General features: G+C 65.5%; 51 protein-coding genes (1 of these 51 cut by a window edge). 36 read left to right on the top strand and 15 right to left on the bottom strand.

The window, feature by feature from the left end:
• The 3 genes from BM031_RS17410 to BM031_RS17420 all read right to left on the bottom strand — a co-directional run.
• Positions 1–185: DUF4372 domain-containing protein (locus tag BM031_RS17410; RefSeq protein WP_177207804.1), on the bottom strand; the 185-nt coding region annotated here is incomplete at its 3' end.
• A 171-nt stretch (positions 186–356) separates the two neighbouring features.
• Positions 357–827: a bacterioferritin gene (bfr, locus tag BM031_RS17415; protein WP_091875839.1), complete on the bottom strand. Its 471-nt coding sequence runs from the start codon at positions 825–827 to the stop codon at positions 357–359.
• A gap of 96 nt (positions 828–923) precedes the next feature.
• Complete coding sequence (locus BM031_RS17420) at positions 924–1,133, bottom strand: (2Fe-2S)-binding protein (protein WP_091875916.1); 210 nt, start codon at positions 1,131–1,133, stop codon at positions 924–926.
• Between the two features lie 244 nt (positions 1,134–1,377).
• On the opposite strand from BM031_RS17420, the gene BM031_RS17425 reads away from it, so the two are divergent.
• The 3 genes from BM031_RS17425 to BM031_RS17435 are packed head-to-tail and all read left to right on the top strand — an operon-like array spanning position 1,378 to position 3,788.
• Complete coding sequence (locus tag BM031_RS17425) at positions 1,378–1,635, top strand: FeoA family protein (RefSeq protein ID WP_091875840.1); 258 nt, start codon at positions 1,378–1,380, stop codon at positions 1,633–1,635.
• Between the two features lie 3 nt (positions 1,636–1,638).
• Positions 1,639–3,519: a ferrous iron transporter B gene (feoB, locus tag BM031_RS17430; protein WP_091875841.1), complete on the top strand. Its 1,881-nt coding sequence runs from the start codon at positions 1,639–1,641 to the stop codon at positions 3,517–3,519.
• A gap of 2 nt (positions 3,520–3,521) precedes the next feature.
• Positions 3,522–3,788 carry a DUF6587 family protein gene (locus BM031_RS17435; RefSeq protein WP_091875842.1) on the top strand — a complete coding sequence of 89 codons (267 nt, stop codon included), beginning with the start codon at positions 3,522–3,524 and terminating at the stop codon, positions 3,786–3,788.
• A gap of 219 nt (positions 3,789–4,007) precedes the next feature.
• On the opposite strand, the gene BM031_RS17440 is transcribed toward BM031_RS17435, so the two are convergent.
• Positions 4,008–4,385: a COG4315 family predicted lipoprotein gene (locus BM031_RS17440; protein ID WP_091875843.1), complete on the bottom strand. Its 378-nt coding sequence runs from the start codon at positions 4,383–4,385 to the stop codon at positions 4,008–4,010.
• Between the two features lie 148 nt (positions 4,386–4,533).
• On the opposite strand from BM031_RS17440, the gene BM031_RS17445 reads away from it, so the two are divergent.
• The 7 genes from BM031_RS17445 to BM031_RS17475 all read left to right on the top strand — a co-directional run bounded on the left by BM031_RS17445 (position 4,534) and on the right by BM031_RS17475 (position 13,137).
• Positions 4,534–5,205, top strand: coding sequence for a glutathione S-transferase family protein (locus BM031_RS17445; RefSeq protein ID WP_091875844.1), 672 nt, complete (start codon positions 4,534–4,536; stop codon positions 5,203–5,205).
• A 107-nt stretch (positions 5,206–5,312) separates the two neighbouring features.
• Positions 5,313–6,956 carry a DUF1800 domain-containing protein gene (locus BM031_RS17450; RefSeq protein ID WP_091875845.1) on the top strand — a complete coding sequence of 548 codons (1,644 nt, stop codon included), beginning with the start codon at positions 5,313–5,315 and terminating at the stop codon, positions 6,954–6,956.
• Entirely contained in the window at positions 6,956–8,308 is a 1,353-nt protein-coding gene (locus tag BM031_RS17455; RefSeq protein ID WP_091875846.1) for a DUF1501 domain-containing protein, read from the top strand. Before BM031_RS17450 ends, BM031_RS17455 begins: the two co-directional genes overlap by 1 nt.
• Positions 8,309–8,314: 6 nt before the next feature.
• Positions 8,315–10,894 (top strand): DUF4214 domain-containing protein, encoded by a 2,580-nt coding sequence (locus BM031_RS17460; protein ID WP_091875847.1) that lies wholly within the window; start codon positions 8,315–8,317, stop codon positions 10,892–10,894.
• Positions 10,895–11,839 (top strand): DUF4214 domain-containing protein, encoded by a 945-nt coding sequence (locus BM031_RS17465; RefSeq protein ID WP_091875848.1) that lies wholly within the window; start codon positions 10,895–10,897, stop codon positions 11,837–11,839. It abuts the gene before it with no gap.
• A gap of 73 nt (positions 11,840–11,912) precedes the next feature.
• Positions 11,913–12,698: a 5'-3' exonuclease gene (locus BM031_RS17470; protein ID WP_091875849.1), complete on the top strand. Its 786-nt coding sequence runs from the start codon at positions 11,913–11,915 to the stop codon at positions 12,696–12,698.
• Positions 12,699–12,741: 43 nt separating this feature from the next.
• Positions 12,742–13,137, top strand: coding sequence for a response regulator (locus tag BM031_RS17475; RefSeq protein WP_091875850.1), 396 nt, complete (start codon positions 12,742–12,744; stop codon positions 13,135–13,137).
• Here the strand turns inward: BM031_RS17475 and BM031_RS17480 are convergent.
• Positions 13,134–13,823 (bottom strand): GAF domain-containing protein, encoded by a 690-nt coding sequence (locus tag BM031_RS17480; protein WP_091875851.1) that lies wholly within the window; start codon positions 13,821–13,823, stop codon positions 13,134–13,136. The genes BM031_RS17475 and BM031_RS17480 overlap by 4 nt on opposite strands.
• 205 nt (positions 13,824–14,028) lie before the next feature.
• On the opposite strand from BM031_RS17480, the gene BM031_RS17485 reads away from it, so the two are divergent.
• A complete protein-coding gene (locus tag BM031_RS17485; RefSeq protein WP_229408996.1) occupies positions 14,029–15,771 on the top strand; it encodes a sensor domain-containing phosphodiesterase in 1,743 nt (580 codons plus the stop codon).
• A 36-nt stretch (positions 15,772–15,807) separates the two neighbouring features.
• Here BM031_RS17485 and mnmA read toward each other — a convergent pair whose 3' ends face one another.
• Positions 15,808–16,911 (bottom strand): tRNA 2-thiouridine(34) synthase MnmA, encoded by a 1,104-nt coding sequence (gene mnmA / locus BM031_RS17490; protein ID WP_091875853.1) that lies wholly within the window; start codon positions 16,909–16,911, stop codon positions 15,808–15,810.
• Between the two features lie 16 nt (positions 16,912–16,927).
• A complete protein-coding gene (locus BM031_RS17495; protein ID WP_091875854.1) occupies positions 16,928–17,410 on the bottom strand; it encodes an NUDIX hydrolase in 483 nt (160 codons plus the stop codon).
• Between the two features lie 245 nt (positions 17,411–17,655).
• Here BM031_RS17495 and BM031_RS17500 point away from each other — a divergent pair, with 245 nt between their 5' ends.
• The 4 genes from BM031_RS17500 to BM031_RS17515 are packed head-to-tail and all read left to right on the top strand — an operon-like array spanning position 17,656 to position 20,811.
• Positions 17,656–18,768: a Re/Si-specific NAD(P)(+) transhydrogenase subunit alpha gene (locus BM031_RS17500; protein WP_091875855.1), complete on the top strand. Its 1,113-nt coding sequence runs from the start codon at positions 17,656–17,658 to the stop codon at positions 18,766–18,768.
• Between the two features lie 24 nt (positions 18,769–18,792).
• Entirely contained in the window at positions 18,793–19,128 is a 336-nt protein-coding gene (locus BM031_RS17505) for an NAD(P) transhydrogenase subunit alpha part 2 (RefSeq protein ID WP_091875856.1), read from the top strand.
• Entirely contained in the window at positions 19,125–20,582 is a 1,458-nt protein-coding gene (locus BM031_RS17510; protein WP_091875857.1) for an NAD(P)(+) transhydrogenase (Re/Si-specific) subunit beta, read from the top strand. Before BM031_RS17505 ends, BM031_RS17510 begins: the two co-directional genes overlap by 4 nt.
• Before the next feature lie 4 nt (positions 20,583–20,586).
• Positions 20,587–20,811 carry a DUF7661 family protein gene (locus BM031_RS17515; protein WP_091875858.1) on the top strand — a complete coding sequence of 75 codons (225 nt, stop codon included), beginning with the start codon at positions 20,587–20,589 and terminating at the stop codon, positions 20,809–20,811.
• On the opposite strand, the gene BM031_RS17520 is transcribed toward BM031_RS17515, so the two are convergent.
• The 5 genes from BM031_RS17520 to ltrA form a co-directional block, all read right to left on the bottom strand.
• Entirely contained in the window at positions 20,808–21,956 is a 1,149-nt protein-coding gene (locus tag BM031_RS17520) for an FAD-dependent monooxygenase (RefSeq protein ID WP_091875859.1), read from the bottom strand. The genes BM031_RS17515 and BM031_RS17520 overlap by 4 nt on opposite strands.
• On the bottom strand, positions 21,956–23,299 hold the full coding sequence (locus BM031_RS17525) for an aminopeptidase P N-terminal domain-containing protein (RefSeq protein ID WP_091875860.1): 1,344 nt from the start codon (positions 23,297–23,299) through the stop codon (positions 21,956–21,958). Before BM031_RS17525 ends, BM031_RS17520 begins: the two co-directional genes overlap by 1 nt.
• A complete protein-coding gene (gene murU, locus BM031_RS17530) occupies positions 23,296–24,018 on the bottom strand; it encodes an N-acetylmuramate alpha-1-phosphate uridylyltransferase MurU (RefSeq protein ID WP_091875861.1) in 723 nt (240 codons plus the stop codon). Before murU ends, BM031_RS17525 begins: the two co-directional genes overlap by 4 nt.
• 10 nt (positions 24,019–24,028) lie before the next feature.
• Positions 24,029–25,087: an aminoglycoside phosphotransferase family protein gene (locus BM031_RS17535; RefSeq protein ID WP_091875862.1), complete on the bottom strand. Its 1,059-nt coding sequence runs from the start codon at positions 25,085–25,087 to the stop codon at positions 24,029–24,031.
• A 124-nt stretch (positions 25,088–25,211) separates the two neighbouring features.
• Positions 25,212–26,912 carry a group II intron reverse transcriptase/maturase gene (gene ltrA / locus BM031_RS17540; RefSeq protein WP_091875863.1) on the bottom strand — a complete coding sequence of 567 codons (1,701 nt, stop codon included), beginning with the start codon at positions 26,910–26,912 and terminating at the stop codon, positions 25,212–25,214.
• A gap of 1,232 nt (positions 26,913–28,144) precedes the next feature.
• Here ltrA and BM031_RS17545 point away from each other — a divergent pair.
• From BM031_RS17545 to BM031_RS25600, 5 genes are all read left to right on the top strand, one after another.
• On the top strand, positions 28,145–30,412 hold the full coding sequence (locus BM031_RS17545; RefSeq protein ID WP_091875864.1) for an LPS-assembly protein LptD: 2,268 nt from the start codon (positions 28,145–28,147) through the stop codon (positions 30,410–30,412).
• 76 nt (positions 30,413–30,488) lie between these two features.
• Complete coding sequence (locus tag BM031_RS17550) at positions 30,489–31,895, top strand: peptidylprolyl isomerase (RefSeq protein WP_091875865.1); 1,407 nt, start codon at positions 30,489–30,491, stop codon at positions 31,893–31,895.
• Positions 31,896–31,906: 11 nt separating this feature from the next.
• Positions 31,907–32,944 (top strand): 4-hydroxythreonine-4-phosphate dehydrogenase PdxA, encoded by a 1,038-nt coding sequence (pdxA, locus tag BM031_RS17555; RefSeq protein WP_091875917.1) that lies wholly within the window; start codon positions 31,907–31,909, stop codon positions 32,942–32,944.
• A gap of 24 nt (positions 32,945–32,968) precedes the next feature.
• Positions 32,969–33,736, top strand: coding sequence for a 16S rRNA (adenine(1518)-N(6)/adenine(1519)-N(6))-dimethyltransferase RsmA (rsmA, locus tag BM031_RS17560; RefSeq protein ID WP_091875866.1), 768 nt, complete (start codon positions 32,969–32,971; stop codon positions 33,734–33,736).
• Between the two features lie 374 nt (positions 33,737–34,110).
• Positions 34,111–34,281 carry a hypothetical protein gene (locus BM031_RS25600; RefSeq protein ID WP_177207805.1) on the top strand — a complete coding sequence of 57 codons (171 nt, stop codon included), beginning with the start codon at positions 34,111–34,113 and terminating at the stop codon, positions 34,279–34,281.
• Between the two features lie 156 nt (positions 34,282–34,437).
• Here the strand turns inward: BM031_RS25600 and BM031_RS17565 are convergent, their stop codons facing one another.
• Complete coding sequence (locus BM031_RS17565) at positions 34,438–35,088, bottom strand: hypothetical protein (RefSeq protein WP_091875867.1); 651 nt, start codon at positions 35,086–35,088, stop codon at positions 34,438–34,440.
• A gap of 19 nt (positions 35,089–35,107) precedes the next feature.
• On the bottom strand, positions 35,108–35,698 hold the full coding sequence (locus BM031_RS17570) for a hypothetical protein (protein WP_091875868.1): 591 nt from the start codon (positions 35,696–35,698) through the stop codon (positions 35,108–35,110).
• A gap of 248 nt (positions 35,699–35,946) precedes the next feature.
• Between BM031_RS17570 and BM031_RS17575 the strand changes: the two genes are divergently transcribed.
• Positions 35,947–36,660, top strand: coding sequence for an HAD family hydrolase (locus tag BM031_RS17575; protein WP_091875869.1), 714 nt, complete (start codon positions 35,947–35,949; stop codon positions 36,658–36,660).
• A 59-nt stretch (positions 36,661–36,719) separates the two neighbouring features.
• On the top strand, positions 36,720–37,736 hold the full coding sequence (hrcA, locus tag BM031_RS17580) for a heat-inducible transcriptional repressor HrcA (protein WP_091875870.1): 1,017 nt from the start codon (positions 36,720–36,722) through the stop codon (positions 37,734–37,736).
• 201 nt (positions 37,737–37,937) lie between these two features.
• Here the strand turns inward: hrcA and fur are convergent, their stop codons facing one another.
• Entirely contained in the window at positions 37,938–38,366 is a 429-nt protein-coding gene (gene fur / locus BM031_RS17585) for a ferric iron uptake transcriptional regulator (protein WP_091875871.1), read from the bottom strand.
• A 78-nt stretch (positions 38,367–38,444) separates the two neighbouring features.
• Here fur and BM031_RS17590 point away from each other — a divergent pair, with 78 nt between their 5' ends.
• The 14 genes from BM031_RS17590 to BM031_RS17655 form a co-directional block, all read left to right on the top strand.
• Positions 38,445–39,056, top strand: coding sequence for an outer membrane protein assembly factor BamE (locus tag BM031_RS17590; RefSeq protein ID WP_229408997.1), 612 nt, complete (start codon positions 38,445–38,447; stop codon positions 39,054–39,056).
• Positions 39,053–39,862, top strand: coding sequence for a 4-hydroxy-tetrahydrodipicolinate reductase (dapB, locus tag BM031_RS17595; RefSeq protein ID WP_091875873.1), 810 nt, complete (start codon positions 39,053–39,055; stop codon positions 39,860–39,862). Before BM031_RS17590 ends, dapB begins: the two co-directional genes overlap by 4 nt.
• Positions 39,863–39,864: 2 nt before the next feature.
• On the top strand, positions 39,865–40,191 hold the full coding sequence (locus tag BM031_RS17600) for a barstar family protein (protein WP_091875874.1): 327 nt from the start codon (positions 39,865–39,867) through the stop codon (positions 40,189–40,191).
• Between the two features lie 208 nt (positions 40,192–40,399).
• Positions 40,400–43,042, top strand: a complete 2,643-nt coding sequence (gene leuS, locus BM031_RS17605) for a leucine--tRNA ligase (RefSeq protein ID WP_091875918.1) — start codon at positions 40,400–40,402, stop codon at positions 43,040–43,042.
• A 2-nt stretch (positions 43,043–43,044) separates the two neighbouring features.
• A complete protein-coding gene (locus BM031_RS17610) occupies positions 43,045–43,551 on the top strand; it encodes an LPS-assembly lipoprotein LptE (protein ID WP_177207806.1) in 507 nt (168 codons plus the stop codon).
• A gap of 9 nt (positions 43,552–43,560) precedes the next feature.
• Entirely contained in the window at positions 43,561–44,574 is a 1,014-nt protein-coding gene (holA, locus tag BM031_RS17615) for a DNA polymerase III subunit delta (RefSeq protein WP_091875875.1), read from the top strand.
• Positions 44,575–44,600: 26 nt separating this feature from the next.
• Positions 44,601–45,866, top strand: coding sequence for a glutamate-5-semialdehyde dehydrogenase (locus BM031_RS17620; protein WP_091875876.1), 1,266 nt, complete (start codon positions 44,601–44,603; stop codon positions 45,864–45,866).
• A 12-nt stretch (positions 45,867–45,878) separates the two neighbouring features.
• Positions 45,879–46,289, top strand: a complete 411-nt coding sequence (locus BM031_RS17625) for a CopD family protein (protein ID WP_091875877.1) — start codon at positions 45,879–45,881, stop codon at positions 46,287–46,289.
• Positions 46,290–46,477: 188 nt separating this feature from the next.
• Positions 46,478–47,683 (top strand): THUMP domain-containing class I SAM-dependent RNA methyltransferase, encoded by a 1,206-nt coding sequence (locus BM031_RS17630; RefSeq protein WP_441293475.1) that lies wholly within the window; start codon positions 46,478–46,480, stop codon positions 47,681–47,683.
• Positions 47,684–47,690: 7 nt separating this feature from the next.
• Positions 47,691–48,980: a multidrug effflux MFS transporter gene (locus BM031_RS17635; RefSeq protein ID WP_091875879.1), complete on the top strand. Its 1,290-nt coding sequence runs from the start codon at positions 47,691–47,693 to the stop codon at positions 48,978–48,980.
• A gap of 319 nt (positions 48,981–49,299) precedes the next feature.
• Positions 49,300–51,468, top strand: coding sequence for an HDOD domain-containing protein (locus BM031_RS17640; protein ID WP_091875920.1), 2,169 nt, complete (start codon positions 49,300–49,302; stop codon positions 51,466–51,468).
• A gap of 25 nt (positions 51,469–51,493) precedes the next feature.
• Entirely contained in the window at positions 51,494–53,689 is a 2,196-nt protein-coding gene (locus BM031_RS17645) for a putative bifunctional diguanylate cyclase/phosphodiesterase (protein ID WP_370660059.1), read from the top strand.
• Between the two features lie 6 nt (positions 53,690–53,695).
• Entirely contained in the window at positions 53,696–55,240 is a 1,545-nt protein-coding gene (locus BM031_RS17650) for an SEL1-like repeat protein (RefSeq protein WP_091875880.1), read from the top strand.
• Between the two features lie 86 nt (positions 55,241–55,326).
• Positions 55,327–56,881: the 5' portion of a M16 family metallopeptidase gene (locus tag BM031_RS17655; RefSeq protein WP_091875881.1), read on the top strand. 1,205 nt of this gene lie beyond the right edge of the window; only the first 1,555 of its 2,760 coding nucleotides appear in the window; its start codon is at positions 55,327–55,329; its stop codon lies beyond the right edge, outside the window.

Raw genomic sequence — 56,881 nt, forward strand, 5'->3', positions numbered from 1 at the left:
AGATGGTAGTGATGCGATGCGTGCGCATTGAAGCCAGTTTCGAGGGCACGCAAACTCGGCGCTCCGCTGGCCTGCGCATACACCATCGCCGTCATGTGATTCCAAGGCTTGAAGTGCTTGGTGTATTTGGCGGCATTGTGGCGGGCGACTGCCTGATCGAAGGCAGCGCGGGGCAGCCCCTTCATTAATTCTTGAAATGTCGTTATGCTGTACATGGTTGCAGGTTTGGTTTTTAAGTTGGCAAACCGAGGTTAACCCTCGTAAACCAATGCCTGCAACCCCTCCTTGCTAAGTCAAGCAAATTATTCCGGACAGCAGTGCGCGCAGGCGGGGATCCAAGTTAACGAATCGCAGAGTTACTCGCTGATCTGACTCTGCAAATAATTCTGAATCCCCACCTTCACGATCAGGTCGAGCTGCGTCTCCAGCCACTCGATATGTTCCTCGGTATCTTCCAGGATCATCAGGAACAGATCGCGCGTCACGTAGTCGCCCGCCACTTCGGAGGCCGCGATGCCTTCCTTGACCGTCACCTGGGCGGCGCGCTCGAGTTTCAGGTCGCATTCGAGCATTTCCTGGGTCGATTCACCGATGAGCAGCTTGTGCAGCGCCTGCAGGTTCGGCAGGCCGTCGAGCATCAGGATGCGGTCGATCAGCTTGTCGGCATGCTTCATCTCACCGATCGACTCGTCGTATTCCTTCTTCGCCAGCTTGCCGAAGCCCCAGTGGCGGTACATGCGCGCATGCAGGAAATACTGGTTGACCGCGGTGAGTTCGTTCGTCAGCTGCGCGTTGAGCAGCCGGATGATGTTGGGATCGCCCTTCATGGAGTGCTTTCGTGATGTGAATGTGGACATCATAACAAACCACGGGCGGCGCCGGGGAGGCGCGCAGCCCCGGAGCGGCCCGGGGCGGGAGGGGGATTACGCGGCTTGTGGCGTGCGGCGCAGCTCGGTAACGACGGTCTTGCTGTCCAGGTGGGCGTTGAGCACTTCGCGGGCGTAGCTGACGCAGGTGCCGCACATGGTGCCCACGCCCAGTTCACGGTGCAGTTCGGCCACGGACGAGATGCCGAGGTCGACCGCCTGGCGGATTTCACGGTCGGAGATGTTGTTGCAGACACAGACGATCATCGTTTCGTTCCCTTGGCGCTTGCTCAAATGCTACTTAGTGAATTTGCATTGAAATGAGAATCAATCTCATTTGTGTTGCTATTCTCCGTAAACTCGACCGCGTTTGCAACAGGAATTTTGCGTTTCTGCGATGTTTCCCGGGACTGTGATCAAAGCGCAAATAGAAATAATTCGCATTTAGGTTTATGATGCACGTAGTTGTCTCATCAGCGCTACATCCAGTACGACATTCACGGACGCGACCATGACCCTAGCCCCCACCCTCACCACGCTCGACGCCCTCCATCCCGGCCAGAGCGCCACCGTGATCCACCTCGCCCCCAGCGGGCAAGACGGCGCTCCCGACGTCCAGCGCCGCCTGATGGAACTCGGCTTCGTGCCCGGCGAGCGCATTCGCGTGCTCAAGCGCGTGATGGGTGGCCCGCTGGCGGTCAAGGTCGGCGAATCCACCTTCGCGCTGCGCCGTTTCGAAGCGGCCCTCGTGTCGATCAAGCCGGAATAATCGATGGGTGTCATGGAACAGCAGGTGGCGTCCCGCACGCCCCTGGTCGCATTGCTCGGCAATCCCAACTGCGGCAAGACCGCGCTCTTCAACCGCCTCACCGGCTCGCGCCAGAAGGTCGCGAACTACGCCGGCGTCACCATCGAACGCAAGGAAGGCAGCTTCACCTCGCCGGCCGGGCGCTCGTTTCGCGTGCTCGACCTGCCGGGCGCCTACAGCCTCAATGCGCAAACCCCGGACGAAGGCATCACGCGCGACGTGGTGGCCGGCCTGCGCGCGGGCGAAGCCCCGCTCGACGCCATCCTGTGCGTGGTCAACGCGACCAACCTGCGCCTGAACCTGCGCCTGGTGCTGGAACTGCGCCGCCTGGGCCTGCCGATGGTGCTGGTGCTGAACATGGTCGACGTCGCGCGCAAGCGCGGCATCGCGATCGATACCGCGAAGCTGTCCTCCGAGCTGGGCATGCCGGTGGTCGAAACCGTCGCCATCCAGGCCGGCGGCGAAGCGGCCCTGCTGGCCGAGCTGGACGGCATGCAGTTCAGCGCGCCGGTCAAGGCCAAGCCGCTGTCGGCGATCGACGCGGTGCCGGTCGAGGAAACCCAGCGCGAAGTGCGCCGCATCCTCGACGTGGCGGTGTCCACCAGCGGCGACAGCGGCAACCTCACCGAAAAAATCGACAACGTGGTGTTGCACCCGGTGCTCGGTCCGGTGATCCTGGCCGCATTGATGTTCCTGATTTTCCAGGCCGTGTTCAGCTGGGCCGGTTTGCCGATGGACCTGATCGAGGCCGGGGTCGGCCGCCTGGGTGAACTGGTCGGCGCGTGGCTGGGCGAGGGCATGCTGCACAGCCTCATCGTCGACGGCATCATTGCCGGCGTCGGCAGCGTGCTGGTATTCCTGCCCCAGATCCTGATCCTGTTCTTCTTCATCCTGCTGCTCGAAGACGTCGGCTACCTGCCGCGCGCCGCCTTCCTGCTCGACCGCGTCATGGGCAGCGTCGGCCTGTCGGGCCGCGCCTTCCTGCCGCTACTGTCCTCGTTCGCCTGCGCGATCCCCGGCATCATGGCCGCGCGCACCATCCAGAATCCGCGCGACCGCCTGGTGACGATCATGATCGCCCCCCTCATGACCTGCTCGGCGCGCCTGCCCGTGTATGCGCTGCTGATCGCGGCCTTCATTCCGGACCGCACCGTGGCCAGCGTGCTCAATTTGCAGGGCCTGGTGCTGTTCGTGCTGTACATGGCCGGCATCCTGAGCGCGATGGCGGTGGCCTGGATCATGAAGCGCCGCAGCGAATACAAGCAGCAGGCGCTGATGCTCGAACTGCCGGCCTACCACTGGCCGCAGCCGCGCGCGCTGGCGTCCGGCCTGTGGGAGCGCGCCAAGATCTTCCTGATGCGGGTCGGCACCCTGATCCTCACCATGATGATCATGCTGTGGCTGCTGTCGAGCTTCCCTGGCGCACCGGAAGGCGCGACTCATCCGCCGATCTATTACAGCGTGGCCGGCCTGATCGGCCGCGGCCTGGAATTCATCCTGGCCCCGATCGGCTTCGGCTGGGAAATCGCGATCGCCCTGGTGCCCGGCATGGCCGCGCGTGAAGTGGCGGTCGGCGCGCTGGGCACCGTGTACGCGCTCTCGGGCGGCGACGAAGCCGCCAATACCCTGGCGCCGCTGATCGCGCAATCGTGGTCGCTGGCCACCGGCCTGTCGCTGCTCACCTGGTATGTGTATGCACCGCACTGCCTGCCGACCCTGGCCACCGTGGCCCGCGAAACGGGCAACCGCCGCTACGCCTGGATCATGGCCGGCTACATGTTCGCGCTGGCCTACGTGGCCGCTTTCATCGTCTACCGCACCACGCTGTACTTCACGGGAGCGTAAGCATGTGGCAGGAAGTGGTGGTGGGGATCATCGTTGCGCTGGCGGGCCTCTACATCGGCGCCAAGTACCTGCCCGAAAGCTGGCGCCGTGCCCTGGTGCACCGCCTGTCGCAGGGCGGACGCCAGTCGCCGCTGGTGAAATGGCTCGATACGTCCGCCAGCTGCGGCACCGGCTGCGGCAGCTGCGGCAGCTGCGGCGACGACAAGGCGGCCGAGCCCACGGCGCCGGGGGGCAGGGGCAAGGTCATCAAGATTCACCAGCAGCGCTAAGCAACAGCAGCGGCCGGGACGCTCAGGCCGATTTTTCCCGCTAACCGCAGAACCGTCGCACCGGCGAAGGCCGGTGCCTGATTTTTTTTGCGCAGTCGAGGTGCGTGCAGAAATTAGGCGGAACAATGCCAGTGGCATTGTTCCTGCCTGCGCCGGAAGTCGTAGCTGCCAGTGGCAGGTGCGACGGTATGACGGTCGCGGGACTGGCGTGCGCCGTGACTACTTGGCCGGCGCAGCCACGACGTGCCAGGCGCCGCCCATCCCATCGCCGGTCTTGTCGCCGGCCTTCTTGTCTTTCACGAAGGTGTACAAGGGCTTGCCATCGTGCGCAAGCTGCTTGCTGCCATCTTCGCGCGTGACGACCGACCAGGGCGCCGCGACATTGGCGCTGCCGGCCACGACTGGCGGCCAGTTCTTGGCGCAAGTGGCGACGCAATTGCTCTTGCCGCTCTCATCCTTGTCGTAGGTATAGACCGTCATGCCCTTGGCATCGACCAGCACGCCGTGGGCCGCCTGCAAGGGCGCGGCGTCGGATGCGTACAGGGTGGAACTGATCAGCAGGGCGGAAACGGCGGTACAGGCTCGAAGCAAGCTCATAGGAACTCCTGTCGTTGACTGCGTGGGTGGATGACCATTCTAGTCCGGGCTGGCCCAGCACTCAACTGCCGCGACGGCAGCGGTGCGGCCTGTTGGCAGGCGCACAACATGGTAAGCTGGCCTCCTGTCGAACTCCCCTGGAAACCCCATGATCGTCGTCCATCACCTGAACAATTCGCGCTCCCAGCGCATCCTCTGGCTGCTCGAAGAGCTCGGGCTCGACTACGAGATCAAGAAATACCAGCGCGACCCCAAGACCATGCTGGCGCCGCCGGAACTCAAGGCTGTGCACCCACTCGGCAAGTCGCCGGTGATCAGCGACGGCGACACGGTGGTGGCCGAATCCGGCGCCATCGTCGAATACCTGGTTGAGCGCTACGGCCAGGGCCGGCTGGTGCCGCCCGCCGGCACCCCGGAGCGCCTGCGCTGGACCTATTTCCTGCACTTCGCCGAAGGCACGGCCATGTCGCCGCTGCTGATGAAGCTGGTGTTCGACAAGATCGAGAGCAGCCCGATGCCGTTCTTCGCCAAGCCGATCGCACGCTCGATCGCGGGCAAGGTCAAATCCAGCTTCATCATGCCGAACATCCGCAGCCAGCTCGATTTCCTGGAAGCCGAACTGGGCAAGTCCACCTGGTTCGCCGGCGAGGAATTCAGCGCCGCCGACATCCAGATGAGCTTTGCGCTGGAAGCGGCCGCCTCGCGCGGCGGGCTGGGCGCGCAGTATCCGAAGCTGACGGCCTTCCTGGATGCGATCCATGCGCGGCCGGCCTATGCGCGGGCGCTGGAGCGCGGCGGCAAATACGATTTTGTGAAATAGACCGGCGATATATTTTTTAACCATGAGTGTTGCGAAACCGCCTACCTCATGGTTGTTTATTAATACCTGCGTGCAATAATAGAGGCTTCGTTCCCCCAGGAGTCTCCATGTCCACCTTCCCGCGCCTTTTCCGCTCGCAGCGGGCCTGGCTGATCCCTGTCGTCCTGGCATTTGCCGCCGGCTGCAGCCGCGATGCCGGCCAGCCTGCGGACCAGTTCAGCGCGTCCGCCGGCCAGGTCAAGCCGGTGGTAGCGAGTGCTGTGACCCGCTATGCCGCGGCGCGCTTCGCCGACCAGGTCAGCTTCGGCGCCACGCCGGCCCTGGTGGCGGACATCCAGGTCAAGGGATTCGAGCGCTGGATCGACGAACAGTATGCGCTGCCGGTGTCGACCATCGACACCAGCCCGATCGTCAACTACGACAGCCAGATCCCGGAGCTGGGCCAGAAGGCTTACCACTACGCCAACCTGCAGCTGTTCGGCTCGTTCCTGAACGCGCCCGACCAGCTGCGCCGTCGCGTCAGCTGGTCGCTGTCGCAGTTCGTGGTGGCCGCGATCAACAAGATCGAGCCCTATGGCGGCCTGGCCTACTCGAACTTCCTGCAGCAGTACGCGTTTGCGAACTACGGCGACCTGATCCGCGCCGTCACCATCAACCCGTCGATGGGCATCTACCTGGACAATCTCCAGAACCGTCCCACCACCGACGAGTGCAAGTGGTGCGCGCCCAACGAAAACTATGCGCGCGAGCTGATGCAGCTGTTCGCCCTGGGCGTGGTCAAGCTCAACCTGGACGGCTCTACCCAGCGCGACGCCGCCGGCAAGCCGATCGAAACCTATAGCCAGAAGGACGTCGAGGAACTGGCGCGTGCGCTGACCGGCTGGCGTATCGAGCGCGACCATGACCGCACCGACTACCGCCGCTACGACGGCGAACTGGTCCCCGACCCCTGGCGCGCCGCCCACGACCGCGGCGCCAAGACCGTGTTGGGGCGCTCCTTCCCGGCCGGCGTCGAAGCGCGCCAGGAACTCGAGACCATCGTCTCGGTGCTGATGGCGCACCAGAACATCGCGCCCTTCGTCAGCCTGCGCATGATCCAGCACCTGGTCGCCAGCGACCCGAGCCCGGCCTATATCGCCCGCGTCGCCACGGTGTTCCGCAACAATGGCCAGGGCGTGGCCGGCGACATGAAGGCCGTCGTCAAGGCCGTGCTGCTGGACCAGGAAGCGCGCCGCGGCGACCAGGTCGGCAGCGGCGCGGTCAACGCCGGCAAGATGCGCGAGCCCCTGCTGTGGTACACCGGTGTGATGCGCGGCCTTGGCTGCACGCGCCAGCTGACCTGGAACGACGGCAACCCGATGGGCTCGTCCCAGAATCCGTTCGACCCGGCCAGCGTGTTCAGCTTCTACATGCCGACCGATCGCGCACCGGGCAGCAACCTGCTGGCGCCCGAGCAGCGCCTGCTGAACGCCTCGGAGCTGTCGTGGCGGCTTGGTAACAGCATTGCCGAAGGCGCGACCCGTGCCGGCTCCAGCTGCGACGCCGAAGCCTTCGGCCGCGCCTACAGCGCCTCGCCGGCGGCCCTGGCCGACCTGGTCAGCGAGCGCTACTTCCGCGGCGCCATGCCGGCCGTCCTGCGCCAGAACCTGATCGAACTGGCGCCCACCACCTGGGGCAATACCCCAACCCAGAAAGCCGTCAGCCTGCTGCAGTTCGCGCTGGCGACCCCTTACTATGGAGTGATCCGCTGATGGACCGCCGCCACTTTCTCCGTTTCGCCGGCGCCGCGCCGGTGGTCAGCATGCTCGGCGCGTCCAGCCTGCTGGAATCCGGCACCGCCCATGCGGCCGGCGACGATTACCGCGCCCTGGTCGTCGTGTTCCTCAACGGCGGCAACGATGGCCTGAACAGCCTGGTGCCGCTGGATGGCGCCTACAACGACTACGCCGCCGCGCGTCCCGAGCTGGCGATCGCGAAAAGCGTGCTGGCCACGCTGTCGGGCAGCAGCGGCGGCCATACCTACGGCATGCATCCGGCGCTGGCGCCGCTCGCGCCGCTGTACAACAGCGGCCGCCTGGCGTGGATCGCCAATACCGGCCCGCTGGTGCAGCCGGCCACGGCGCGCCAGGTGATCGAGCGTTCGGTGCCGGTGCCGTCCTTCCTGCTGTCGCACAGCGACCAGGTGATGTGGCAGCAGGGCTGGCTGGGCGACAGCGATACCAGCGGCTGGGCCGGGCGTTCGCTGGAGCTGCTCCCGACCGCGCTGCGCAACCCGGTCAATGCGGTGACGATGAATAACGACCGCACCCTGGTCCTGGGCCGCAATTCGCCGGTGTCCTTCCTGAGCCCCTGGGACTCGCGCTACTGGGGCCAGGCCGACCTGGCCCAGCCCCAGACCCCGGCCGCCCAGGCGCTCAACCGCATGGCGCGCTGGCAATTCTCCAACCAGTACGACGCCGAATACGCGCGCACCTTCGGCCGCGCCGTGAGCGAATCGACCCTGTTCACCCAGGTCACGCTGGCCGCCGGCGAACCGAAGGGCGATTTCGGCAGCGACGAGCTGTCGCGCTCCCTGCGCAAGCTCGCCTCCCTCATGCCGGTCTTCAAGCAGCGCGGCTACAAACGCCAGGTGTTCCTGGTGCAGTGGGGCGGCTTCGATACCCACGCGGCCCAGCGCGGCACCGGCGCCACCAGCCAGGACGCCCAGCTGGCGGTGCTGGCGCGCGCCATGAGCGCCTTCGACCAGGCCAACCAGGCGGCAGGCCTGGACCAGAACGTGGTGTCCCTGACCATGACCGACTTCGGGCGTACGCTGCGCCAGGCCTCGGGCGGCGGCAGCGACCACGCCTGGGGCAACCACTGGTTCGCGATGGGCGGCCCGGTGCGCGGCGGCCAGGTGGTCGGCACCTTGCCGACCCTGACCCTGGGCGGCCCGGACGATTCCGACCCGAACGGCGGCGGGCGTTTCGTGCCGACCATCTCGAGCGACCAGGTGGGCGCGACGCTGATGCAGTGGCTCGGCCTGCCCGCGTCCGAATTCGACAAGGCCTTCCCGAACCTGGTCAATTTCGGCCAGAAGACCATCAACCTGCTGCACGCATAAGACGTTATGGACATCAAAGGCACTGCAGGGGACGACGTCATCGTCCAATCCGGGAACCCGGACGACTGGAACGACTATCACGGCCTGGCCGGCAACGACATCATCCGGGTCTACCAGGGACAGGTGCTCGGTGGCGCGGGCAACGACCGCATCGAAGCGATTCCTACGCCAGACTGGTGGCGTTCCGTGTCGGCCGCCTACTGGGACTCGCCGGGCGACGTTATGGTGGACCTGGCGGCCGGCTACGCCGACGACGGCTGGGGCACGCGCGATACCTTGGTGGGCGTGCGCCACATCAGCGGCTCCTGGGGCAACAACCGGCTGTTTGGCGATGCCAACGACAACGACATCAGCGCCGGCGGCGGGTACACCGTGGCCGACGGTCGCGCGGGCACCGACCTTGTGTGGCTCCCGATGCTGCGCGAGGGCATGAGCATCTCGGAGTTCAACATCGAGGTCAGCATCGACGGCACGCGCGCCACGGTGACCGCCGCCGCCTATCCCAATTTCCGCCTCGAGGTCAGCAACTTCGAGAAAATCGGACTTGGCTGGAATACCAGCCAGGCGCTGGCCGACTTCATCTCGCCCGAGCGCATGGCGCGCGAAGGCCTGCTCGGCGACAATGCCAACCGCTGGAATGCCGGCAGCTCGCGGGGCGCCGCGGTGGAGCTGAGCTTCGGCTTCGCCACCAGCGCCCCGGCCAGCGGCCCCGGCGCCACCGGCTTCGCCGTCTTCACCGAGGCCCAGAAGGCGGCGGTGCGCGCGATCCTCGACAGCGCCGCCAAGCTCACCGGCCTGAGCTTCCGCGAAGTGACGGGCGCCGACGCCAAGCTGATGTTCGGAGCCAGCGCCCAGGCCGGCACCAAGGGCGTGGCCGCGATGCCGGGCCAGGCCAATGCCGGCCAGGTGTGGATGGACCTTGACTCGCTGCGCGACCTGGCGCCGGGCTCGGAAGGCTACGCCGCGCTGCTGCACGAGATCGGCCATGCGCTCGGCCTGCGCCACCCTCGCAATGTCGATGCCGGCGACGCCTGGAGCGCCCAGTGGCGCGCGCTGGACGACGTCACCAGCTATTCGGTGATGGCGCACGGCGTCGGTACCGACGGCCTGTTCCCGTCGACCTGGGGAGCGCTCGACATCGCCGCCCTGCGCTACCTGTACGGCGCCCGCACGACGGGCGCCGGTGACACCGTCTACACGCTCGATGCCCAGCGCTTCAACGGCCAGACCAGCATCACCGACGACGGCGGCAACGACAGTATCGACGCCTCGGGTTCGGCGATCGGCGTGTCGATCGACCTGACGCCGGGCGGCCTGTCGAGCGTGGGCGCGACCAAGGCCGGCGCGGTCGCGGTCAACAACCTCGGCATCACCCCCGGCAGCTGGATCGAAGCGGCGGTCGGCTCGGCCTTCGACGACGTCCTGCTCGGGAATATCCGCGACAACAGCCTGCGCGGCGGCCTGGGCAACGACTGGATCGACGGCGACGCTGGCATCGACACCGCAGTGTTCGAGGGCAAGCGCGCCGACTACCTGCTCAGCACCGGCTTCGGCAAGATCTTCGTCACCGCGCGCGACGGCAGCGGCGGCTACGACACCCTGGTCAATGTCGAGAAGCTGCGCTTTGCCGACACCACCATCAGCTTCGGCGCCGCCGGCCTGGCGGCCGACGCCGTGATCGACGTCGACCAGAACGCCGCGACGGCGGGTACCCTGCCGGCATCGAGCGACGGCGCCGCCCTGAGCTACAAGCTCAAGAGCGGCCCGGCGCACGGCACCCTGACCCTGGGCGCCACCGGCGAGTACACCTACACGCCGCAGCGCGGCTTTGCGGCCGACGACCGCTTCACCTTTACCGTCACCGACCCCAAGGGCAGCAACGACTACACCGGCTTCATCGCGGTGCGCCAGCTGTCGGCCGCGGCGGGCGGCACCGAGGGCAGCGACAACCTGCTTGGAACGGCGGGCGACGACACCCTGGCCGCCGGCGGCGGCAACGACCGCATCACTGCCAGCGCCGGCTCGGACCATATCGATGCCGGCGCCGGTTTCGACACGCTGCGCTACGACGGCGTGCGCGCGTCCGTGAAGTTTTCTCTCCACGACGACAACAGCTTCACGGCCGCCAAGGCCGCCGGCTTTGATCACTTGGTGGGCGTGGAACGCGTGCTGTTCGCCGACGGCACGGCCGTGGCGCTGGACGTCGACGGCGCGGCCGGCCAGACCTACCGCATCTACCAGGCGGCCTTCGACCGCAAGCCGGACATCCCGGGCCTGAGCTTCTGGATGTTCAACATGGACAACGGCGTCAGCGCCGAATCCGTGGCGCGCGGCTTCCTCGAGTCGGCCGAGGCGATCAAGCTGTACGGCGCCAACCCGACTGCCGAGGACTTCGTCTCCAAGCTGTACCAGAACGTGCTGCACCGCGCCCCCGAAAAGGCCGGCTACGACTTCTGGGTCAATGCCATCAAGCTCGGCTTCTCGCGTTCGGAACTGCTGGCGCAGTTCGCCGAAAGCGGCGAGAATCGCGCCCAGGTGATCGCCGCCATCGAAGGCGGGATCGACTACACCCCATTTGGAACATAGATGCGAAGCGCTTTTCTTGCGGCTGCCTGCGCGGCCGCGCTGCTGGCCGGCTGCGGCGGCACCACCGCCGATGCACCGCCGCCGCCCCAGCGCACGCTGACCGGCGTGCCGCTGTCCCAGGTCGACCACGAGGCGGCGGTCCAACGCCTCTACCTGGCCTACCTGGGCCGCGCCGCCGACCCGGCGGGCCTGTCCTTCTACACCGGCGTCAGCCAGCAGCTGGCGCTGCCCGGCGACACCGGGGCGCTGTACTTCCGCTATGGCGCGGAAGCCGGCGTGCGCCAGCTGCTCGACAGCCTGGCCGGTAGCCCGGAAGCCTTCGCGCTGTATTCGGGCGACGATGCAAGCGCGGTGACGGCGATGTACCGCAACCTGTTCAACCGCGAGCCCGATGCCGGCGGCCTGGAATTCTGGACCGGCGTGCTGGCCAGCGGCGCGCTCACGCGCGGCCAGGTGCCGGTGGCGCTGCTGTCCGGCGCCTCGATGCAAGACCTGGCGCTGTTCGACCGCAAGGCCGAAGTCGCGGGCGCCTTCAGCGCCGCCCTGAACACGCCGGAGCGCGCGGCCCAGTACCAGGGCGAATCCGCGGTCGCCGCGCTGCGCGTGGTGCTGGCCAAGGTCACCGCCACCACCAGCGCGGCCGAACAAGCGGCCCTGGTCGACGAAGCCCTGGGCGCGGTGGCGGCCTCGCCGGCCTTCCCGAAGGTGCAGGCGATCGTGCGCGCCCGCTGCGTGGCCTGCCACTCGGCGACCCCCACCATGCCCGGCTTTGCCACGGCGCCGCGCGGGATCCGTTTCGACACGCCCGAGCAGATCCGCACCGACGCCTACCGCATCTACGTCAACGTGGTCCAGACCCAGTTCATGCCCTATGGGAACCAGACCAATATGACGCCCGCCGAGCGCGAGGTGGTGCGCGCCTGGTACGAGGGCGGGGCGCTGTAGGCTGCGCAGGCGGCTTCCCTGCGCGGGCTGCGCGGTTTATGATGGCGGCGCCTTGTCAACCCTTACCCCCACCATGAGCAAACAGGGAAAGCTGCTGGCGATCGATGGCCTGAACATCGTGCGCCGCGTGTACGAAGCCAGTCCCGAGCCGGACTCCGACCTGAAGGCCAGCATCGCGCTGCGCCACGCGTTCTCGTCCTTCCGTACCGTGCTGGAAACGCACGCGCCGACCCACGTGCTGGCGGCCTTCGACTATGGCGGGCCGAACTGGCGCCATGCGCTGTACCCGCGCTACCGCGAAGGCCGCGCTCCCATGCCCGACCCGCTGCGCGCCGCGCTGCCCGAATTCCACGAGCGCCTGCGCCAGGCCGGCCTGCATGTATTGGCAATCCCCGAGGTCGAAGCCGACGACGTGATCGGCACCGGCGTCATGCGCTGGTTGCAGGAAGGACGGGGCCAGGCCATCGTCGCGACCACCGACAAGGACCTGCACATCCTGGTGGCCCACGGCGCGCTGGTGTGGGACCATTTCAGGAACGAGTGGCATGACGATGCGTGGGTGCGCCAGCGTTTTGGCGTGGCGCCGGAACGCCTGCAGGACCTGCTCTCGCTGATGGGCGACCCGACCGATGGCGTGCCGGGCGTATCGAAGGTCGGCATGAAGACCGCGGCGCGCCTGCTCAATGCCTACGGCAGCCTGGACGCGGTGGTGGCGGGCGCCGGCATCCTCAAGACGCCGCTGGGCGAAAGGCTGCGCGCCGAGCGTGAGATACTCGATGTTTCGCGCCAGCTGGTGCAGCTCAAGCTCGATGTGCGGCTGGGCGTCACCTGGAACATGCTGGCCTACGAGTCGCACTGAACAACGCGGCGCAAGAGCGCCTGCACCACAAGGAAGGAAGGCGATGCTCAAGGCAGTGATCGTGGACGGCAGTGCGATTTCGCGCGGCCTGCTCAATACCGTGCTCACCGACGGCGGCTACGAGGTGGTGGGGCAGACCCATACCGGCCTGCTGGGGCATGGCCTGGCAATGAAGCACCGCGCGCAGATCGTCTGCGTCGCGCGCGAGCAGGTGGAAGACGGCAGCCGGGTGGTCGAGGAGCTGCGCGCCCACCTGCCCAAGGCGATGATCTTCATGGTGTCGGGCACGCTGGACGCGCCGGCGATCCAGGAAGCGCTGGGGCGCGGCGTGCATGGCTTCATCGTCAAGCCGTTCAAGGCCGACACCGTGCTCAAAACGATCCGCAATACGGTCATTGCGATCGTCAAGAAGCAGCAGGCGGCGGGCGCGCCGGACTAGCCGGCGCCGCCGCGGCGCGCCGCCTCTTCGGTCGCGATCGCGGCCAGCTCGCGCAGCGCGCGCATCTCGCGCCCGCGCAGCCGGCGCGGGTCGCGGTCCATCACGCACAGGGTGCCGAAACGGCGCCCCTGCGCATCTTCCAGCGCTACCCCGGCGTAGAAGCGCACATGCGGCGCTCCGGTCACCAGCGGATTGGCCGCGAAGCGCGGGTCCAGCGCCGTATCGACCACCTCGCATGCTTCGCCCGTCTCCACCGCCTGGTCGCAGAAGGCCCAGGCGCGCGGCGTCTCGGCCAGGTCGAGGCCGACCCGGGCCTTGAACCACTGGCGCTGCGGGGCCAGCACGGTCACCAGCGCCATCGGGCAGTCGGTCACCTGCGCGGCCAGCCGCGCCAGGCGGTCGAAGGCTTCCTCGGGCGGCGTGTCGAGCAGGGCCTGGCCGGGCAGCGTCGCGGCCACTTGCGCGGCGCTGTCGGAATCGACGATTGACCCGTCGGGCGCTGCGGCGCTATGCTGGAGCTGCAGCTCCCGGACCGCGCTCAGGCGCACCCGCCGGTGCCCGCCGGGCGTCTTCCAGGCCGCGAGGGCGCCGCTCTCCATCCAGATCTGTGCGGTGCTGATGGCGACGCCGAGCAGCTGCGCCGCTTCGCTGGTGGTGAGGACAGGATCTTCGTCGGTCTGGGCCATCGTGTTGACAGGGTTGCAATGAATACAGCAATTCTACCCGAATACGCAGAATATTTGACGGAAATGCGCATATCAACGTTCATTAATTGGTTTAATGCAACTTATTTCCCCGCAATGCGGTTATAATCGTCAATTCCGATAAATTCGTTCGCCTGCCCCGTGTACGACAGCCAAGGCCCTCATGAACTCTCCGCACGTCCCCTCCATGCATGAAGCGAACCGGCTCGACGCGCTGCGCCAGCTCGAGCTGCTGGACACCGCACCGAGCGAAGCCTTCGACCGCATCACGCGCATGGCGGCCCAGCTGTTCCAGCTGCCGATCGCCGCGGTGTCGCTGACCGACGCCAACCGCCAGTGGTTCAAGTCGAAGGTGGGGGTGGAGCACAGCGCGATCCCGCGCCTGCAGGCGCCGTGCGCGGCGGTGGCCGACAGCGGGCAGATGGTCGCGGTGCCCGACCTGCTCGACAGCGAGTGCTTCCGCGACAGCCCGCTGGCCGATAGCGGCATCCGCTTCTATCTTGGCGCGCCCCTGACCACCAAGGCGGGCCACTGCCTGGGGGCGATGTGCGTGCTTGGGACCGAGCCGCGCGCAGTGACCGATGCCGACCGCTCGACGCTGGCCGACCTCGCGGCGATGGTGATGGCGCAGATCGAGCTGCAGCACGCGCTGGGCCGGGTCGATCCGGTGAGCGGCCTGCCCAACCGCAACCAGTTCGTGAGCGACGTGCGCGACCTGGGCATCGTCGCGGGACAGGGCGAGCCGCAGCTGGCCGCGCTGGTCAGCCTGGCGACCCCGGAAGAACTGAGCGACGCCATGCGCGTGATGGGCAGCGCCTGGCTCGACGACATCGTGCGCAGCGCGACTCCGGCGCTGCGCCGGCTGGCCGGCGGCGGCAAGGTCTACCACGTCGGCACCACCCAGTTCGCCTTCCTGGCGCCGCTGGGCGCGTCGCTGGTGCGCTTCAGCGGCACCCTGCTCGGCTGGCTGGGCGAACGCACGCCGACGGGGCAGGCCAGCTTCCTGACCACCACCACGGTGGGCCTGGTGCGCTTCGCCGTGGGCCAGGACGCGCCGCTGGATGTGCTGCGCAACCTGTACAGCGCGGCGCACGACGCGCGCGACGCCGAATCGGGGCTGCGCGTGTACTCGCCCGAACAGGACGCCGCCTACCGCCACCGCTTCTGGCTGATCAGCGAGCTCGGTCGCGCCCTGGCCCAGCCCGACGAGCTGTACCTGGCCTTCCAGCCCAAGGTCTCGCTGCGCGACGGCGCCTGCGGCGGCGTGGAAGCCCTGCTGCGCTGGAACCACCCCGAGGCGGGCGCCATCCCGCCGGGCGAATTCATGCCGATCATCGAAAGCACCTCGCTGGCGCGCGCCACCACCGAATGGGTGCTGGAAGCGGCGCTGCGCCAGCTCTCCAGCTGGCACGCCGCCGGCAGCACGCTGCAGGTGGCGGTCAACGTGTCCGCGGTCAACCTCGAGGAACCCGATTTCTGCGACCGCGTGCTCGACGGCCTGGCGCGCCATGGCCTGCCGTCGGCCAGCCTGGCGCTGGAAATGACCGAGAGTGCCCTGATGCGTAAACCAAAGGCCGCGCACGACACCATGACCCGGCTGGCGCAGGGCGGCGTCAAGATCGCCATCGACGATTTCGGCACCGGCTACAGCAGCCTGGCCTACCTGCAGGAGATGCCGGCCGACGTGGTCAAGATCGACCAGTCCTTCGTGCGCGGGATGGAAAAGGACCAACGCACGCTGGCGCTGGTGACGACCATGATCAAGCTCTCGCATGACCTGGGACACCGGGTGGTGGCGGAGGGCGTGGAAACGGCGGAAGTGGCGCAGCTGCTGCGCGATGCGGGTTGCGACGAAGCGCAGGGTTATTACTATGCGCGGCCGATGGCCCCAGGCCTGCTGGCTGGCTGGCTGGCGGCGCGCGCGGCGTGATGCAGCCGGTGGCCGCTCGCGCCGGCCACCCTGGCCTCAAGCGACGGTATTGAAGTCGATGATCCCGCCGCCCAGGCACACGTCGCCGTCGTACAGCACGGCGGACTGGCCCGGCGTTACCGCCCATTGCGGGTCAAGGAAATCCAGCGCAAAACGATCCGGGCCGCTTGCCGCGACGGTGCAGGCAACGTCGGCCTGGCGATAGCGCGTCTTGGCCGACAGCGCGCGCGGCGCCGGCGGCTCGCCCGCGACCCAGCTGGCCTGGCCCGCTTCCAGGCGACCCGACAGCAGCCACGGATGGTCGTGGCCCTGCACGATGTAGAGCGTGTTGGTCGCGATGTCCTTGCGCGCCACGAACCACGGCTCGCTGGTGCCGTCCGCGTTGCGGTGCGACTTCAGGCCGCCGATGCCGATGCCCTTGCGCTGGCCCAGCGTATAGAAGGACAGGCCGATATGCTCGCCCACGACGGTGCCGTCATCGAGCTTCATCGGGCCCGGCTTGTGCGACAGGTAGCGATTCAGGAAATCGCGGAACGGGCGCTCGCCGATGAAGCAGATGCCGGTCGAATCCTTTTTCAGCGCATTGGGCAGCTGCAGGCGTGCGGCTATCTTGCGCACCTCAAGCTTCGGGATCTCGCCCAGCGGGAACAGCGACTTGGAGAGCTGCGCCTGGTTCAGGCGGTGCAGGAAGTAGCTCTGGTCCTTGGTGTGGTCGAACGCCTTGAGCAGTTCGAAGCGGCCGTCATTCTCGCGCACGCGCGCATAGTGGCCGGTCGCGATCAGGTCGGCGCCCAGCTTCATCGCATGGTCGAGGAAGGCCTTGAACTTGATCTCGGCGTTGCACAGCACGTCCGGGTTGGGGGTGCGGCCGGCCTGGTATTCGCGCAGGAACTCGGCGAACACGCGGTCCTTGTACTCGGCGGCGAAATTCACCGCCTCGATGTCGACGCCGACCACGTCGGCCACGCTGGCCGCGTCGATCCAGTCCTGGCGCGTCGAGCAGTATTCCGAATCGTCGTCGTCTTCCCAGTTCTTCATGAACAGGCCGATCACTTCGTAGCCCTGTTCCTTCAGCATCCACGCCGCGACCGAGGAGTCGACACCGCCCGACATCCCGATCACGACTTTTTTCTTGCTCATCTTGATTCCGTCTTGTTTAGATCCCGCCCTCGAACACCGAGGGGTGGGTGTACAGCAGGTGCAGCGGCGTGCGGTTGCCGGCCAGGTAGTCGTCCACGCATTGCAGCACGATCGGGCTGCGGTGCTGGTCGGCGGTGGCGGCGATTTCGTCGCGCGTCATCCACAAGGTGCGCAGGATACCTTCGTCCAGCGGCTGGTCCAGTTCGCGGCCGGCGTGGCCGCAAAAGGTAAAGCGCAGGTAAGTGACGTCGGTGCCGCGCGATTTCGAATGGTAGCGCGACATGTACATGCCCACCAGCGCGGTCGGGATGAATTCATGGGCCGTCTCTTCCAGCGCTTCGCGCACCACCGCCTGCTCGAGCGACTCGTTGGGGTCGAGGTGGCCGGCCGGCTGGTTCAGCTTCACGCCTTCGCTCGTCTCTTCTTCGATCAGCAGGAAACGCCCGTCGCGCTCGATGATCGCAGCGACAGTCACGGATGGTTTGAAGATATCGGTCATGCGCGTCCTTGAAAATGAGCCGGTATTCTACCTTGACACACGGCATTTCTGCTCGTCCATACCACTTACGGTGCGCTTGCCTGTCGTTAAATCGCCTTGATCTATTGCAAACTATTCAAGGGTGCAGCTAGTCCTGCGGGAAAGTTTTCGCCACAATCAGACATTGTTTTTTAGTATTTGTTATTGGGCAACTGACGTAATTACATGGTAGATTGTGGACAGATGTGTCCACCAATGGAGGCTTCATGAGAATTGGCATACCGGCCGAGACCAGGCCGGGCGAGACCCGCGTCGCTGCAACTCCCGAAACCGTCAAGAAGCTGGCCGCGCGCCACCAGCTGCTGGTACAGGCCGGCGCCGGGGTGCGGGCTTCGATCCCCGACGCCGCGTATGAGGCGGCCGGGGCCAGCATCGTCGATGCCGCCACCGCGTTCGGGGCCGACATGGTCCTGAAGGTGCGCAGCCCCGATAGCGCCGAACGCGCCCAGATGCGTCCCGGCACCGTCCTGGTTGGCATGCTCAACCCTTTCGACGCCGACAATCTGGCCCTGCTTGCCGCCGCTGGCCTGTCCGCCTTTGCGCTGGAAGCCGCGCCGCGCATCACGCGCGCCCAGTCGATGGACGTGCTGTCGAGCCAGGCCAACATCGCCGGCTACAAGGCCGTGATGCTGGCCGCGAACACCTATGGACGCTTCATGCCGATGCTGATGACCGCGGCCGGCACGGTGAAGGCCGCGCGGGTGCTGATCATGGGCGTCGGCGTGGCCGGCCTGCAGGCGATTGCCACCGCCAAGCGCCTGGGGGCCGTGATCGAGGCTTCCGACGTGCGTCCGCCGGTGAAGGAACAGGTGGAGTCGCTCGGCGCCAAGTTCATCGACGTCCCCTACGTCACCGACGAAGAACGCGAGATCGCCAAGGGCGCCGGCGGCTACGCGCGGCCGATGCCGGCCGACTGGATGCGGCGCCAGGCCGAACTGGTGCACGAACGCGCAAGACAAGCCGACATCATCATCACCACCGCGCTGATCCCGGGCCGCAAGGCGCCGCTGCTCATTTCCGAGGAAACGGTGCGGGCCATGAAGCCCGGTTCCGTGATCGTCGACATGGCCATCGAACAGGGCGGCAACTGCCCGCTGACGGAACTGGACCGCACCGTGGTCAAGCACGGCGTCCACATCATTGGCGAGCCGAACCTGGCGGCGATGGTGCCGGCCGACGCGTCCGCGCTGTACGCGCGCAACGTGCTGGATTTCCTCAAGCTGGTGATCGACAAGGAAGACAAGTTCGTGATCGACCGCGAGGACGAGATCGTGCGCGCCACCCTGGTGTGCGCGGACGGCGCGGTGCTGCGGACCTAAGAAGAACGGAACGAGGAGCGAAGCATGGAAATCAGCCACACCATCATCAACCTGATCATCTTCGTGCTGGCCATCTACGTCGGCTACCACGTGGTCTGGAACGTCACCCCCGCGCTGCACACGCCGCTGATGGCCGTGACCAACGCGATCTCGGCCATCATCATCGTCGGCGCCATGCTGGCCGCAGGCCTGACCGAAGGGCTGACCGGGCAGGTGGCCGGCACCCTGGCCGTGGCGCTGGCCGCCGTGAACGTCTTCGGCGGCTTCATGGTCACGCGCCGCATGCTGGAGATGTTCAAGAAGAAGGAGCCCAAGGCAGCCAAGCCTGCCACGGCGCCGGCTGCGGGGGAGCAGGCATGAACTTCATCAGCATGAATGTCGTGACGCTGTTCTACCTGGTGGCGTCGGTATGCTTCATCCAGGCGCTCAAGGGCCTGTCCTCGCCCTCCACGGCGCGCCTGGGGAACAGCTTCGGCATGGCCGGTATGGCGATCGCGGTCGTCACCACGGTGGCCCTGATCTTCAAGCTGCAGGCCGAACTCGCTACGGGCCATGGCATGGGCTTCCCGCTGGTGATCCTGGGCGTGGTGGTGGGCGGCGCGATCGGCGCGGTGGCGGCGAAAAAAGTCGAGATGACCAAGATGCCGGAACTGGTCGCGGCCATGCACTCGCTGATCGGCCTGGCCGCGGTGTGCATCGCGATCGCCGCCGTGTCCGAGCCCTGGGCCTTCAACATCGCCACGCGCGAGACCCCGCTGCCCTTCGGGAACCGGCTCGAGCTCTTCATCGGTACGTTCGTGGGCGCGGTGACCTTCTCGGGCTCGGTCATCGCCTTCGGCAAGCTGTCGGGCAAGTACAAGTTCCGCCTGTTCCAGGGCGCGCCGGTGCGCTTCGCCGGCCAGCACATCCTGAATCTGGTGCTGGCGCTGGGGCTGGTGGCGCTGGGCCTGGTGTTCTGCTTCGCCGACGGCGTGGCGCCCGCCTGGACGCCTTTCATCCTCATGGCCGCCATCGCCTTTGTGCTGGGCGTGCTGATCATCATCCCGATCGGCGGCGCCGACATGCCGGTGGTGGTGTCGATGCTGAACTCCTACTCGGGCTGGGCCGCGGCGGGCATCGGCTTCTCGCTGAACAACTCGATGCTGATCATCGCCGGCTCGCTGGTGGGTTCGAGCGGCGCGATCCTCTCTTACATCATGTGCAAGGCGATGAACCGCTCCTTCTTCAACGTGCTGCTGGGCGGCTTCGGCGGCGAAGCCGTGGTCGACGACGGCGGCGCGAAAGAGCAGCGCCCGGTCAAGGCCGGCTCGGCGGAGGACGCCGCCTTCATCCTGCAGAATGCGGAATCGGTGATCATCGTTCCCGGCTACGGCCTGGCGGTGGCGCGCGCCCAGCACTCGGTGAAGGAACTGGTCGACAAGCTGACCGAACATGGCGTGCAGGTGCGCTACGCGATCCACCCGGTGGCCGGGCGCATGCCGGGCCACATGAACGTGCTGCTGGCCGAGGCCGAGGTGCCCTACGACCAGGTGGTGGAAATGGAAGACATCAACGGCGAATTCGGCCAGACCGACGTGGTGCTGGTGCTCGGTGCGAACGACGTGGTGAACCCGGCGGCGAAAGACCCGAAATCGGCGATCGCCGGCATGCCGATTTTAGAGGCCTACAAAGCCAAGAGCATCATCGTCAACAAGCGCTCGATGGCTTCCGGCTATGCGGGCCTGGACAACGACCTGTTCTACCAGCCCAACACGATGATGGTGTTCGGCGACGCCAAAAAGGTGATCGAATCGATGGTCAAGGCGGTGGAATAAGGCCGTGCGTGAGCGGCGCTTCAAGGTGTTCGGGAAACTGGTGAGCATCACCGGCGCGCCCGGCGCGTGGCAGGCCTGGTATCCGGGCAGCGACGGCAAGCGCCGTCCTGCCGGCTTCATCATCCCGCACGACCTGCCCGAAGACGGACTGGCCGACTACCTGGCCGACCTGTTCCACGAAGAGGCCACGCCGCGGCGCTCCACAGTCGAGCGCCTGACGGACAATTAACGGCGGCCGAACATCATCAGGTCGGCCAGCAGCAGGCGCGCGGGCTTGACGACGTCCAGCGCCGCCAGCGACAGGCCAAGCAGGGGCTGCAGCGGACCCACGGCGGTGAAGGCGCGGGCCATGGAGTCGGTCAAACCGATCGTCAGGCGCCGGTCCTGGGCGCGGTCGCTCATGAAGGCCCCGATCGCATCCGGGGTGGCGCCGCGCGCAAGCCGGCGCGCCAGCACGGCGGCGTCGCGCAGGCCGAGGTTCAGGCCCTGGCCGGCGACCGGGTGCAGGGTTTGCGCGGCGTTGCCGATGGCGACCGTGCGGGCCGTTGCGCGGGCTTCCGCGTTCAGGCCGAGGGGGAAGGCGATACGCGGGGAGCTGGCGGTGAATGTGCCCACGCGGCCGCCAAACGCCTCGCCCAGCTGCGCCAGGAATGCCGCGTCGCCCAGCAACTGCACGTCGGTCGCGCGCTGCGGACGCATGCACCATACCAGCGCGTACTGGTAGCCGTCGGCGCCTTCCTGCGGCAGCAGCGCCAGCGGGCCTTCGTCGGTGAAGCGCTCGAAGGCGCGGTGGGGGATCGGGGCGCTGGCGCTGACACGGGCGATCAAGGCGGTTTGTTCGTAGTCGCGTTGATGGGCCTTGGTGCCCTGCTGGCCAAAGACACCGCCTTCGGCCTGCACCGCCACCTGCGCGGCTACCGTGCGACCGTCCTCCAGGTGCAGCAACACGCCGCTGTCCTCGTCATCGAACGAGGCGACCCGCGCCGGGCGCAAGGTGGTCACGCCGGCGCGTTCGCAGGCGCGCGCCAGCGCGTCGACCACGTCGCCGTAGCGCGCAACATAGCCCAGTGCATCGAGCTGGTGCTCGGCGCGGTCCATCAGGCTGCGGCCAAGCTGGCCGCGGCGCGAGATGTGGATCTCGTGGATTGGCGTGGCCGGCAGCGGCCAGGCCTGCACGTCTTCCAGCAGCTGCACGCTGCCCCAGGACAGCGCGATCGAGCGCGGGTCCGTGATCGCCTGTCCCAGCGACTTGCCGTCGATGAGGGCGATGCTGCTGCCCGCCACGCCGCGGCGAACCAGAAATGCGGCCAGCGCCAGGCCTACCGGGCCGGCGCCGCAAATGGCGATATCGACTTCGATCCGTTCGTCTGCCATCAAGCTTCCCCCATCAATGCTTCGACCTCGGCGACCGCCTTCGGTGCGTCGCCCGAGAGGATGCGGCAGCCGCCTTCGGTGACGAGCACGTCGTCCTCGATCCGGATGCCGATGTTCCAGAACTGCTCAGGCACGCCTTCGGCCGGGCGCACGTAGATACCCGGCTCCACCGTCAGCGCCATTCCCGCCAGCAGGGCGCGCGAAGGGTGCGCGGGCAGGGACAGGTCGCGGTAGGGCCCGACGTCGTGCACGTCCATCCCGAGCCAGTGGCCGGTGCCGTGCATGTAGAACTGCAGGTGGGCCTTGTCGGCGATGGCGTCTTCCACCGACGCGTACTTCGACTTGGCGAGCAGTCCGAGGTCCAGCATGCCGCCGGCCAGTACCTTCACCGCCGCCTCGTGCATGTCGCTGTAGGGGCGCCCGGGCACGATGGCGGCGAAGGCCGCTTCCTGCGCCTGCAGCACCAGCTCGTACAGGATTCTTTGCGGTTCCGTAAAGCGCCCGCTCACCGGCCAGGTGCGCGTGATGTCGGAGGCGTAGCCGTCGAATTCGCAGCCGGCGTCGACCAGCACCAGTTCGCCGTCGCGGCATGGCTGGTTGTTGGCGCTGTAGTGCAGCACGCAGGCGTTGGCGCCGGAGGCGACGATCGGGGTATAGGCCGGGAACTGGGCGCCGTTGCGGCGAAATTCGTGCTGCAGCTCGGCTTCGATTTCGTATTCGAACACGCCAGGCCGCGTAAAGCGCATCGCGCGCGCATGGGCCGCGGCGGCGATGGCAGCGGCGCGCGCCATCAGGGTCTGTTCGCCCGCATCCTTGAGCAGGCGCATCTCGTCGATCAGGCCAGACAGGTGGTGCGTCGCAGAAGGCGCCGTGATACCGGTGCGGCCCTGCGCGCGCACGGCTTTGAGCCAGCCGCTCACCTGCGCATCGAGCGCGGCGCTGTGGCCCAGCGCGTAGTACAGCGCCGGTACATTGGCCAGCAGCTTGCCCATCTGCGCATCGAGTTCGTCGACCGGGTATGCCTCGTCGAAACCGAACGCCACGCGCGCCGCTTCCGGTCCATGGCGGAAGCCATCCCAGATTTCGCGCTCGAGGTTTTTCTCGCGGCAGAACAGGATAGCGCGCGCCGGCGCGTCGCCGCGGGCGGCGACGAGCACCAGCACGCTCTCCGGCTCGGTGAAGCCGGTCAGGTAGTAGAAATAGCTGTCGTGGCGGTAGGGGTAGTCGCTGTCGCCGTTGCGCAGCACTTCCGGCGCGGTCGCCAGCACCGCGACGGCGCCCGGCTGCATCTGCGCCGCCAGGCGCGCGCGCCGTTCGGCGTACATGGCGACGCCTGCCGTCATGAACCCGTCTTGGCCGCCTTCAGCGGCGCGTTCAGGTCTTCCAGCTGGCCCACGGTGCCGACGTTGACCCACTGGCCCGTATAGAGTTCGCCGCCCACGCGGCCCTGGTCGATGAACTTGCGCATCAGGGGGCCGAACTTGACGAAGTCGCCGGCGGTGATTCCGTCGAACATCTCGGGGCGGTAGACGCCGATGCCGGCGAAATTGAACTTCTCCGGGCCCTCGTTACGCAGCGTGTACATGTCGAGGGCGAAGTCACCCTGCGGGTTGTGCCACGGATTGGGCGTGAGCCACAGCCAGGCGATGTCGCGCTTCTCAAACGGGTAGGGCACGCCCACCATGTCCTTGTCCTTCACCACATCGAACACCTGCGAAAAATCGAAATAGGGCGCGTAGATGTCGCCCGACACCGCCAGGAAAGGCTCGTCGCCCAGCAGGTGCAGCGCGTTGGCGATGCCGCCCGCGGTTTCCAGCGGGGTGGGCTCGTGCGAATACACGATGCGCGCGCCATACTTGCTGCCGTCGCCCAGCTCTTCCTCGATCATGTGGCCGAGGTGGGAGTGGTTGATGACGATGTCGGTGATCCCGGCACGCACCAGGTTGAGCACGTGGTAGGTGATCATCGGACGGCCGCGCACCTTGAGCAGCGGCTTGGGGCAGGCGTCCGTCAGCGGGCGCATGCGCTCGCCGCGGCCTGCCGCGAAAATCATCGCTTTCATGGGCGCGTCCTCAGAAGGTGTAGCCGACCGCGGGCGCCTTGTCCTCGAGTGCGTCGAGGAGGCGAATGAGCGGCTTGAGTTCGGTGTAGCGGTTGGCGGTCTTGCGCACGTAATCCATCACGGTCGGCAGGTCGCCCATGTAGATCGGCTTGCCGTCGCGGTAGTTCAGGCGGCAGAAGATGCCGAGGATCTTCAGGTGGCGCTGCAGGGCCATGAATTCGAAGTCGCGGTAGAAGGCGTCGATGTCCGGATTGACCGGCAGGCCGAGCTGCTTGGCGCTTTGCCAGTAGCGCACCACCCAGTCCAGCACGGTCTCTTCGTCCCACTGGATGTAAGCGTCGCGCAGCAGCGAAGCCAGGTCGTAGGTGATCGGGCCGTAGACGGCGTCCTGGAAATCCAGCACGCCCGGGTTGCCCGTTTCCAGCCACATCAGGTTACGCGAATGGAAATCGCGGTGCATGTAGACCTGCTGCTGCGCCAGCACGTTGGCGGTGATCGCTTCGAATACCTTGTCGAGCTGGGCCTGCTGCTTCTCGTCCAGCGTCACGTTCAGGTGCTTGCCGATGTACCACTCCGGGAACAGGTTCATCTCGCGCAGCACGAAGGCGCGGTCGAACTCGGCCAGCTTGCCCGGCTCGCTGGCCAGCTGGAACTTCAGCAGGGCGTCCACCGCACTGGAATACATGAAGGCCGCGTTGTCGGCATCCAGGCGCGCCAGGTAGGTGGTCACGCCGAGGTCGGACAGCAGCAGGTAGCCGCTCTCGACCTTTTTGGCGACGATCGCCGGCACCGTGACGCCGGCGTCCAGCAGCAGTTCCTGCACGTGCAGGAAGGCCGGCACGTTCTCGCGCTCGGGCGGGGCGTCCATCGCCACCAGGGTGGCGCCCAGTTTGTCGCGCATGGCGGGGACGACGTCGTAACGGAAGTAACGGCGGAAGCTCGCGTCGGACGACGCCGGGCGGCCCGTCTCGACTTCCACCAGGCCGGTCGACGCCAGCCATTCGGTCAGCCCTTGCAGGCGAGCGTCGTTGCCGGCGGAAGTGGAGGAATTTTGATACAAAGAAGACATGAAGCAGCCTGGTGAATCCGGTTGGTTGAAGGTAGGGTAGGAGAAACCCATTACTGGAATCTCTCCCCCCTAGGAACCGTGCGTGCGACTTTCACCGCACACGGCTCGAGCTTAATAAAAGTTCCTACGCAGGAACCGGCTTAACAACTTTGATGTTTTGGCTATGCACGCGGGCATGGCAAGTTGGATGCAATAATACGCGATTTCCTAGTGCGTCGGAGCCCCCTGCCACACGGTATTCTATGTGGTGGTCGTGCCATCCTGTGCCCATGTCCATCTCGCATCCGCAGAGCGCACACAAGCCGCTTTGGTCCATGTAAAGGGTTGCTAATTCGCGACGGTAGCGCAGGTTTTTCAACATGCGATCCTGCCTGAGTTTTTCGCCCTCGGCTTCCCATTGCGGGTCGTAGGGATGAAACTCTCCCTTGATTTTCTTGTGCCGTTCGATAGCTGTGTCCGGTAGCGAATACAGTTCTCTTGCGCCTTTCTTGCCATCCTTTGTTATCACGTCCGCAGTGAACACGTTTGCTTTGTCGGCGACTGGACGCCAGTACCGCTTGCGTATCCAGTCACGGTTCTTGTTCGGGTGTCTTCGCATGGCCCACCGGAGGAGCCGCCAGTGCAGGCGCGACTCCATCTTGGTGAACGCCTTTTTGGCTACTACGGGGCTGTGATACTGCGCCCAGCCTCGCAGCATTGGGTTCAGCAGGTGAATCAGGCTTTCCTGCGTCGCCGCCAAGTTGTCGCCGATGACCTTCCTGAGCTTTTCATAGAACGCTTTGGTGTTCTTCTTACTCGGCTTGATCAGTAACTTCCCGGTGTACTTCCGGAAGTTCCAACCCAGGAAATCGAAACCGTCTTCGATTTGCACGATTCGGGTCTTCGATTCAGATAGACGTAATCCCCTGACTGCGAGGAAGTGTTCGATCCAAGGTTTTACTTCGTGTTCCAGCGTCTCTTTCGATTGGCCAGTGACCACGAAGTCATCTGCGTAACGCACGACATTCACTTTCCGTTCCTTGGCGCCCCGGGTTTTGAAGCGAGCGATGAGATGCTCTTTCAATTCCTTTTCGAGCCCATTCAACGTCCAGTTGGCCAAGGCAGGGCTGATGATGCCGCCCTGCGGTGTCCCGGCGTCGGTGCTGACTAATTGCCCCCGGTCGACTACCCCGGACTTCAACCACTTCTTCAGGATCACTCTGTCCATCAAGACATTGCTGGCCATCCAGTCGTGGTTGATGTTGTCGAAGAAGCCCTCTATATCTGCATCCAGGACCCATGTTGCCGAGTCCTTTTTGCTTAGATTGAGAAAGAGCTGAGACATCGCGTCGGCAGTGGCTCGGTATTTCCTGAACCCGTAAGAGTTCGGGTCGCTCCGCGTTTCCAGTACCGGATCGAGTGCCAGCAGATGTAGTGCCTGCATGGCCCGGTCGCGCATGGTAGGGATGCCCAACGGGCGCATCTTTCCATTGGCCTTGGGGATATAGACTCTCCGAAGTGGCAGGGGCCTGTAGCCATGTCTCTTCAACTGCGCAATTGCAGCGAGTTTCTGCGAGGGGGAGTCCCATAGTTGCTGGTCCACCCCTGCGGTACGTTTGCCTTGATTCTCGGTCACCCGTTTTACTGCCAGCGCTTTCGCACTGAACGAGTGGGTCAGCCAACGTTGCAAGGCTTTTACCCTGCGCCATTTGCCTTCCTGTGTCGCCTTCGTCAAGCGGCGCTGCATCGCCATCACATTCCTCTGTACCAGTCGCCAATCAATGGCGGACCAGTCCCGAGGGGCGTGCGAGGACGCAGAACCGGGATGACTATCGATTACTTTCATGCTGTTCCTCGTTCGGTAAGACCCCGGAGGACGCAGCGACCTTGAGGGCGCAGGTCCCTTCAGGGTGATTGTTTTCTTTAGGTGTTTGCAGCTGGTTGACGACTATTGCACCAGATGGAAGTCTGCACCCTTTCAGGTTCGGACAAATCTTGAATCCGTATCCGGACGATTACAGCCCGGCGTTCGCTTTCTCCATCCTCCCATACCCGCTCCTCCTTCAGATCCTCTTGCGATTTTCCTGCCGTACCCATCTTGCGAGTGGACGGCGAAGGGTCGGGCTTACCACGTTCCCCACGATATCGACGCGACAGGTTGTGTCGCGACTGGCTGTTTAGGGTCCATCTCTCCCCCGGTGGTGTTTGTGACGACGTATCCCCAGAATAAACAGAGATAACCGACCACTTACCGTTTTGGTTAAGGCGCGATGTTGCAAGCAGCTTTCGCCTAGCTATATTTACGAGGGTTCAAGCGATGATTCACATTACGTTACCCATGCAGCACTCACCTAGCCCCTTTACCACCTTCGCTGCTGGCAGTATCTGACCCTACACTCGCGTGCGAGGGCCACCGAGATTCTCGGGGGTACATTGTCATCGGAGCTTCACACCCCACCGTTGCCAGTGACGCGTGTCCAAGTAGGTGACGAGCGGTCGTGCGCTCGGTCGCGGTCCATGACCTCTGGGAGGTCTTGGCGCGACAAGACATCGAGGAGCTATCGCCCTTGATTTTGAGATGTTGCGGCGGGGGCCGCTTCCAGAACACGAAGTGGACCATTGCGGTCCTCGTGGCGTCGAATGAATGAACGCTTTAGTTACTCGGGTTGACTTTGCGCTTTACCCATTTGAAGACCGCTACATACGGTTCAAGGTAGAGACGCGAATCGTCCTTCGCGACCTGCTTCATGTGTGAAAGAAATTCACGCAATGTCATGATCATTCTCCGTTGTGTTTTGACAACAGATCAGCAGTGCTTCGCTGGGTTCCATAGCTGACAGAACAGGTTTCTGAGGCGGATGCCTCTTTCCCCTGTTCAATTGTATCGTACCCTCTGCAGATATATTTGCATCTCCAGGATCAAGTAGTTATCGTTAATAATCAACGAGTTACCCTACTTCTACCTGCTTTACATCAATGCCGAAAACCGGCGTCGTTGGCGAACGTGTCGCACTTATTCCCATATAATAAGGGATTCATTCCAAAAATACCGCCCTTTATGGCGCTTCCTGATTCTCCATGAGCTGGTTTACGGCCTACCCTTTTCCTCCCCGGCAGGCACGTGCGCTGTATGCACTGGCTGCTGCCGCCGCCGCCGCATCCGGACCGCTATACGCGCAGGCTGTTTCTCCTGCGCCACATCCAGATGAGCAAGACCTGCCGATCACGATTCGCGCCGAAGACATCAGCGGCCGTCCCGACCGCCAGCTGAACCTCGCGCGCGATGTCGAACTGACACGCGGCCAGACCCGGCTCACCGCCGACGTCGCCTGCTACATGAACGTCGAGGACGAAGTCACTGCGTCCGGCAACGTCAAGCTGTGGCGCTTCGGCGACCGCTACAAAGGCGACGAACTGCAGCTGAACCTGGAGACCGGCAAGGGCTATGTGCTGCGTCCCGAGTACCGGATGCAGCTCAATAACGCCCAGGGCAACGCGGCGCGCATCGACTTCCTCGGCGAAGACGTGGCGCTGGTGCGCGACGGCACCTACAGCACCTGCGAAGGCCCGGACCCGGACTGGTACCTCAAGTCCAGCACCCTGCGCCTGGACAGCGGGCGCGACGTGGGCCTGGCCGGCAAGACCATCATCTATTTCAAGGACGTGCCGATCATCGGCACCCCGGCCCTGTCGTTCTCGCTGTCGGGCGCGCGCCGCTCCGGCTGGCTGGCGCCCACCGTGGGCTTCGGCTCCAAGGGCAAGGCCGAAGTCATGGTGCCGTACTACTTCAACATCGCGCCCAACCGTGACCTGACGGTGTATCCGCGCATGATGTTCGACCGCGGCCTGCAGCTCGGCGCCACCGGGCGCTACCTCGGTGTCACCGAGCGCGGCGCCTACAACGGCGAGACCCACGTCGAGGGCCTGCGCCACGACCGCGAGACCGGCGAAGACCGCTGGCGCGTCGACTCGATCCACACCCAGGGCCTCGGTCCCGGCTGGTCCTACGGCTGGAACCTGCACGCGGCCTCCGACGACGAATACCCGAGCGACTTCTCGCGCACCGTGGCGGTCAGCGCCGAGCGCCAGCTGCTGCGCGAAGTGCGCACCGACTACAGCGGCCAGTACTGGACCCTCGCCGCGCGCGCCCAGAACTACCAGGTGCTGCAAGACCCGGCCGCCACGCCCACCAATGGCCTGGCGGTGCCGCGTCCCTACGACCGCCTGCCGCAGATTAACTTCCACGCCGGCCGCTACGACGTGCAGGGCTTCGACTGGGCGGTGGACGCCGAGGCGGTGAGCTTCTGGCACCCCGATTTCGTGCGCGGCAACCGCGCCGTGCTGGTGGGGCAGGTCAGCTACCCATGGGTGCGCCCGGGCTGGTTCATCACGCCGAAGGTCATCACGCACCATACCAAGTACGACCTGGACCGCGCGAACTACAGCGGCCCCACCAAGCTGTCGCGCAGCCTCAATACCGTCTCGCTCGACAGCGGCCTGGTGTTCGAGCGCGAGACCACGCTGTTCGGCCGCGCCATGACCCAAACCCTGGAGCCGCGCATGTTCTATGTGCGCACCCCGTACAAGGACCAGAGCCAGTTCCCGATCTTCGACACCGGCCGCGCCGGCTTCAACTACGCGCAGCTGTTCAGCGAGAACCGCTACGTGGGCTTCGACCGCGTGTCCGACGCCAACCAGCTGACCACGGCCCTGGTGTCGCGCTTCATCCAGCCCGACGGCGCCGAGCGCCTGCGCCTGGCCTTCGGCCAGCGCCGCTACCTCGACGAGCCGCTGGTGCGCCTGCCGGGCGAGCCGGTGCACCAGAGCCGTTCCGACGTGCTGCTGGCGGCCTCGGGCCGCATTTCGGAGACCTGGAGCTTCGATAGCGGCGTACAATATGACGCGACCGGCAGCAACCTGTACAGCTCGAACCTGAGCATGCAGTGGCAGCCGGCCCGGATGAAGGTCCTCAATGCCGAGTACCGCTACCAGCGCGACAGCTTCCGCAACGTCGATTTTTCGGCGCAGTGGCCGCTGTCGGCGCGCTGGTACGGCGTCGGGCGCGTCAGCTATGCGCTGCGCTCCTACGGCGTGGGCGGCGCGACGCCGGTCGGGAAGGGCAAGCTGCTCGAAAGCCTCATCGGCCTCGAATACAAGGCCGATTGCTGGATCTTCCGCATGGGCGGCCAGCGTTTCGTGACCGCCGCCCAGACCACGTCGACCTCGGCCTTCTTCCAGCTCGAGCTCAATGGCCTGTCGCGCCTGGGCCTGGGCAATGCGCTCGAGACGTTCAGCAAGAGCGTCCCGGGCTATACGCAGTTGAACACCAACGTGGGACGGCCTTAAGGCCCTCCTAACCGGCAGTCGGTACACTGCCCGCCGGTAAACTGAATAACTATTCACCTGAATGAGTGCTTTCCAGATGACGCGTTCCACCCGTTTGCAACAAGTTAAGCTTGCAGCAGCGCTGCTGTCGGCCCTGGCCGCGGGCCAGGTATTCGCCCAGGCCGCCGCACCCGCAGCCCCCGCAGCCGCGGCCCAGATCACGAAACCGGGCAGCGGCTTCCTGCCGCCGGCCTCGAGCAGCGCCAAGGTGATCGATTCGATCCAGGTGGTGGTCAACGACGAAGTGATCACGAAGAACGAGGTGCGCAACCGCGTCGCCCAGACCACCCAGAACCTGAAGGCGCGCAACGTGCAGCTGCCCGACACAGCCACGCTGGAACGCCAGGTCGTGGAATCGATGATCGTCGAGCGCGCGCAGGTCCAGCTGGCCAAGGAAATGGGCGTGCGCATCGACGACCGCACCCTCGACGCCACCATCGGCCGCATCGCCGAGAACCAGAAATTGTCGGTGCAGGAGATGCGCAACCAGATGGAAAAAGAGGGCCTGGCCTACGCCCAGTTCCGCGACGACATCCGCAACGAAATCATGCTGCAGCGCCTGCGCGAGCACGAGGTCGACGCCAAGATCCAGGTCTCGGAAGCCGAGATCGACACCTACCTGGTGGCTTCCAAGGCCGCTGCAAGCGAGAAGGTCGAGCTGAACCTGGCGCAGATCCTGGTGGCCGTGCCCGAAAACGCGTCGCCCGAACAGATCGCGGCACGCCGCGCGCGCGCCGAGGAAGTGGCGCGCCAGCTGCGCACCGGCGCCGACTTCAGCAAGATGGCGGCCACCTATTCGGACGCCCCCGACGCCCTGAAAGGCGGCGACATCGGCTGGCGCGACCCGGACCGGCTGCCGCCGATCTTCGCCACCGAACTGCGCAAGCTCAAAGCTGGCCAGGTCACCCCGATCATCAAGACCAACAACGGCTTCCACATCCTGCGGGTGGCAGAGCAGCGCAACCTGGCCGACGCGGCCGCCGGTGAAAAGAGCGTGGTCCAGCAGACCCGCGTCAGCCACATCCTCATGAAGCCGACGCCGACCATGACCGTGGCCGACGTCAAGCGCAAGCTGCTCGAGCTGAAAGAGAAAGTCGCGAACAAGAGCGCGAGCTTCGAAGACGTGGCGCGCCAGAACAGCCAGGAACCGGCCAGCGCGGCCAAGGGCGGCGACCTGGGCTGGCTGGCGCCGGGCGACGCCGGTCCTGAATTCGACAGCGCGCTCAATTCGCTGCAGCCGGGCGAGATGTCGGACGTCATCGAGTCGCCGTTCGGTTACCACATCCTGCGCGTGGTCGAGCGCAAGTCGGAAGACCAGAGCGCCCAGAAAGAACGCGCGCTGGCCCGCCAGGTCCTGCGCGAGCGCAAGATGCAGGAAGCGCTGGAAGACTGGATGCGCCAGGTGCGCGACCGCGCCTACGTCGAGTTCCGCGAGGAGCAGTAATCACCATGGGCATGATGCAGGCGCGCCGTCCGGTCCTTGCGGTCACGGTCGGCGAGCCGGCCGGCATCGGCCCTGAAATATCGATCCGCGCGGCCTGGGCGCTGCGCGAATCGGCCAACTGCGTGCTGCTGGGCGACGCCGCCTTCCTGGCGCTCACCGCCAGCCTCATCGACCCGGCCATCCGCCTGTCGGCCCTGTCGATCCAGGCGCTGAGGAATGGCGGCCTGCCGCACTTCGGCAAGGATCGCCTGGCCGTGATCGACGTGCCACTCGCGGCCCACGTGGTGCCCGGTACGCTCGATGCCGAGAACGGGCGCGCCGTACTGGCCACGCTGGACCTGGCCATCGAAGGCGCGCAATGCGGCTGGTTCGAAGGCATCGTCACCGCCCCGCTCCAGAAAAGCACGGTCAACGACGCCGGCGTCCACTTTTCCGGCCATACCGAATACCTGGCCGAGAAAACCGGCACGCCGAAGGTCGTGATGATGCTGGCCGGGCAGCCGGGCGGCGGCCAGCCGTACTTGCGGGTGGCGCTGGCTACCACCCATTTGCCGCTCAAGGACGTCCCGGCCGCGCTCACGCGCGAGGCCCTGGCGCAGGTGATCGACATCATCGACGCCGACCTGAAAGCCAAGTTCGGCATCGCCGCTCCGCGCATCCTGGTTACCGGCCTGAACCCGCATGCGGGCGAGAACGGCTACCTGGGCCGCGAAGAGATCGAGGTCATCACGCCGGTGCTGGAAGCGGCGCGCGCGCGCGGCATCGACGCCCGCGGCCCGTATCCGGCCGACACCCTGTTCCAGCCCAAATACCTGCAGGACGCGGACTGCGTGCTGGCGATGTACCACGACCAGGGCCTGCCGGTGCTCAAGCACGCCACCTTCGGGCGCGGCATCAACATCACGCTCGGCCTGCCGATCGTGCGCACCTCGGTCGACCACGGCACCGCGCTCGACCTCGCGGCCCAGGGCCTGGGCCAGGCGGACTGCGGCAGCATGATCGAGGCGATCCGCGCCGCCATGCAGATGGCGGCGTCACGCCGCCCGTAACGAACAAGAAAGCACCAACATTCCATGAAACACGTCGCCCGCAAGCGCTTCGGCCAGAACTTCCTGACCGACAAACTCGTCCTGAACAACATCATCGACGCCATCGGCCCGCGCCAGGGCGAGGTGATGGTCGAGATCGGCCCCGGGCTGGCCGCCATGACCGCCCTGCTGCTCAAGCAGCTCGACCACATGCACGTCGTCGAGCTCGATCGCGACCTGGTCGCGCGCCTGGAAAAGGCCTACCCGCGCGACAAGCTCACCGTGCATTCGGGCGATGCGCTCAAGTTCGACTTCGGTTCCATCCCGGTGCCGGAAGGACAGAAGCTGCGCGTGGTCGGCAACCTGCCGTACAACATCTCCAGCCCGCTGCTGTTCCACCTGGCGGAATTCGCCCCGCTGATCGAAGACCAGTACTTCATGCTGCAGAAGGAAGTGGTCGAGCGCATGGTGGCCGAGCCGGGCACCAAGGCCTACAGCCGCCTGACCGTGATGCTGCAGTGGCGCTACGACATGGACCTGATGTTCATCGTCCCACCCACCGCCTTCGACCCGCCGCCGCAGGTGGAATCGGCCATCGTGCGCATGATCCCGAAGCGCGAACAGCTGGAAGTGAACGGCGCCACGCTGGAAAAGGTCGTCGCCAAGGCCTTCTCGCAACGCCGCAAGGTGATCCGCAATTGCGTGGCCGGCATGTTCACCGAAGCCCAGCTGGTGGAGGCAGGCATCGACCCGAGCCTGCGGCCGGAGGCGGTGACGCTGGAGCAGTATGTGGCGTTGGCGAATTTGTTGTAAGAATACTCACGCCGTGCTTAGCGGACGCTGCCGAAGCCGCAGAGTCTGAAACTCTCGACATCAAACAACGTCGTTCCGGCGAAGGCCGGAACCTAATTTCGTTACGTCAGGTTAACGCCACAAATGACAGTGGTGGTTCGCGAGCAAAATTGGGTCCCGGCCTTCGCCGGGACGACGGTGCGAAGGCTAGCGACCTACGGTCCAAGCCCATCTCCACATTGCACCGCACCATCGCAGCGCATCCCCCATTTCAGCCCTTCATCCGCCCTTTCCTGCAATCCGTCGCACCCCGCTGGAGCTGCGAGGGCCCGTTCGCTAAAGTGCATCCATCGACAAGCCGCAAGCGGCCCACCACTCACCGAAGGAGCACGACAATGAACACCCTCAAGCACATGGAAGCCATCTTCGTCATCGCCCTGGCCCTGGCCGGCGTCAGCAGCTACGCCAATGCCGCCACCACCCGCGCGCTTGACGCCTATAACGCCCAGGTGTCGGTCGGCGAGTCGCAGGTCGCGGTCGTGAAGGTCAGCGCCAAGCGCGGCTAAGCAGCCGGGCGAAAAAAAAAGCCCGCTCAGGGAGCGGGCTTGAAATCCAATTCTTTTCTGAGGAGAGTTGGAGGAGACAGGAGCAAGTATGCTGCGTTACAGCATATTAGTCCAATTTTCCTTTCGCATACTCGACATACGTTTTTAGTATATCTCTCAGGTGCTCGGCACGCAGTTGATATTGATGTTGGTGATCGCTACATCGCCCATCGTCCCGGTCGGGTTTTCGATGGTGCAGCGGCGGCCCACCGGCTGGGTCACGATGGTGACGCCGTAGGTCTCGCCATAGAACACTTCGATCGGCATCGTGTAGTCGAAGGCGGCGCCGGTGGTGTCGGTGGTGGACGGGATGATGCTGACGGTACCGCTGGTGCTGCCGTTGGCCACGACCAGGCCGGTGTTGTCCTTGGTCAGGCCAGTGACCTTGCCGCCGATAGGGTTGTCATTGATGAAGCATTCCATGCGCACATTGATCGCGGCGAGGCGGCCGGCCGTGTCGGACGCGCTCAGCGGGAAGTTGCGGTGCACGGCGCAGGTCTGGTGCAGCGGCTGGTTCTTGATCGTGACGTTGTAGGTGTCGCCGTACTCGAGCTTGTTCGCGAAGCTGAAGCTCACCGCGTCGCCAGGCTTGGCCGGCGGCGCCACGGGAAGGTCGCTGCCACCATTGTTGAGCAGCACCAGGCCGGGGTACACGATGCCATCGACCGAGCCGGCCACCGCATAGTTATCGTCGCCGCCGCCACCACAGGATGCGAGGCCCAGCGCTACTGCCAGCACGCATGCCGGACGGATCAGGTAAGACTTCATTCAGTACGCTCCAGGATAATTAAGTACGCGGGCCACAGGTGACCGCCGCATTGGTGATGTCGTTTGCGCCCATCACGCCGGTGCCATTGGCAACCGTGCAGGTCTGGTTGTCCGGCTGGGTCAGGATGGCGATACCGTAAGGCGCGTCTTCGTTGACCTTGGCCATCGCGAACGTGGTGGCGCCGGCAGCCACGGGCACGCGGTCCGAGCCATTGACCAGCACCAGGTTGGCGCCGGTCAGGCCGCTGACGGTTCCCTTCAGTTCATGCGTCTTGATGGTGCAGACGATCGCCACGGTGGTGATGTTGAACGCCACCTTGCCGGTGTTGTTGAATGGCTTGCACTCGAGTGCATTGCTCGGGCTGGACTTGACCTGGATGTTGTAGCTGGAGTCGGTTTCCACGAGGTCAGGGAAATAGAAGGTGCCCGAGCCGGTGCTGGTCGGTGCGATCACCAGGTCGGCGCCGCCGTTGTTGGTCAGGACCAGGCCGGTCTTGGTCACGCCCGAAAACGAGCCACCCACAACCAGGTCGCCATCGCCGCCGCCACACGCGGTCAGCGCAAGCGCGCATGCCAGCGCCGCGCCAACACGCAGGTAGGAACTCTTCATAATCTCTCCAATTAAATCTGACTGGTAACAAGCAACCGAGGTGCATCCAGGCGTGCAACTGGTCAGTTGACACGGGTAAGGACGCGGTTAGACGGAATTCGCCCAACATTTTAGTTCATTTGGCAAGCAGCTGGACGGTTTGCCTTTGTATCACGGTGTAACCGCCGGTACTCGGGTACAGTGACGATTGATTTCTACCGGTGTGCTCGCTATCCTTGAACGAGCACCGTTCCCACCCGATCCCGACCATGACCCTCCTGCGCCGCGCCTGGCCCAAAGCCGTAGTGTTCGACCTCGACGACACCCTGTGGCCGATCGCCCCCGTCATCCTGGAGGCCGAGCAGATCCTGTTCGCCTGGCTGCGCGAGCATGCGCCGCGGGTGGCGCAGCAGTTCAGCATCGAGACCCTGCGCCACGCCCGGCTCGAGCTGCTGGCGCGCCAGCCCGCGTTCCAGCTCGACCTCGGCGCGCTGCGCCGGGCCGGCCTGATCGCCGCCTTCGAGCAGGCCGGCGAGGATGCCGGCAAGGTGGAACTGGCCATGACCGAGTTCTTCGCCGCCCGCAACGCCGTGATTCCCTACGATGACGTGCTGCCCGGGCTGTTGCGCCTGAAGGGGAGGGTGCTGGTGGGCTCGGTCACCAACGGCAACGCCGACCTGCAGACCATCGGCCTGGACCGCCACTTCGACGCCTCGGTGTCGGCGCCCGCCTTCGGCGTCGCCAAGCCGGACCCGACCATCTTCCAGGAAGCCTGCCGCCTGCTCCGGGTGCTGCCCCAGGACGCGGTGTACGTGGGCGACGACCTGCGGCTGGACGTGCAGGGCGCCCAGCGCGCCGGGATGCGCGCGGTATGGATGAACCGGGTCGGCAAGGCCAACGACTCGGGCGGCTACATCGAGCCCGACGGGGAAGTGCACAGCCTGGACGGCCTGCTGGACTGGCTCAAGCGCGAACACGCTTGATTGGCACAGCGCGCGCCCACGCGTGCATAATAGCGGCACACCCCTGCCTCTTCCAATCCATGCAACTCGAACCCCGCGCCCAGACCCTGCTCAAAGCCCTCGTCGAACGCTATATCGCCGACGGCCAGCCGGTGGGCTCGCGCGCGCTGTCGAAAATCTCCGGCCTCGACGTCTCGCCGGCCACGATCCGCAACATCATGGCCGACCTCGAGGAAATGGGCTACGTCTCCAGCCCGCACACCTCGGCCGGCCGGATCCCGACGCCGCGCGGCTACCGGCTGTTCGTCGACACCCTGCTCACCGTGCAGCACCTCAACGAGCACACGGTGGACGCCCAGCAGATGCGCCTGCCCCAGCAGCAGCCCCAGAAGCTGATCGCCAACGCCGCCCAGATGCTGTCCTCGCTGTCGCAGTTCGCCGGCGTGGTGCAGAGCCCGCGGCGCGAATCGGTGTTCCAGCAGATCGAATTCCTGCGCCTGTCCGAAAAACGCATCCTGCTGGTCATCGTCGACCCGCGCGGCGACGTCCAGAACCGCCTGCTGCTGACCGACGTGGATTACACGCCCTCGCAGCTGGTGCAGTCGGCCAACTACCTGAACCAGAATTTTGCCGGCCTCACCTTCGACCAGGTGCGCACCCGCCTGGGCAGCGAACTGCGCCAGCTGCGCGACGACATGGGCCGCCTGATGGCGGTGGCGGTGGAGGCGGGCAGCGAGGCGATGGCCGAGGGCGACGACATGGTCATCTCCGGCGAGCGCAACCTGCTGTCGGTATCCGACCTGTCGTCCAACATGACGTCGCTGCGCCAGATGTTCGACATGTTCGAGCAAAAAACCGGGCTGATGCAGCTGCTCGATGTATCGAGCAAGGCGGGCGGCGTGCAGATCTTCATCGGCGGCGAATCGAAACTAGTGCCGATGGATGAAATGAGCGTGGTGACGGCGCCGTACGAGGTCAACGGGCGGATCGTCGGTACGCTGGGGGTGATCGGCCCGACCCGCATGGCGTACGAGCGGGTGATTCCGATTGTGGATATTACGGCGAAGCTGTTGTCGAATGCGTTGAGCCAGAGTTGAGGTAAGTGGCTGCGGTACGAACTTGGGGGGAATGATGCCAGTGGCATCATTCACGCCTGCGCCGGGACGACGGTGTTGAGGCTCCAGGTAGCAACAGCGCTAGCGCGAACGCTCACTAACCAAGGTCGTTCCGGCGAAGGCCGGAACCCAATTCCGTCGCGTATTACCTGCGCCTCCTTGCACCCGGACGCGCAGAACAGGTCACCCCTTCCGCGAACACCCCACTTTAATACAATTCCCATAAATCGCCAGCGAATGCTCCGCGATCTTGTACCCGCGTTCAGCCGCAATCTTGTGCTGGCGCGATTCGATTTCTTCGTCGTAGAACTCTTCCACATGCCCGCAATCGAGGCACACCAGGTGGTCATGGTGCGAGCCGGCGTTGAGCTCGTAGATGGCCTTGCCGGTTTCGAAGTGGTTGCGGTTCAGCAGGCCGGCCTGTTCGAACTGGGTCAGGACCCGGTACACGGTGGCCAGGCCGACGTCCATATTTTCAGCCAGCAGGATCTTGTAGACATCTTCCGCCGTCAGGTGCCGTACGCTGCTGTTCTGGAAGATCTCGAGGATTTTCAGGCGCGGCAGGGTTGCCTTCAGGCCGCTGGCCTTCAGGTCGGTAGGGTTGTTACTCATGTTTGTTGCTCGTAGTTTGGCGGAGTGCTTTATGATATAGCGTTTTGGAGCTCCCGCTCAAACGTTTTGAGGTTACCTATGCGCGTCAAACAAGCCGTTTTTCATCGCTTTCCAGTCCGGGCGGCCCTCGCGGCCGGCCTCGCATGCACGCTGATGCTGTCCGGCTGCGCCGCCTGGCGCAACCAGACGCGTCCCGCGCCACCGGTGAATACGGATGCGGCGGCCACCGCTGCCGACGCACAGAAATCGGCCGCCTCGGCCAATGCCGGCGCCCAGACGGTCCAGGCGTCCAAGCTGCAGAAGTTCTTCTGGATCTTCTCGCCCTACCGCCCGGACATCCAGCAGGGTAACTTCGTCTCGCAGGAGATGCTGGCCCAGCTGAAGGTTGGCCAGAGCCGCGACCAGGTGCGCTTCATCCTCGGCTCGCCCCTGCTCACCGACGTGTTCCACGACGACCGCTGGGACTTCCCATTCTACCTCGCGCGCGGCAACGGCGAGCTGACCACCAGCCGCGTCACCGTCTTCTTCAAGGATGACAAGGTCGAGCGCTTCGAAGGCGGCAACCTGCCGACCGAACGCGAATACATCGACCGCATCGCCGGCCCGGCCAAGGTCAGCAGCAAGGCCAAGCCGGAAAGCCGCCCGGTCGAACCGGCCAAGGTCGGGGGCGCCCCGGTCATCCAGCCATGAGCGTGTTGAAAATCGCCGTCGCCGGCGCCAGCGGCCGCATGGGCCGCATGCTGGTCGAGGCGATTGCAGCCGCGCCCGACGCCGAACTGGCGGGCGCGCTGGACGTGGCGGGTTCGCCCCACATCGGCCTCGATGCCGGCGCCTTCGCCGGCCAGCTCACCGGCGTGATCATCGCCTCCGACCTGGCGGCCGCACTGGCGAACGCCGACGTGCTGATCGACTTCACCCGTCCGGAAGGCACGCTGCAGCACGTGGAATACTGCGCCGCCAACGGCGTGCAGCTGGTGATCGGCACCACCGGTTTCGATGACGCCGGCAAGGACGCCATCCGCGCCGCCGGCGAAAAAACCGGCATCGTATTCGCACCCAACATGAGCGTGGGCGTGAACGTCACGCTCAAGCTGCTGGAAATGGCCGCGAAAAGCTTCAGCGAAGGCTACGACATCGAGATCGTCGAAGCGCACCACCGCCATAAGGTGGACGCGCCGAGCGGCACCGCGCTGAAGATGGGCGAAGTGATCGCCGATGCCATCGGGCGCGACCTGAAGGATTGCGCCGTCTATGGCCGCGAAGGCGTCACCGGCGAGCGCGACCCGTCGACCATCGGTTTTGCCACCGTGCGCGGAGGCGACGTGGTGGGCGACCACACGGTGATGTTCCTGGGGACCGGCGAGCGCATCGAGATCAGCCACAAATCCAGCAGCCGCGTCACCTACGCCCACGGCGCCCTGCGCGCCGCGCGCTTCCTGGCCGGCAAACCGCATGGCCTGTTCGGCATGGACGACGTGCTCGGGCTGAAGGGCTGACCATGGCAACCGTCGAACTCAATGGTGCCGCGATCGTCGACGAAGCGTCGTTTCACGCCGAATCCCGCCGCGCTTTCGGTTTCCCCGCGTCGTACGCGGACTCGATCGACGCCTGGGTAGACTGCCTGAGCTACCTGCGCGACGACGAAAACATGACCAAGTTCACGCTCAAGCCCAATGAGGTGCTGGAGATCGTCATTGCCGACGCGGACAAGATGAAGGCGGCAGCGCCGGATTTGTTCGAGGAGATCGCGTTTTGTGTTGGCGGGATCAATGAGCGGTATGAGGATTATGGGGATGAGCCGGCGCTGGAGCTGGTGCTGCGTTAAACCTGGCCCGTACACGTAAGACCGTCGTCCCGGCCTTCGCCGGGACGACGTTTATGGGGAGCGGAGCGAAGGTGGCTCCAGCGAACCTCAGGCGCTGTAATCCCAAAGCCGCCCTTCATCCCCCGGCACTATCCCCACCTTTCGCCGCAGTGCAAAATGAACCAGTATAATGTTCTGCTCCACTCCCTTTTCCCGTCCGCAGAACACCATGCAAGAAAAATATAGTCCAGCCGAAGTCGAACAGGCCGCCCAGGCCTACTGGAAGTCGATCGAGGCCTATAAAGCCGTCGAACACGACCCGCGTTTCCCAAAAGGCAAGTATTACGCCTGCTCGATGCTGCCTTACCCATCGGGCAAGCTGCACATGGGTCACGTGCGCAACTATACGATCAATGATGTGATGTACCGCTACCTGCGGATGAACGGCTACAACGTGCTGATGCCGATGGGCTGGGATGCGTTCGGCATGCCAGCTGAAAACGCGGCGATGGCCAACAATGTGCCGCCGGCCGAGTGGACCTATTCGAATATCGCGCACATGCGCGGGCAGATGGAATCGATGGGCCTGGCCATCGACTGGTCGCGCGAGATGACCGCCTGCAAGCCGGAATACTACAAGTGGAACCAGTGGATGTTCCTCAAGATGCTGGAAAAAGGCATCATCTACCAGAAGACCGGCACCGTGAACTGGGACCCGGTGGACCAGACCGTGCTGGCCAACGAGCAGGTGGTGGACGGCCGCGGCTGGCGTTCGGGCGCGCTGATCGAAAAGCGCGAGATCCCGATGTACTACGTGCGCATCACCGAGTACGCGGACGAGCTGCTGGAACACGTCGACAGCAAGCTGCCCGGCTGGCCGGAGCGCGTGCGCACCATGCAGGCCAACTGGATCGGCAAGTCCACCGGCGTGCGCTTCGCTTTCCCGCACACCATCGCCGACGACGCGGGTGAATTGATCAACGACGGCAAGCTCTACGTCTTCACCACCCGTGCCGACACCATCATGGGCGCGACCTTCTGCGCCGTGGCGGCCGAGCATCCGCTGGCCCAGCACGCAGCAAGGAACAACCCGGAACTGCAAGCCTTCATCGCCGAGTGCAAGCTCGGCTCCGTGATCGAAGCCGACATGGCGACGATGGAAAAGAAGGGCATGCCGACCGGCCTGTTCGTCACCCACCCGGTCACCGGCGAACAAGTGCCGGTCTGGATCGGCAACTACGTCCTGATGACCTACGGCGACGGCGCCGTAATGGGCGTGCCGGGCCACGACGAACGCGACTTCGGCTTCGCGAAAAAATACAATCTGCCGATCAAGCAGGTGGTGGCGGTGGAAGGCCAGGAGTTCTCGCTCGACGGCTGGCAGGAGTGGTACGGCGACAAGGAACACGGCCGCACCATCAATTCGGGCAAGTACGACGGCCTCGATTACATCGCCGCGGTCAATGCGGTGGCGGGCGACCTGGCGACCCAGGAACTGGGCGACAAGAAGGTGACCTATCGCTTGCGCGACTGGGGCATCTCGCGCCAGCGCTACTGGGGCACCCCGATCCCGATGATCCATTGCGGCGAATGCGGCGTGGTGCCGGTTCCCGAACAAGACCTGCCGGTCGTGCTGCCCGAGCACCTGGTCCCGGACGGTACCGGCAACCCGCTCAACAAGGACGACGCCTTCCTCAAGTGCGACTGTCCAAAGTGCGGCAAGCCGGCGCGCCGCGAGACCGACACGATGGATACCTTCATCGATTCGTCCTGGTACTACATGCGTTACACCTCGCCGGGCTCGAACGATGCGATGGTCGACGCGCGCAACGACTACTGGATGCCGATGGACCAGTACATCGGCGGCATCGAGCACGCGGTCATGCACCTGCTGTACGCGCGCTTCTGGACCAAGGTCATGCGCGACTTCGGCCTGGTGAAGTTCGACGAGCCGTTCGTGAACCTGCTGACCCAGGGCATGGTGCTCAACGAGACCTACTACCGCGAAGACGCGGGCAGCAAGAAGACCTGGTACAACCCGGCCGACGTCGAGCTGGTGTTCGACGACAAGGGCCGCCCGCAAAGCGCGACGCTGAAGGCCGACGGCCAGCCGGTGGAAATCGGCGGCACCGAGAAGATGTCGAAGTCGAAGAACAACGGCATCGACCCGCAGGCCCAGATCGAGCAATACGGCGCCGACACCGCGCGCCTGTTCACGATGTTCGCCTCGCCGCCGGAGCAGACCCTTGAATGGTCGAACAGCGGCGTCGAAGGCGCCAGCCGCTTCCTGCGCCGCGTCTGGGCCTACGGCTACGCACAGCGCGAGCGCATCGCCGCCGCCCTGGCCGGCCAGAAGCAGGGTTCGCTCGACGACGCCCAGAAAACCCTGCGCCGCGAAGTGCACAAGGTGCTGCAGCAGGCCGACTACGACCTGAAACGCATCCAGTACAACACCGTGGTCTCGGCCTGCATGAAGATGCTCAACACGCTCGAATCGAGCAAGCTGGCCGAGGGCGTGGCGTCCGACGCGGTGATCGCCGAAGGCTTCTCGATCTTCCTGCGCCTGCTGAACCCGGTCGCGCCCCACATCACGCACGCGCTGTGGCAGGACCTGGGCTACGCCGCCGTGTATGGCGACATCCTCAACGTGCAGTGGCCGGAAGTCGACCCGGCCGCGCTGGAGCAGTCCGAGATCGAGATGATGATCCAGGTGAACGGCAAGCTGCGCGGCTCGGTCAAGGTGGCCAAGGATGCCGACAAGGCCAGTATCGAAGCTGCCGCGCTGGCCGAGGAATCGGTGCAGAAGTTCATCGAAGGCACGCCGAAGAAGGTCATCGTCGTGCCGGGCAAGCTTGTCAACATCGTGGTGTGACCATGAAAACCATCGTGGTACGCATGCTGTTGGTGCTGGTGGCCGCTGCAACCCTCGCCGGTTGCGGCTTCCAGCTGCGCGGCTCGAACGGCCAGTACAACATGCCCTTCAAGAGCATCTACCTGGCCTTCGGCGAGACCTCGCCGCTGGGCACGGAGCTCAAGCGCAACCTGCGCGCGGGCGACTCGGTGCGCATCGAGAACGACGCCTCGAAGGCCGAGGCGCTGTTCGATGTGCTGGGCGAATCGCGCGGCAAGGCGATCCTGTCGCTCAACAGCCTGGGCCGGGTGCGAGAATACGCGCTGAGCTACACGCTGGTGTTCCGCGTGCGCGACGCCAATAACAAGGTGCTGCTGGCGCCGACCGAGATCACCCTGCGCCGCAACATCGCCTTCGACGAATCGCAGGTGCTGGCCAAGGAATCGGAAGAAGCGCTGCTGTACCGCGACATGCAGACCGACCTGGTGCAGCAGATCCTGCGCCGCCTGGCCGCGATCAAACCGGTGTGAAGGCAAGCCATGCAGCTGCGGCCTGAGGCCCTCGAGGGCCACCTGGCCAAGGGCCTGGCGCCCTTGTACGTGATCACCAGCGACGAACACCTGCTGGCGCTGGAAGCGGCCGACCGCATCCGCCGCAGCGCGCGCGCCCAGGGCTATACCGAGCGCGATGTCCTGAGCGTGGAGCGCAGCTTCAAGTGGGGCGAACTGCTGGCGGCGAACCAGGCCATGTCGCTGTTCGGCGACAAGAAGCTGATCGAGCTGCGCATCCCGGGCGGCAAGCCGGGCAAGGACGGCGGCGCCGCCCTGCAGGCCTACGCGAAATCCCTCAGTCCCGACAACCTCACCCTCATCACCCTGCCCAAGCTGGACTGGCAGACCGCCAAGGCGGCCTGGGTCACGGCGCTGCAGCAGGCCGCGGTATACATCGAGATCCCGACCATCGAGCGTCCGGCGCTGCCGGGCTGGATCGGCGCCCGCCTGGCAGCGCAGGGGCAAGGCGCCGAGCGCCAGGCGCTGGACTTCATCGCCGACCGCGTCGAGGGCAATCTGCTGGCGGCGCACCAGGAAATCCAGAAGCTCGGCCTGCTGTACGAGCCGGGCAAGCTGAGCTCCGAACAGGTGATGGATGCGGTGCTGAACGTGGCGCGCTACGACGTCTTCAAGCTGTCCGAGGCGATGCTGGTGGGCGACCCGGCGCGCCTGGCGCGCATGCTCGACGGCTTGAAAGGCGAGGGCGAGGCGCTGCCGCTGGTCTTGTGGGCCGTCAGTGAAGAAATCCGCACGCTGCTAAAATTGAAATCCGCGATGGTGCAGGGCCGCCCGCTCGGCGCGTTGCTGAAGGAATACCGCATCTGGGGCCCGCGCGAACGCATGATGGAACCGGCGCTGCGGCGCGTGTCGCTGGCCACGCTGGAGGCCGCGCTGCAAGAGGCGGCGCAGGTGGACCGCATGGTCAAGGGCCTGCGCGCGAAAGCCTTCGCGGGCGATGCGTGGGACGCGATGCTGCAACTGGCGCTGCGGGTGGCCAGGTAACGACAACCGCATTACGGGAAACGACGATGGACATCACCGAACAGATGCACTCTATGGGCCGCAAGGCCCGCGCCGCCTCGCGTGCGATGGCGCGCGCCGACGGCGCCACCCGCAACCGCGCGCTGCTCCTGATCGCCGAGGCCATCGAGCGCGAGGCCGATGCGCTGCGCGCCGCCAACGGGCAGGACATGGACGCCGCCCGCGCCGCCGGCTTGGAGCCGGCGCTGCTCGACCGCCTGGCCCTGTCCGACAGCGCCATTGCCACCATGGTCGAGGGCCTGCGCCAGATCGTCACGCTGCCCGACCCGGTGGGCGAGATCACCAGCATGAAGTCGCGCCCGAGCGGCATCCAGGTAGGCCAGATGCGCGTGCCGCTGGGCGTCATCGGCATCATCTACGAAGCGCGCCCCAACGTCACGGTGGACGCGGCCGGCCTGTGCATCAAGAGCGGCAACGCGGCGATTTTGCGCGGCGGCTCGGAAGCGATCCACTGCAACCGCGCGTTGGCCAAGCTGGTGGGCGAAGGCTTGACGGGCGCCGGCCTGCCGCTGGACGCGGTGCAGGTGGTCGACACCACCGACCGCGCCGCCGTGGGCGCCATGATCACGATGCCGCAGTACGTGGACGTGATCGTCCCGCGCGGCGGCAAAGGACTGATCGCGCGCCTGATGGAAGAATCCACGGTCCCGATGATCAAGCACCTGGACGGCATCTGCCACGTCTACATCGACGACAAGGCCGACATCGCCAAGGCGCTGCCGGTGGCGTTCAACGCCAAGTGCCACCGCTACGGCACCTGCAACACCATGGAAACGCTGCTGGTGGCGCGTTCGGTGGCGGCCACGGTGCTGCCGCAGCTGGCTGAGCTCTACCAGACCAAAGAGGTGGAACTGCGCGCCGACGCCGAAGCGCATGCGATCCTGGCCGGCTACCCTTACCTGGCGCATGCGACCGAGCAGGACTGGAGTACCGAATACCTGGCGCCGATCCTGTCGATCCGCGTGGTGGCCGGGCTCGATGGCGCGATCGACCATATCAACACCTGGTCGTCCAAGCATACCGAAGCCATCATCACCGAAGACTACAGCGCCGCGCTGCGCTTCCTGCGCGAAGTGGATTCGGCCTCGGTGATGGTGAACGCGTCAACGCGCTTCGCCGATGGCTTCGAATACGGACTGGGTGCCGAGATCGGCATCTCGAATGACAAGCTGCATGCGCGCGGGCCGGTGGGGCTGGAAGGGCTTACCTCGCTCAAGTATGTCGTGTTCGGGCACGGCGAAGTGCGCAGCTAACCAGGACCTTTCATGCTCTGGATTAAAGCCTTCCACATCCTGTTCGTCGTCTCGTGGTTCTCGGGACTGTTCTACCTGCCGCGCATTTTCGTGAACCTGGCCCAGGAAACCCAGCCGGCCGCGCTCGAGCGCCTGCTGGGCATGGCGCGGCGCTTGTACCGCTTCACCACCATGCTGTCGGTGCCGGCGGTCTTGCTGGGACTCTGGCTATGGCTGGGCTACGGCTTCAGCGGCGGCTGGCTGCACGCGAAAGTGGCGCTGGTCGTTGTGACGATCGGCTACCATCACGCGTGCGGGTCGCTGCTGCGCAAATTCGAGGCTGGGCAGAACAAGCGCAGTCACAAGTGGTTCAGGTATTTCAATGAAGTGCCGGTGTTGTTGTTGCTGGCGATTGTGATTTTGGTGGTGGTGAAGCCGTTTTAATCAGCACCCCATAGCGTGATCCGTCATCCCGGCGCAGGCCGGGATCCACGTTCGTTGAGTCGCCACGAACGTCAAATTGGGTTGCGGCGGGGGCGCCTAGCCCTTCGCCGGAACGACGGTCTTGAGGGCGTCGGCACGGGTCGGCGCCAACTGTTTTCTATTTTCTCAACGGACAAAGGGTACCCCTCATGGCCTCATATTTTTGCCCATGCCCGCGTGGCATGGAAGCGGCGCTTGCCGAAGAACTGGGTGAAATCGCCCTGAACAGCACCACGATGAAGGTGCACAACCAGGTGCCGGGCGGGGTGCACTGCTCCGGTTCCATGCAGGACGCCTATCGCGTCAACCTGCACTCGCGCATCGCCTCGCGCGTCCTGATGCGCATGGGCCAGCGCAGCTATACCACCGAAAACGACATCTACGACCTGGTGCTCGAGCAGCCGTGGGAAGACTGGTTCGGCGTCGACCACACCATCCGCGTCGACGTGACGGCGGTGAAATCCCCGCTGCGCAGCCTCGAATTCACCACGCTGAAAATCAAGGACGCCATCTGCGACCGCTTCCGCGACCAGTTCAACAAGCGCCCGTCGGTCAATACCCGCGAGCCGGACATGCGCATCGTCGGCTTCCTGGATGCGCGCAACTTCATCATCTACCTCGATACCTCGGGCGAAGCGCTGTTCAAGCGCGGCTGGCGCGAAGAAACGGGCGACGCGCCGCTGCGCGAGAACCTGGCCGCGGGCATGTTGCGCGTGGCGGGCTGGAAGCCGGGCGTGCCGCTGTTCGACCCGATGTGCGGTTCGGGCACCATCCTGGTCGAAGCGGCCCAGATGCTGCAGGGGATTCCACCGGGTGCGCGGCGCCGCTTCGCGTTCGAACAATTCGCCGATTTCGACCGCGAAGCCTGGGCCGCACTGAAAGCCGAGATCAAGCCCAACCCGCTGCCAAGCGAACCGACCATCTTCGGCTCGGACATCTCGGGCGACATGGTGGCCATGACCCGCCATAACCTCAAGATCGCCGGCATCATGTTCGACGTGCCGCTCAAGCAGATCGAGGCGCAGCACGTCTCGCCGCCGGTGGAAGGCCCGGGCATCCTGCTCACCAACCCGCCCTACGGCGAGCGGATCGGCGTGCGCGGCGACTCCACCGTGCCGGCCGACGAGATGGCGGTGTCGTTCTACTCGGCGCTGGGCACCACGCTCAAGCAGCGCTTCGCCGGCTGGACCGTGTTCCTGTTCACGGCCGACCTGAGCCTGCCGAAGCTGCTGCGCCTGAAGGAATCGCGCAAGACCCCGTTCTTCAATGGCGCGCTCGAATGCCGCCTGTTCCGCTTCGACATGGTGGCGGGCTTCAACCGCCGCGAGGAAGCCAAGCCCAAACAGGAACAATAAGCCCTCCATGCTGCCGCCGACCGAACCCAACGACTTGCCGAAGGATCCGGTCATCCCGGTCCCGCTTCCGCCACCGCATAAAATCGCGATGCTCACCGCCGGCGGCCTGGCCACGCTGCTGGCCGCGCTGTCGATGCTCGGCCCGTTCTCGATCGATGCCTACCTGCCGGCCTTCCCGCAGATCCGCGCCGACCTTGGCGCTTCCGCACTGGAAGTCCAGCAGACCCTGACGGCCTACATGCTGGCCTTCGCCGGCATGGTGCTGTGGCATGGCGCGCTGTCGGATGCCTTCGGGCGGCGCAACGTGATCCTGGTGGCGCTGGTGGTGTTCGCAATCGGCACCTTCGGCTGCGCGTCCGCGCATTCGGTGCATTCGCTGTGGGTGTTCCGCATCATGCAGGGGGTGTCGGCGGGGGCGGGCGTGGTGGTGGGGCGCGCGATCATCCGCGACCTGTATTCCGATGCGGCGGCGGCGCGCCTGCTGTCGATGGTCACCATGATCTTCTCGATCGCGCCGGCCATCGCGCCGGTGCTGGGCGGCTGGATCGTCACCTTCTTCGACTGGCGCGCGATCTTCCTGGCGCTGTGCGTGTATACGGTGGCGCTGGGCTGGTTCTCCTGGAAGCACCTGCCCGAGACGGTGCCGAAGGAAAAACGCCAGCCCTTCAACCCGGCCTTCCTGGCCGAGAGCTACGGCGCCATCTTCGGCTCCTTCCTGTTCCATATGAAGGCGGGCGTGGTGGCGATGAACTTCGCCGGCCTGTTCCTGTACATCGCGGCGGCGCCCGTGATGCTGCCCGAGCACCTGGGCCTGGGGCCGTCGCAGTTCGCCTGGCTGTTCGTGCCGACCGTGAGCGGGATCTTCCTGGGCGCGCTGGCGGCCAACCGCATGGCGGGCAAGATGACCTTCGCGCGCCAGATCCGGGTCGGCTTCTTCTTCATGCTCGGCGCGATCACCTTTAACGTGGCCTACCACGCCTTCCTGCCGCCGGCGCTGCCCTGGAGCGTGGTGCACATGTTCTTCTTCACCTTCGGCAGCTCGATCATCGCGCCCGGCGCCACCTTGCTCGCGCTCGACCTGTTCCCGCACATCCGCGGCACCGTGGCCTCGTGCCAGTCCTTTGTCACCACCCTGATGGGCGCGATCGTGGCCGGCCTGATCGCCCCGATGCTGTCGCACTCGGTGCTGGCGCTGGCGCTGGGCCAGGCCGGCTTCGCGCTGATGGCGCTGGCGTTCTGGGCCACCGCGCGGCGCTACCGGCGCCAGAAGGCCCGCAGCGGGCAACCCATTCCGTAGTACAGTTACAAGAGCCCGGGAAACCGGGCTTTTTACTGCTGAAATATAATTTCATATAAGCATGCATATGTGAAATAATCTTTCATTGCCATCGGAAGTCGGCGCGCGGGGTCTCGCCCTTTTGAGCGACGTCTCGACAACACTTTTTACAGAAAGTATTGTTCCCGATCAGAAATGTCTATATGCTAAGATAAGTTTTTCGTGCCCAGAACAAACTTGGAAACATAGTTCTGTTTGGTAGATGAAGGAACAAGATCATGTGGCAGCCCGCCCGGGGATGCCTCGGACAACCCTCGACTTAAGCGGCCGCTTTAAGATCATGCAACAATCGGATCAGGATATCCGCAATCGCCTGTTGATTGCCCGTCTGCCGGCTATGCCGCAGATCCTCGTGCGTCTGATCGAGCACCTGCAGGCCGACGACCTCGGCATGCCGGAGCTGGCTGCCCTGATCTCGAAGGATGCCGGCATGACCGGCAAGCTGCTGGCCGTCGCCAACAGCTCGGCCTACCAGCGCCACCAGCGCAACGTCAACCTCGAGCAGTCCCTGGTCGCCCTCGGCACCGACATGATCAAGACGCTGGTCATCAGCGATTCCGTTTTCCAGACCTTCAACAACTTCCCGCATTCCGGCAGCACTGACCTGCGCGCGTTCTGGAAGAACTCCCTGAGCGCCGCCGTGATCGCCCGCGAGATCGCGCGCCTGGTCGAGTACCCGCACCAGGAAGAGGCCTACCTGGCTGGCCTGCTGCACAATGTCGGCCGGCTGGCGCTGCTGGCCACCGCGCCAAAAGAATACGCCTACAACTTCACCGCGCGCGACGACGAGGACCTGTGCGCCGTCGAGCAGCGCACCCTGCAGATCACCCACGCCGAAGCCGGCGCTTGGCTGATCGAGCGCTGGCAGCTCGACTCCTTCCTGGCCGACGCGGTGCTGTACCACCATGAATCGAGCGACCGCCTGGAGTCGGCTCACCCCTTGATCCGCATCGTGCGCCTGGCCCATGTGCTGTCCAGCCATCCGGGCGACGACGCCCTGGTCGCCGAAGCCGCCGCCCTGTGCGGCATCGCGCCGGACGACGCGCGCCAGATGCTGGCGGGCGCCGCGCGCCAGGTCGACAAGGCCGCCGCCCACCTGGGCATCGACCTGGCCGGCGCCGACGACATCCCCGCGCCGCCGGCCTATGCGCCGCCCGCGCTCGACCCGGTGCAGCAGCGCCTGTCCGAAGAAGTGCGCAACATGGTGCTGGTGTCCGAAGTGGGCCAGAGCTTTGCGCGCCAGCAGGGCGAAAGCGGCCTGCTGGAAGCCATGACGCGCTCGGCGCGCATCCTGTTCGACTTCGGCAATGCCGTGGTCCTGCTGGAAAACCCGACCGGCCACGCGCTGGTCGGCGCGCCGGTTCCCGGCAGCCAGCGCATCGCCGAATTCGCCGTACCGCTGGCCAAGGGCGGCCCGATCGCCAAGAGCGCGCTGGAACGGCGCCCGGCCTTCATCGGGCGCGAACCTGGCGAGGGCGGCAATGCGGAGCCGCTCGGCCTGGCCGAAGAACAGCTGCTGCGCATGCTCGGCACCGACAGCCTGGTGTGCGTGCCGCTGGTGGCCGGCGCGCGCTGCCTCGGTGTGCTGATCGGCGGCGTCGCGGCCTGGCAGATTCCCTACTGCCAGCGGCGCGAGCGCTTCATGCAGTCCTTCGGCGCACAGGCTGCGAGCGCACTGGAGAACATGCTGTCCGAGCGCGGCCATGCACGGCGCCAGCTGGCCAGCGTGGCCGAGGAATACCGCGAGGCCTCGCGCCGCGTGGTGCATGAGGTGAATAATCCGCTGTCGATCATCAAGAACTACCTCAGTGTCCTGGACAGCAAGCTGGCGCGCCAGGAACCGGTGGGCGGCGAGATGTCGATCCTGAACGAAGAGATCGACCGCGTCGGCCAGCTGGTCCAGAGCCTGGCCGACCTGAAACCCGCCGACACCGGCCCGCGCCCGACCGACGTCGGCAAGGTGATCGACGAGGTGCAGCGCCTGTTCCGCAGCACCGGCTTCGTGCCCGCCTCGGTCGAGATCGACGTCAACATGCACGACGACGCCACCCGCATCGAAGGCGATGCCGACGTGCTCAAGCAAATCCTGGTCAACCTCGTGAAGAACGCGATCGAAGCCCTCGGCACGACCGGCGGCCGGGTGGAGATCGTCAACCGCGGCCACGTGAACCGCGAACGCCACCTGTATATCGAACTGGTCGTCAGCGACAATGGCCCCGGCCTGTCGCGCGAAGTGCTGGCGCACCTGTTCTCGCCGGTGAAGAGCACCAAGGACGGCGCCCACCACGGCCTCGGCCTGTCGATCGTCCACAGCCTGGTGAAGAAACTGGGCGGCCACATCGCCTGCCGCAGCGGCCGTACCGGTACTGCATTCGAAATTCTCCTGCCGGCGTGGCTCGGCTCCGGCACCGCGGTGGCGCTGCCGGCCCGCGCGCTGGGCTCTGCATAAAGTCATGATGAACGCGCACAACGCCATGTTTCCCGGCGATCCGGCCCCGTTTTCCCCCACGCTCGACACCGACAGCCAGCCACGCCTGCTGCTGGTCGACGATGAACCGCGCCTGCTCTCGTCGCTGTACGAGCTGCTCAAGGGCCGCGGCTACCAGCTCACCACCGCCTCGTCCGGCGCTGAAGCGCTGGCCCACCTGTCGCGCCTGCGTTTCGACCTGGTCCTGCTCGACCTGCGCCTGCCCGACATCGGCGGCCACGAGATCATGGACTTCATCAACGAGAAGGGCATCGACGCCGACGTCATCGTGATGAGCGGCGAAGTGGGCATCGACGCCGCGATCGGCGCGCTCAAGCGCGGCGCCTACGACTACCTGCGCAAGCCCTACGCGCGCGAAGAGCTGCTGCATACGGTGACCAAGGCGCTCAAGGGCCGCCGCCTGGCCATCGACAACGAGCGCATGGCCAACCAGCTGGAAAACTCCGAGAAGATGTACCGCTACCTGGTGGACTCCTCGCCGGACATCATCTATACGCTGAACCACGAAGGCCGCTTCACCTTCGTCAACGACCGCGCCTACCAGCTGCTGGGCTACTCGCGCGACGAGCTGCTCGGCAAGCACTACTCGGTACTGGTGCACGAGGAAGACCTGGAGCGCGCGCGCTACGTGTTCAACGAGCGCCGCGTGGACGAACGCGCCTCGCGCAACGTCGAGCTGCGCCTGAAGTGCCGCGGCGGCAACAGCCAGGACCGCACCTTCAACACCACGCTCATGACGATCTCGCTCAATGCGATCGGCATGCACGTGCCGGACCAGGAAGTGAAGAAGCTGGAATTCTTCGGCACCTACGGCGTGGCGCGCGACATCACCGACCGCAAGCGCGCCGAAGAGGTCATTTCCTACCAGGCCTACCACGACATCCTGACCGACCTGCCGAACCGCATCCTGTTCAAGGACCGCCTCGGGCTGGCAGTGATCCAGGCCAAGCGCAAGAAGACCGAGCTGGCCGTGATGTTCATCGACCTGGACCGCTTCAAGCTGGTCAACGATACCCTCGGCCACGTGAAAGGCGACGAGCTGCTGCAGCAGGCCGCCACCCGCCTCAAGGATTGCCTGCGCAAGGGCGACACGCTGGCGCGCCAGGGCGGCGACGAATTCACCATCGTGCTGCCGGAACTGCGCGACCGCGACGACGCGCGCATGGTGGCCGACAAGTTCCTGGAAACCCTGCAGCAGCCCTTCGACCTGGATGGCCACGAAGTGCACATCTCGGCCTCGATCGGCATCGCGATCTACCCGACCGACGGGGAATCGATCGACGAGCTGCTGCGCCACGCCGACATCGCCATGTACCAGGTCAAGGCGCTGGGCAAGAACGGCCACAGCTTCTATCACACCTCGATGCTGGACGTGTCGCACCAGAAGATCGCCCTCGAGCAGGCGCTGCGCCGCGCGCTCGAGCAGGACGAGCTGGAAATGTACTACCAGCCGCAGATCGACGCGCTCACCGGCCGCATCGTCGGCGCCGAAGCGCTGATGCGCTGGAACCACCCGACCCGCGGCGTGCTGTCGGCCGGCGAGTTCCTGCCCTTCGCCGAAGAGAACGGCCTGATGCTGCCGATCTCGGACTGGATGATCGGCGCGCTGTGCCGCGATATGCTGCAGTGGAATAACGCGGGCACCGACCATGTGCGCCTGTCGCTGAACCTGTCGCCGCAATACCTCGACCGCGGCGACTTTTTCGAGAAGATGCGCAATGCGCTGGTGCGCTACAACATCGCGCCGGGCCAGATCGAAGTCGAGATCACCGAAAATATCTGCATCCGCAACCCGCAGTACGCGATCGAGCAGCTCAACAAGCTGTGCCAGCTCGGCGTATCGGTGGCGATCGACGACTTCGGCACCGGCTACTCCTCGCTGTCCTACCTGCACCGCTTCCCGATCCACACCGTGAAAATCGACCAGTCCTTCGTGAAGGAGATCTACGAAGAGGGCGGGCACTATCCGGTCATCCTGGCGATCATCTCGATCGCGCGCGGCCTGGGCCTGAACCTGATCGCCGAAGGCGTGGAGACCGAGGAGCAGGCGCGCTACCTGCGCGCCAACGGCTGCATGACCATGCAGGGCTACCTGTACTACCGCCCGATCCCGCTGGGCGAATTCATGAAGTCCCTGCGCACCCAGCCGACCCTGTTCGGCCTGCGCGCCATCCAGGCCTAAGCGGCGATGCTCGACCTCCCGGCACAACCCAACAGCACGGAAGAACGCCATACGGCGGAATTCCTGCGCCTGAAGGGTTTGGCCGAGCGCGGCATGGGCACCGCCCAGCACAGCCTGGGCTTCATGTACGCCAGCGGCCAGGGCGTGGCGCAGAACTACGAACTGGCGGTGGCGTGGTACCGCATGGCGGCCGCCGGCGGCCTGGAGCTGGCCCAGTACAACCTCGGCGTGATGTTCCAGAAGGGCCAGGGCGTGGCCCAGGACTACGGCCAGGCCGCCTACTGGTACCGCCGCGCCGCCGAGCAGGGCTACGCGCCGGCCCAGTACAACCTGGGCTGGCTGTACGCCAAGGGCCAGGGCGTGCCGAACGACGTGCAGCAGGCCTTGCACTGGTTCAGCCAGGCCGCCGGCCAGGGAGAGCCGGGCGCGCAGCACAACCTGGGCATGATGTACGAGACCGGCAAAGGCGTGCCGCAGGACCTCGACGCCGCCACCCTGTGGTACCGCCGCGCCGCCGAACAGGGCTACGCCCGCTCGCAGTTCAGCCTCGCACTGCGCAGCAGTGGCGTTGATGCGGTGGAATGGTTCCGCAAGGCTGCCGAGCAAGGCTACGCGCCGGCCCAGTTCAACCTTGGCCTGCGTTACGACAAGGGCCAGGACGTCGACCAGGACAGCGCGCAAGCGGTGCGCTGGTACGGCAGCGCGGCGGAGCAGGGCCACGCCAGCTCGCAGTTCAACCTCGCCCTGGTGTACGACGGCGGCCACGGCGTTGCGCGCGACGAAGCGCTGGCCCTTGGCTGGTACCGCCGCGCGGCCGAACAGGGACATGCGGGCGCCCAGGACAACCTTGGCGTGCGCTACGAGCACGGCCAGGGCGTCGAGCGCAACCCGGTGCAGGCCGCGCACTGGTACCGCCAGGCGGCCGAGCAGGGCATGCCCTCGGCGCAGTACCACCTGGCGCAACTGTTTGATGCCGGCAGCGGCGTGCAGAACGACCCGGAACAGGCCGCCCACTGGTACCGCAAAGCGGCCGAGCAGGGCCACCTGCGCGCGCAGTTCGACCTCGGCCTGCGCTTTGAGGGCGGGCTGGGCGTGGCGCGCGACGAGGCCCAGGCGCTCGAATGGTACCGCCGCGCCGCGCACCAGGACTATGCGCCGGCCCAGTACATGGTGGGCGCGCTGCTCGACCGCGCCGAACACGGCAACCCGGTCGAAGCCACCGACTGGTTCCACAAGGCCGCCGACCAGGGCCACGCGCTGGCGCAGTTCGAACTGGGCCTGCGCCACGATTGCGGCAAGGGCATCGAACGCGACTACGAAGCCGCGCATTTCTGGTACCTGTGCGCGGCGCGCCAGGGCCATGCGCGGGCGCAGTTCAACCTGGGCGTGATGTATTCGGCGGGGCAGGGCGTGCAACGCGACCTGCTGCAGGCCTACGGCTGGCTGCAGCGCGCGGGAGGCGCGGGCGTGGGTGCGGCATCGAGCTATTTGAAGAAGATCGCGGCCCGCATGGAGCCGCAACTACTGGCGCAGGCGCAGGGTTTCATGTAGGGTGGTCGGCTATGCCGACCGCGCGTTCGACCGACGCGTGATCCGACGGGACGCATACATACAACAACCATGTCCGTGAGACGCTCATGAAAAAACTCGTTCTGCCATTGCTGGTCGGCCTCGCAGCCGCAGCAGCCCTGCCTTCCCATGCCGCAGCACCGGCGGCCAAACCCACCGTCTTCGACCGCAAGGCCTACACCATCGAGCACAAGAAGTTCGTGCTGCCCAATGGCCTGACCCTGCTGGTCCACACCGATAAAAGCGTGCCGGTGGTGGGCGTGAACATGTGGTACCACGTCGGTTCGCGCAACGAGAAGCGCGGCAAGACCGGCTTTGCCCACCTGTTCGAGCAGTTCTTCTTCAACGGCTCCGAAAACTACCCGCACGGCTTCCGCGAAGCGATGGACGACCTGGGCGCGAACAACCGCAACGGCACCACCAACACCGACCGCACCAACTTCTTCGAAGACGTGCCGGTGTCGGCGCTGGAGCGCACGCTGTTCCTGGAATCGGACCGCATGGGCTTCCTCGGCAACTACATCTCGAAGGAGATGCTCGAGCGCGAGCGCGGCGTGGTGCAGAACGAGAAGCGCCAGGGCGAGAACCAGCCCTACGGGCGCGTGCGCCTCGAGGTATCGGCCAAGATGTACCCGTACTCGCACCCGTATTCGTGGTCGACCATCGGCAGCATGGAAGACCTGCAGGCCGCCTCGCTGGACGACATCAAGGAGTGGTACCGCACCTACTACGGCCCGAACAACGCGGTGATCTCGCTGGCCGGCGACATCACGCCGGAACGCGCGTACGAACTGGTGAACAAGTACTTCGGCGCGATCCCGCCGGGCCCACCGCTGCCGCGCACCGAGAAATGGATTCCCCAGCTGGACCGCAATATCCGCGACGAGATGGAAGACCACGTGCCGCAGGTGCGCATCTACCGCAGCTGGCATACGTCTACCTGGAAGGAGGCCGACACCCAGCGCCTGAACCTGCTGGCCGCGGTGCTGGCCGGCTCCAAGAGCGCGCGCCTGGACAAGCGCCTGGTATACGAGAAGGGCCTGGCCACCAACGTGGGCGCCTACGTCAACGATGCGGAGCTGGGCGGCACCTTCAACCTGGTCGCCACCGTCAAGCCGGGCGCCGACCCGGCGGAGGTGGAACGCGAGATGGACCGCGTGCTGGCCGAGCTGCTGGACAAGGGCCCGACCGACGCGGAACTCAAGCGCGTGAAGACGCGCGAGCTGGCCGACTTCTCGCGCAGCCTGGAGCGCGTGGGCGGCTTTGGCGGGCGTTCCGACGTGCTGGCCGAAAGCCAGACCTACGGCGGCAAGCCGGATGCCTACCTGGACCGCCTCGAGACCTTCGCCACCAGCACCCCGGCGCAGGTCAAGGACGCCGGTAACCGCTGGCTGCGCGCCAACCACTACACCATGACGGTGCGCCCGTCGGCCAAGCTGGCCGCCACCAAGTCGACGCTCGACCGCAAGCAGCTGCCGGCCCTGGGCGACGCGCCCGACGTGTCCTTCCCGGCCCTGCAGCGCGCCCAGCTCAAGAACGGCCTGAAGGTCGTGCTGCTGGAGCGCCATACGGCGCCGATCGTCAACGTGACGCTGGCGGTCGATGCCGGCGCCTCGTCGGACA

This window comes from Massilia yuzhufengensis (genome assembly GCF_900112225.1).
GTDB classification, from domain to species: Bacteria; Pseudomonadota; Gammaproteobacteria; order Burkholderiales; family Burkholderiaceae_D; genus Telluria; species Telluria yuzhufengensis.

Excerpts from the sequence above, each read along its gene's own strand:
- feoB (WP_091875841.1), top strand. The coding sequence starts at position 1,639 with ATGGGTGTCATGGAACAGCAGGTGGCGTCCCGCACGCCCCTGGTCGCA.
- BM031_RS17620 (WP_091875876.1), top strand. The coding sequence starts at position 44,601 with ATGGACATCACCGAACAGATGCACTCTATGGGCCGCAAGGCCCGCGCC.
- BM031_RS17640 (WP_091875920.1), top strand. The coding sequence starts at position 49,300 with ATGCAACAATCGGATCAGGATATCCGCAATCGCCTGTTGATTGCCCGT.
- BM031_RS17445 (WP_091875844.1), top strand. The coding sequence starts at position 4,534 with ATGATCGTCGTCCATCACCTGAACAATTCGCGCTCCCAGCGCATCCTC.
- fur (WP_091875871.1), bottom strand. The coding sequence starts at position 38,366 with ATGAGTAACAACCCTACCGACCTGAAGGCCAGCGGCCTGAAGGCAACC.
- leuS (WP_091875918.1), top strand. The coding sequence starts at position 40,400 with ATGCAAGAAAAATATAGTCCAGCCGAAGTCGAACAGGCCGCCCAGGCC.
- murU (WP_091875861.1), bottom strand. The coding sequence starts at position 24,018 with ATGAAAGCGATGATTTTCGCGGCAGGCCGCGGCGAGCGCATGCGCCCG.
- BM031_RS17465 (WP_091875848.1), top strand. The coding sequence starts at position 10,895 with ATGCGAAGCGCTTTTCTTGCGGCTGCCTGCGCGGCCGCGCTGCTGGCC.
- BM031_RS17460 (WP_091875847.1), top strand. The coding sequence starts at position 8,315 with ATGGACATCAAAGGCACTGCAGGGGACGACGTCATCGTCCAATCCGGG.
- BM031_RS17575 (WP_091875869.1), top strand. The coding sequence starts at position 35,947 with ATGACCCTCCTGCGCCGCGCCTGGCCCAAAGCCGTAGTGTTCGACCTC.
- BM031_RS17570 (WP_091875868.1), bottom strand. The coding sequence starts at position 35,698 with ATGAAGAGTTCCTACCTGCGTGTTGGCGCGGCGCTGGCATGCGCGCTT.
- BM031_RS17565 (WP_091875867.1), bottom strand. The coding sequence starts at position 35,088 with ATGAAGTCTTACCTGATCCGTCCGGCATGCGTGCTGGCAGTAGCGCTG.
- BM031_RS17435 (WP_091875842.1), top strand. The coding sequence starts at position 3,522 with ATGTGGCAGGAAGTGGTGGTGGGGATCATCGTTGCGCTGGCGGGCCTC.
- BM031_RS17635 (WP_091875879.1), top strand. The coding sequence starts at position 47,691 with ATGCTGCCGCCGACCGAACCCAACGACTTGCCGAAGGATCCGGTCATC.
- BM031_RS17520 (WP_091875859.1), bottom strand. The coding sequence starts at position 21,956 with ATGGCAGACGAACGGATCGAAGTCGATATCGCCATTTGCGGCGCCGGC.
- BM031_RS17600 (WP_091875874.1), top strand. The coding sequence starts at position 39,865 with ATGGCAACCGTCGAACTCAATGGTGCCGCGATCGTCGACGAAGCGTCG.
- BM031_RS17500 (WP_091875855.1), top strand. The coding sequence starts at position 17,656 with ATGAGAATTGGCATACCGGCCGAGACCAGGCCGGGCGAGACCCGCGTC.
- dapB (WP_091875873.1), top strand. The coding sequence starts at position 39,053 with ATGAGCGTGTTGAAAATCGCCGTCGCCGGCGCCAGCGGCCGCATGGGC.
- BM031_RS17450 (WP_091875845.1), top strand. The coding sequence starts at position 5,313 with ATGTCCACCTTCCCGCGCCTTTTCCGCTCGCAGCGGGCCTGGCTGATC.
- pdxA (WP_091875917.1), top strand. The coding sequence starts at position 31,907 with ATGATGCAGGCGCGCCGTCCGGTCCTTGCGGTCACGGTCGGCGAGCCG.
- BM031_RS17545 (WP_091875864.1), top strand. The coding sequence starts at position 28,145 with ATGAGCTGGTTTACGGCCTACCCTTTTCCTCCCCGGCAGGCACGTGCG.
- BM031_RS17590 (WP_229408997.1), top strand. The coding sequence starts at position 38,445 with ATGCGCGTCAAACAAGCCGTTTTTCATCGCTTTCCAGTCCGGGCGGCC.
- BM031_RS17475 (WP_091875850.1), top strand. The coding sequence starts at position 12,742 with ATGCTCAAGGCAGTGATCGTGGACGGCAGTGCGATTTCGCGCGGCCTG.
- hrcA (WP_091875870.1), top strand. The coding sequence starts at position 36,720 with ATGCAACTCGAACCCCGCGCCCAGACCCTGCTCAAAGCCCTCGTCGAA.
- BM031_RS17495 (WP_091875854.1), bottom strand. The coding sequence starts at position 17,410 with ATGACCGATATCTTCAAACCATCCGTGACTGTCGCTGCGATCATCGAG.
- BM031_RS17630 (WP_441293475.1), top strand. The coding sequence starts at position 46,478 with ATGGCCTCATATTTTTGCCCATGCCCGCGTGGCATGGAAGCGGCGCTT.
- BM031_RS17525 (WP_091875860.1), bottom strand. The coding sequence starts at position 23,299 with ATGACGGCAGGCGTCGCCATGTACGCCGAACGGCGCGCGCGCCTGGCG.
- BM031_RS17505 (WP_091875856.1), top strand. The coding sequence starts at position 18,793 with ATGGAAATCAGCCACACCATCATCAACCTGATCATCTTCGTGCTGGCC.
- mnmA (WP_091875853.1), bottom strand. The coding sequence starts at position 16,911 with ATGAGCAAGAAAAAAGTCGTGATCGGGATGTCGGGCGGTGTCGACTCC.
- BM031_RS17480 (WP_091875851.1), bottom strand. The coding sequence starts at position 13,823 with ATGGCCCAGACCGACGAAGATCCTGTCCTCACCACCAGCGAAGCGGCG.
- BM031_RS17455 (WP_091875846.1), top strand. The coding sequence starts at position 6,956 with ATGGACCGCCGCCACTTTCTCCGTTTCGCCGGCGCCGCGCCGGTGGTC.
- BM031_RS17440 (WP_091875843.1), bottom strand. The coding sequence starts at position 4,385 with ATGAGCTTGCTTCGAGCCTGTACCGCCGTTTCCGCCCTGCTGATCAGT.
- BM031_RS17535 (WP_091875862.1), bottom strand. The coding sequence starts at position 25,087 with ATGTCTTCTTTGTATCAAAATTCCTCCACTTCCGCCGGCAACGACGCT.
- BM031_RS17425 (WP_091875840.1), top strand. The coding sequence starts at position 1,378 with ATGACCCTAGCCCCCACCCTCACCACGCTCGACGCCCTCCATCCCGGC.
- BM031_RS17645 (WP_370660059.1), top strand. The coding sequence starts at position 51,494 with ATGTTTCCCGGCGATCCGGCCCCGTTTTCCCCCACGCTCGACACCGAC.
- holA (WP_091875875.1), top strand. The coding sequence starts at position 43,561 with ATGCAGCTGCGGCCTGAGGCCCTCGAGGGCCACCTGGCCAAGGGCCTG.
- bfr (WP_091875839.1), bottom strand. The coding sequence starts at position 827 with ATGAAGGGCGATCCCAACATCATCCGGCTGCTCAACGCGCAGCTGACG.
- BM031_RS17550 (WP_091875865.1), top strand. The coding sequence starts at position 30,489 with ATGACGCGTTCCACCCGTTTGCAACAAGTTAAGCTTGCAGCAGCGCTG.
- BM031_RS17650 (WP_091875880.1), top strand. The coding sequence starts at position 53,696 with ATGCTCGACCTCCCGGCACAACCCAACAGCACGGAAGAACGCCATACG.
- rsmA (WP_091875866.1), top strand. The coding sequence starts at position 32,969 with ATGAAACACGTCGCCCGCAAGCGCTTCGGCCAGAACTTCCTGACCGAC.
- ltrA (WP_091875863.1), bottom strand. The coding sequence starts at position 26,912 with ATGAAAGTAATCGATAGTCATCCCGGTTCTGCGTCCTCGCACGCCCCT.
- BM031_RS17470 (WP_091875849.1), top strand. The coding sequence starts at position 11,913 with ATGAGCAAACAGGGAAAGCTGCTGGCGATCGATGGCCTGAACATCGTG.
- BM031_RS17485 (WP_229408996.1), top strand. The coding sequence starts at position 14,029 with ATGCATGAAGCGAACCGGCTCGACGCGCTGCGCCAGCTCGAGCTGCTG.
- BM031_RS17420 (WP_091875916.1), bottom strand. The coding sequence starts at position 1,133 with ATGATCGTCTGTGTCTGCAACAACATCTCCGACCGTGAAATCCGCCAG.
- BM031_RS25600 (WP_177207805.1), top strand. The coding sequence starts at position 34,111 with ATGAACACCCTCAAGCACATGGAAGCCATCTTCGTCATCGCCCTGGCC.
- BM031_RS17610 (WP_177207806.1), top strand. The coding sequence starts at position 43,045 with ATGAAAACCATCGTGGTACGCATGCTGTTGGTGCTGGTGGCCGCTGCA.
- BM031_RS17510 (WP_091875857.1), top strand. The coding sequence starts at position 19,125 with ATGAACTTCATCAGCATGAATGTCGTGACGCTGTTCTACCTGGTGGCG.
- BM031_RS17625 (WP_091875877.1), top strand. The coding sequence starts at position 45,879 with ATGCTCTGGATTAAAGCCTTCCACATCCTGTTCGTCGTCTCGTGGTTC.